Origin of the sequence: Corynebacterium oculi (assembly GCF_001412105.1) — a bacterium.
Classification (GTDB): Bacteria; Actinomycetota; Actinomycetes; order Mycobacteriales; family Mycobacteriaceae; genus Corynebacterium; species Corynebacterium oculi.
Genome location: NZ_LKST01000001.1, coordinates 743,451 through 799,140, shown reverse-complemented (window position 1 = coordinate 799,140; position 55,690 = coordinate 743,451). Strand labels below are relative to the sequence as shown.

At 65.6% G+C, this 55,690-nt stretch carries 55 protein-coding genes, 3 pseudogenes and 1 riboswitch (2 of these 59 only partly in view); of the genes and pseudogenes, 13 read left to right on the top strand and 45 right to left on the bottom strand.

All coding sequences use genetic code 11. The annotated features are described in order from the left end of the window. On the top strand, positions 1-235 hold the 3' end of the coding sequence (locus Cocul_RS03810; RefSeq protein ID WP_245622089.1) for a MerR family transcriptional regulator. Its footprint begins 311 nt before the window's first position; 235 of the gene's 546 nt are visible here — the last part of the coding sequence; the start codon falls outside the window, past its left edge; it ends in the stop codon at positions 233-235. Here Cocul_RS03810 and Cocul_RS03805 read toward each other — a convergent pair. The 6 genes from Cocul_RS03805 to gndA are packed head-to-tail and all read right to left on the bottom strand — an operon-like array spanning position 232 to position 7,377. Further along, on the bottom strand, positions 232-1,398 hold the full coding sequence (locus Cocul_RS03805; RefSeq protein WP_055121947.1) for a VWA domain-containing protein: 1,167 nt from the start codon (positions 1,396-1,398) through the stop codon (positions 232-234). The genes Cocul_RS03810 and Cocul_RS03805 overlap by 4 nt on opposite strands. 57 nt (positions 1,399-1,455) lie before the next feature. Beyond that, complete coding sequence (locus Cocul_RS03800) at positions 1,456-2,328, bottom strand: hypothetical protein (RefSeq protein ID WP_055121946.1); 873 nt, start codon at positions 2,326-2,328, stop codon at positions 1,456-1,458. Beyond that, complete coding sequence (locus Cocul_RS03795) at positions 2,328-3,377, bottom strand: hemolysin family protein (protein ID WP_055121945.1); 1,050 nt, start codon at positions 3,375-3,377, stop codon at positions 2,328-2,330. Before Cocul_RS03795 ends, Cocul_RS03800 begins: the two co-directional genes overlap by 1 nt. After that, a complete protein-coding gene (locus Cocul_RS03790; RefSeq protein WP_055121944.1) occupies positions 3,374-4,717 on the bottom strand; it encodes a hemolysin family protein in 1,344 nt (447 codons plus the stop codon). Before Cocul_RS03790 ends, Cocul_RS03795 begins: the two co-directional genes overlap by 4 nt. Before the next feature lie 23 nt (positions 4,718-4,740). Then, positions 4,741-5,916, bottom strand: a complete 1,176-nt coding sequence (locus tag Cocul_RS03785) for a DEAD/DEAH box helicase (RefSeq protein WP_055121943.1) — start codon at positions 5,914-5,916, stop codon at positions 4,741-4,743. 12 nt (positions 5,917-5,928) lie between these two features. Continuing rightward, on the bottom strand, positions 5,929-7,377 hold the full coding sequence (gene gndA, locus Cocul_RS03780; RefSeq protein WP_055121942.1) for an NADP-dependent phosphogluconate dehydrogenase: 1,449 nt from the start codon (positions 7,375-7,377) through the stop codon (positions 5,929-5,931). Between the two features lie 47 nt (positions 7,378-7,424). On the opposite strand from gndA, the gene Cocul_RS03775 reads away from it, so the two are divergent. Beyond that, positions 7,425-7,862, top strand: a complete 438-nt coding sequence (locus tag Cocul_RS03775) for a PaaI family thioesterase (RefSeq protein WP_055121941.1) — start codon at positions 7,425-7,427, stop codon at positions 7,860-7,862. On the opposite strand, the gene Cocul_RS03770 is transcribed toward Cocul_RS03775, so the two are convergent. Then, positions 7,859-8,599 (bottom strand): magnesium and cobalt transport protein CorA, encoded by a 741-nt coding sequence (locus Cocul_RS03770; protein ID WP_281176046.1) that lies wholly within the window; start codon positions 8,597-8,599, stop codon positions 7,859-7,861. The two genes, Cocul_RS03775 and Cocul_RS03770, sit on opposite strands and share 4 nt — an antisense overlap. 4 nt (positions 8,600-8,603) lie before the next feature. Next, positions 8,604-8,687: pseudogene (locus tag Cocul_RS13120) on the bottom strand (magnesium transporter CorA); the annotation flags it as partial. 123 nt (positions 8,688-8,810) lie between these two features. Here Cocul_RS13120 and Cocul_RS03760 point away from each other — a divergent pair. Then, on the top strand, positions 8,811-9,398 hold the full coding sequence (locus tag Cocul_RS03760; RefSeq protein ID WP_055121938.1) for a class I SAM-dependent methyltransferase: 588 nt from the start codon (positions 8,811-8,813) through the stop codon (positions 9,396-9,398). On the opposite strand, the gene Cocul_RS03755 is transcribed toward Cocul_RS03760, so the two are convergent. The 3 genes from Cocul_RS03755 to Cocul_RS03745 form a co-directional block, all read right to left on the bottom strand. After that, positions 9,382-10,623: an amino acid permease gene (locus tag Cocul_RS03755; protein WP_055121937.1), complete on the bottom strand. Its 1,242-nt coding sequence runs from the start codon at positions 10,621-10,623 to the stop codon at positions 9,382-9,384. The genes Cocul_RS03760 and Cocul_RS03755 overlap by 17 nt on opposite strands. A 69-nt stretch (positions 10,624-10,692) precedes the next feature. Beyond that, positions 10,693-12,195 carry a bifunctional hydroxymethylpyrimidine kinase/phosphomethylpyrimidine kinase gene (locus tag Cocul_RS03750; protein ID WP_055121936.1) on the bottom strand — a complete coding sequence of 501 codons (1,503 nt, stop codon included), beginning with the start codon at positions 12,193-12,195 and terminating at the stop codon, positions 10,693-10,695. Then, positions 12,189-12,281, bottom strand: a riboswitch (TPP riboswitch). (Overlaps the previous gene by 7 nt.) 25 nt (positions 12,282-12,306) lie before the next feature. Next, positions 12,307-13,713 (bottom strand): NAD(P)/FAD-dependent oxidoreductase, encoded by a 1,407-nt coding sequence (locus tag Cocul_RS03745; RefSeq protein WP_055121935.1) that lies wholly within the window; start codon positions 13,711-13,713, stop codon positions 12,307-12,309. Between the two features lie 250 nt (positions 13,714-13,963). Between Cocul_RS03745 and Cocul_RS03740 the strand changes: the two genes are divergently transcribed. Then, on the top strand, positions 13,964-15,244 hold the full coding sequence (locus tag Cocul_RS03740; protein WP_055121934.1) for an SAM-dependent methyltransferase: 1,281 nt from the start codon (positions 13,964-13,966) through the stop codon (positions 15,242-15,244). Positions 15,245-15,459: 215 nt separating this feature from the next. Continuing rightward, positions 15,460-15,900: an SRPBCC family protein gene (locus tag Cocul_RS03735; RefSeq protein WP_055121933.1), complete on the top strand. Its 441-nt coding sequence runs from the start codon at positions 15,460-15,462 to the stop codon at positions 15,898-15,900. Between the two features lie 63 nt (positions 15,901-15,963). Here Cocul_RS03735 and Cocul_RS03730 read toward each other — a convergent pair whose 3' ends face one another. Continuing rightward, positions 15,964-17,286, bottom strand: a complete 1,323-nt coding sequence (locus Cocul_RS03730) for an MFS transporter (RefSeq protein ID WP_055121932.1) — start codon at positions 17,284-17,286, stop codon at positions 15,964-15,966. A 133-nt stretch (positions 17,287-17,419) separates the two neighbouring features. Between Cocul_RS03730 and Cocul_RS03725 the strand changes: the two genes are divergently transcribed. Genes Cocul_RS03725 through Cocul_RS11500 form a run of 3 tightly spaced genes read left to right on the top strand, consistent with a single transcriptional unit; the run spans position 17,420 to position 19,459 of the window. Beyond that, entirely contained in the window at positions 17,420-18,337 is a 918-nt protein-coding gene (locus Cocul_RS03725; protein ID WP_055121931.1) for an SLAC1 family transporter, read from the top strand. Further along, positions 18,334-18,822, top strand: a complete 489-nt coding sequence (locus Cocul_RS12590; protein ID WP_211257087.1) for an alpha/beta fold hydrolase — start codon at positions 18,334-18,336, stop codon at positions 18,820-18,822. Before Cocul_RS03725 ends, Cocul_RS12590 begins: the two co-directional genes overlap by 4 nt. Next, positions 18,716-19,459 (top strand): OsmC family protein, encoded by a 744-nt coding sequence (locus Cocul_RS11500; protein ID WP_211257086.1) that lies wholly within the window; start codon positions 18,716-18,718, stop codon positions 19,457-19,459. Before Cocul_RS12590 ends, Cocul_RS11500 begins: the two co-directional genes overlap by 107 nt. Here Cocul_RS11500 and Cocul_RS03710 read toward each other — a convergent pair. The 3 genes from Cocul_RS03710 to Cocul_RS03700 all read right to left on the bottom strand — a co-directional run bounded on the left by Cocul_RS03710 (position 19,437) and on the right by Cocul_RS03700 (position 22,170). Then, positions 19,437-20,225, bottom strand: coding sequence for an arsenic resistance protein (locus Cocul_RS03710; RefSeq protein ID WP_425388763.1), 789 nt, complete (start codon positions 20,223-20,225; stop codon positions 19,437-19,439). The two genes, Cocul_RS11500 and Cocul_RS03710, sit on opposite strands and share 23 nt — an antisense overlap. 122 nt (positions 20,226-20,347) lie before the next feature. Further along, complete coding sequence (locus tag Cocul_RS03705) at positions 20,348-21,172, bottom strand: PhzF family phenazine biosynthesis protein (RefSeq protein WP_150114333.1); 825 nt, start codon at positions 21,170-21,172, stop codon at positions 20,348-20,350. Between the two features lie 5 nt (positions 21,173-21,177). Next, complete coding sequence (locus tag Cocul_RS03700) at positions 21,178-22,170, bottom strand: AAA family ATPase (protein WP_160318485.1); 993 nt, start codon at positions 22,168-22,170, stop codon at positions 21,178-21,180. A gap of 301 nt (positions 22,171-22,471) precedes the next feature. Here Cocul_RS03700 and Cocul_RS03695 point away from each other — a divergent pair, with 301 nt between their 5' ends. The 3 genes from Cocul_RS03695 (at position 22,472) to Cocul_RS12455 (ending at position 24,502) form a co-directional block, all read left to right on the top strand. Beyond that, the gene (locus Cocul_RS03695) at positions 22,472-23,638 is read left to right on the top strand and encodes an ATP-binding protein (protein WP_069723553.1); all 1,167 of its coding nucleotides are present in this window, start codon (positions 22,472-22,474) and stop codon (positions 23,636-23,638) included. Positions 23,639-23,661: 23 nt separating this feature from the next. After that, positions 23,662-24,036, top strand: coding sequence for an MmcQ/YjbR family DNA-binding protein (locus Cocul_RS03690; RefSeq protein ID WP_055121924.1), 375 nt, complete (start codon positions 23,662-23,664; stop codon positions 24,034-24,036). A 91-nt stretch (positions 24,037-24,127) separates the two neighbouring features. Further along, positions 24,128-24,502, top strand: a complete 375-nt coding sequence (locus Cocul_RS12455; protein WP_055121923.1) for a hypothetical protein — start codon at positions 24,128-24,130, stop codon at positions 24,500-24,502. A gap of 46 nt (positions 24,503-24,548) precedes the next feature. On the opposite strand, the gene Cocul_RS12450 is transcribed toward Cocul_RS12455, so the two are convergent. From Cocul_RS12450 to Cocul_RS03675, 3 genes are read right to left on the bottom strand one after another with little or no spacing between them, the layout of a single operon-like run. Beyond that, entirely contained in the window at positions 24,549-24,716 is a 168-nt protein-coding gene (locus Cocul_RS12450; protein ID WP_160318484.1) for a hypothetical protein, read from the bottom strand. Continuing rightward, positions 24,713-25,408 carry a YceI family protein gene (locus Cocul_RS03680; protein ID WP_055121922.1) on the bottom strand — a complete coding sequence of 232 codons (696 nt, stop codon included), beginning with the start codon at positions 25,406-25,408 and terminating at the stop codon, positions 24,713-24,715. The genes Cocul_RS12450 and Cocul_RS03680 overlap by 4 nt, the downstream gene beginning before the upstream one ends. Before the next feature lie 3 nt (positions 25,409-25,411). Continuing rightward, on the bottom strand, positions 25,412-25,747 hold the full coding sequence (locus Cocul_RS03675; protein WP_055121921.1) for a hypothetical protein: 336 nt from the start codon (positions 25,745-25,747) through the stop codon (positions 25,412-25,414). Between the two features lie 98 nt (positions 25,748-25,845). Here Cocul_RS03675 and Cocul_RS03670 point away from each other — a divergent pair, with 98 nt between their 5' ends. Then, a complete protein-coding gene (locus tag Cocul_RS03670; RefSeq protein WP_055121920.1) occupies positions 25,846-26,235 on the top strand; it encodes an RNA polymerase-binding protein RbpA in 390 nt (129 codons plus the stop codon). Positions 26,236-26,243: 8 nt separating this feature from the next. On the opposite strand, the gene Cocul_RS12780 is transcribed toward Cocul_RS03670, so the two are convergent. The 22 genes and pseudogenes from Cocul_RS12780 to Cocul_RS03565 form a co-directional block, all read right to left on the bottom strand. Next, the gene (locus Cocul_RS12780) at positions 26,244-26,651 is read right to left on the bottom strand and encodes a periplasmic substrate-binding domain-containing protein (protein WP_245622088.1); all 408 of its coding nucleotides are present in this window, start codon (positions 26,649-26,651) and stop codon (positions 26,244-26,246) included. 54 nt (positions 26,652-26,705) lie between these two features. Beyond that, positions 26,706-27,896, bottom strand: a complete 1,191-nt coding sequence (locus Cocul_RS03665) for an ABC transporter family substrate-binding protein (protein WP_245622087.1) — start codon at positions 27,894-27,896, stop codon at positions 26,706-26,708. Positions 27,897-27,900: 4 nt separating this feature from the next. After that, positions 27,901-29,759 (bottom strand): annotated as a pseudogene (locus Cocul_RS03660) (dipeptide ABC transporter ATP-binding protein). After that, positions 29,756-30,607 carry an ABC transporter permease gene (locus tag Cocul_RS03655; protein ID WP_055121919.1) on the bottom strand — a complete coding sequence of 284 codons (852 nt, stop codon included), beginning with the start codon at positions 30,605-30,607 and terminating at the stop codon, positions 29,756-29,758. The pseudogene Cocul_RS03660 and the gene Cocul_RS03655 overlap by 4 nt, the downstream one beginning before the upstream one ends. Next, complete coding sequence (locus tag Cocul_RS03650; RefSeq protein WP_055121918.1) at positions 30,608-31,591, bottom strand: ABC transporter permease; 984 nt, start codon at positions 31,589-31,591, stop codon at positions 30,608-30,610. A 93-nt stretch (positions 31,592-31,684) separates the two neighbouring features. Further along, the gene (locus Cocul_RS03645; protein WP_055121917.1) at positions 31,685-32,488 is read right to left on the bottom strand and encodes a polyprenol monophosphomannose synthase; all 804 of its coding nucleotides are present in this window, start codon (positions 32,486-32,488) and stop codon (positions 31,685-31,687) included. A gap of 10 nt (positions 32,489-32,498) precedes the next feature. After that, the gene (lnt, locus tag Cocul_RS03640; RefSeq protein ID WP_055121916.1) at positions 32,499-33,950 is read right to left on the bottom strand and encodes an apolipoprotein N-acyltransferase; all 1,452 of its coding nucleotides are present in this window, start codon (positions 33,948-33,950) and stop codon (positions 32,499-32,501) included. Continuing rightward, complete coding sequence (locus Cocul_RS03635) at positions 33,951-34,436, bottom strand: FxsA family protein (protein WP_055121915.1); 486 nt, start codon at positions 34,434-34,436, stop codon at positions 33,951-33,953. Between the two features lie 13 nt (positions 34,437-34,449). Beyond that, entirely contained in the window at positions 34,450-35,112 is a 663-nt protein-coding gene (locus tag Cocul_RS03630; protein WP_055121914.1) for a precorrin-6A/cobalt-precorrin-6A reductase, read from the bottom strand. Positions 35,113-35,130: 18 nt separating this feature from the next. Next, positions 35,131-35,853 (bottom strand): SDR family NAD(P)-dependent oxidoreductase, encoded by a 723-nt coding sequence (locus Cocul_RS03625; protein ID WP_055121913.1) that lies wholly within the window; start codon positions 35,851-35,853, stop codon positions 35,131-35,133. After that, the gene (locus Cocul_RS03620) at positions 35,850-36,959 is read right to left on the bottom strand and encodes a M24 family metallopeptidase (protein WP_055122033.1); all 1,110 of its coding nucleotides are present in this window, start codon (positions 36,957-36,959) and stop codon (positions 35,850-35,852) included. Before Cocul_RS03620 ends, Cocul_RS03625 begins: the two co-directional genes overlap by 4 nt. An 18-nt stretch (positions 36,960-36,977) precedes the next feature. Further along, positions 36,978-39,608: a DEAD/DEAH box helicase gene (locus tag Cocul_RS03615; RefSeq protein ID WP_055121912.1), complete on the bottom strand. Its 2,631-nt coding sequence runs from the start codon at positions 39,606-39,608 to the stop codon at positions 36,978-36,980. Next, complete coding sequence (gene tatC / locus Cocul_RS03610; RefSeq protein ID WP_069723552.1) at positions 39,609-40,487, bottom strand: twin-arginine translocase subunit TatC; 879 nt, start codon at positions 40,485-40,487, stop codon at positions 39,609-39,611. A gap of 30 nt (positions 40,488-40,517) precedes the next feature. Continuing rightward, entirely contained in the window at positions 40,518-40,763 is a 246-nt protein-coding gene (gene tatA, locus Cocul_RS03605) for a Sec-independent protein translocase subunit TatA (RefSeq protein WP_055121910.1), read from the bottom strand. A gap of 11 nt (positions 40,764-40,774) precedes the next feature. Then, entirely contained in the window at positions 40,775-41,707 is a 933-nt protein-coding gene (locus tag Cocul_RS03600) for a helix-turn-helix transcriptional regulator (protein ID WP_055121909.1), read from the bottom strand. Further along, positions 41,704-42,651 (bottom strand): helix-turn-helix transcriptional regulator, encoded by a 948-nt coding sequence (locus Cocul_RS03595; RefSeq protein WP_055121908.1) that lies wholly within the window; start codon positions 42,649-42,651, stop codon positions 41,704-41,706. Before Cocul_RS03595 ends, Cocul_RS03600 begins: the two co-directional genes overlap by 4 nt. Then, the gene (gene pafA / locus Cocul_RS03590) at positions 42,641-43,972 is read right to left on the bottom strand and encodes a Pup--protein ligase (RefSeq protein ID WP_055121907.1); all 1,332 of its coding nucleotides are present in this window, start codon (positions 43,970-43,972) and stop codon (positions 42,641-42,643) included. Before pafA ends, Cocul_RS03595 begins: the two co-directional genes overlap by 11 nt. A 5-nt stretch (positions 43,973-43,977) precedes the next feature. Continuing rightward, positions 43,978-44,154, bottom strand: coding sequence for a ubiquitin-like protein Pup (locus Cocul_RS03585; RefSeq protein WP_069723564.1), 177 nt, complete (start codon positions 44,152-44,154; stop codon positions 43,978-43,980). 25 nt (positions 44,155-44,179) lie between these two features. Next, positions 44,180-45,691: a depupylase/deamidase Dop gene (dop, locus tag Cocul_RS03580; protein ID WP_055121905.1), complete on the bottom strand. Its 1,512-nt coding sequence runs from the start codon at positions 45,689-45,691 to the stop codon at positions 44,180-44,182. Then, positions 45,669-47,231: a proteasome ATPase gene (arc, locus tag Cocul_RS03575; RefSeq protein WP_055121904.1), complete on the bottom strand. Its 1,563-nt coding sequence runs from the start codon at positions 47,229-47,231 to the stop codon at positions 45,669-45,671. The genes dop and arc overlap by 23 nt, the downstream gene beginning before the upstream one ends. A 29-nt stretch (positions 47,232-47,260) precedes the next feature. After that, positions 47,261-48,097, bottom strand: a complete 837-nt coding sequence (locus Cocul_RS03570) for a tRNA (adenine-N1)-methyltransferase (RefSeq protein WP_055121903.1) — start codon at positions 48,095-48,097, stop codon at positions 47,261-47,263. 33 nt (positions 48,098-48,130) lie between these two features. Then, a pseudogene (locus Cocul_RS03565) lies at positions 48,131-49,353 on the bottom strand (M18 family aminopeptidase). A 34-nt stretch (positions 49,354-49,387) separates the two neighbouring features. Here Cocul_RS03565 and Cocul_RS03560 point away from each other — a divergent pair. Continuing rightward, a complete protein-coding gene (locus tag Cocul_RS03560; RefSeq protein WP_055121902.1) occupies positions 49,388-50,182 on the top strand; it encodes a RecB family exonuclease in 795 nt (264 codons plus the stop codon). On the opposite strand, the gene Cocul_RS03555 is transcribed toward Cocul_RS03560, so the two are convergent. The 5 genes from Cocul_RS03555 to Cocul_RS03535 form a co-directional block, all read right to left on the bottom strand. Then, positions 50,179-51,825 carry a formate--tetrahydrofolate ligase gene (locus Cocul_RS03555; RefSeq protein WP_055121901.1) on the bottom strand — a complete coding sequence of 549 codons (1,647 nt, stop codon included), beginning with the start codon at positions 51,823-51,825 and terminating at the stop codon, positions 50,179-50,181. The genes Cocul_RS03560 and Cocul_RS03555 overlap by 4 nt on opposite strands. 54 nt (positions 51,826-51,879) lie before the next feature. Beyond that, positions 51,880-53,187, bottom strand: coding sequence for an anaerobic C4-dicarboxylate transporter (locus Cocul_RS03550; protein WP_055121900.1), 1,308 nt, complete (start codon positions 53,185-53,187; stop codon positions 51,880-51,882). Positions 53,188-53,282: 95 nt separating this feature from the next. Then, a complete protein-coding gene (gene aspA / locus Cocul_RS03545; protein ID WP_055121899.1) occupies positions 53,283-54,761 on the bottom strand; it encodes an aspartate ammonia-lyase in 1,479 nt (492 codons plus the stop codon). 67 nt (positions 54,762-54,828) lie between these two features. After that, positions 54,829-55,671, bottom strand: coding sequence for an ATP phosphoribosyltransferase (hisG, locus tag Cocul_RS03540; protein WP_055121898.1), 843 nt, complete (start codon positions 55,669-55,671; stop codon positions 54,829-54,831). Between the two features lie 11 nt (positions 55,672-55,682). Beyond that, a protein-coding gene (locus tag Cocul_RS03535) for a phosphoribosyl-ATP diphosphatase (protein ID WP_055121897.1) crosses the window boundary here: on the bottom strand, positions 55,683-55,690 show its 3' portion. 256 nt of this gene lie beyond the right edge of the window; 8 of the gene's 264 nt are visible here — the last part of the coding sequence; its start codon lies off the right edge, out of view; it ends in the stop codon at positions 55,683-55,685.

Sequence of the window (55,690 nt, the reverse complement as noted above, 5' to 3'; positions counted from 1 at the left end):
CGCGGAGATCACCCTGGTCTCTGACGGCACCACCGTGTACGAGTGTCACTCGGCCGACGAGGTCATCGACCTTCTGGGCGGGGGGCAGGGAGTATTCGGTATCGCGGTGCCGGGGATCGTGAAGGAACTCTCCGGGACCATCGCGGCCTTCCCCTCCGAGCGGATCGCGGAGGTGGGGAACGTGATCGCCGTCGATGAGCTTGCCGCCCGCCGACGGGCGCGCAAAACCTCCTAGAGATTCCGGGTGGAATCCGCCTGATCGTTCAGGATCTGATCCACCTGATCGTCCACTTGCACAACCTCCAGGGACACCTGGGGGTTTTCTAATGCGCTGGTCAGCTGGCGGCTAAACGCGGCATCATCGAGATCTTCCGGGGCGGTGCCGGAGGTAAAGAGAACCACGCGAGTGGGCTGTCCGGTGGACTGCGCCTGCTCGGCGGCGGTACGCAGGGCAGCGAGGACGGACGTGCGGGTCAGCGGGATGCCGCCGGTGCCGAAGCCCTGAAGAACCGGCTCGATGTCCTGGGCGGGGCCGAAGGGAACGTTATCGCGCCAGGGGCGGGTGACGCCGGGGTTCAGCGGGGAGGAATAGTTCCACAGCGCCACCGGCTGGCCGTTGGCCTGCGCCTCGGCGGTCAGGGCGGCGCGCGCGGCATCCAGCTGCGGGGCCATGCCCTCGGAGGTATCCAGGAGGAAGAGGGTCTGGGGGGCGGCCTGCTGCACTTCTTGTTCCGGCTGAGCCTGGGGGGAGGCGGCGGCCACGGCGGCGTCGATGGCCTCCTGAGAGATTCCTTCCTGGGGGTTCAGCGCGAGGGCGACAAAGGTGAGCTCGGCCTCGGGAAGGGGGGTAAAGGCGCGGCCCTCCGGGTTGGTGGTGGCGGTCACCGCCAGCGGCACCGTCGGGTCCTCGGGGGCTGGGGCCTGGACGTCGCGCTCGGCGAGGGCCTGCGCGGCATCGGCATCGTGGGTGAGGGCCAGGGCCGCGGCCTGCGCCACGGCGGCGTCGGGGCCGTAGAACACGGTCTGCGGATCGACCTCGGCGGTGCTCGGCTGCGGCGTGCTCAGGCCCACGGGGGTGGAGCCTACCGGCTGCGCCTCGCCGGGAACGCGGCTGCGGCCCTGCTCCGCCAGGAGGGCGTCGGTGGCGGGGGAGTCCACACCCACGTAGAGGGCGGCCTGCGCGGGGGAGTCCACGAGTTCCGGGTTGACGCATTCGGCGGAGAAGTCGCGCAGGAACATATCCGCGGCGCCGGGGTACTGTTCCGCGACGGGAAGGACCACCGTGTGCTCGCAGGTGCCCTCGGCCTGGGGGTTATCGGCGGAATCGTCCTTGTGATAGAACAACCACCACACGATGGCGGCGATCACGAGGATGATGACGATGACCGTGGTGATCACCGCGCCATGGCTCTTGGTTTCTGATCTATGTTGGCCCGGCACCCGGAAGCCCTCCCTTTAGGTAGTCTCACTTTTAGCTAGAAGTTTAGCCTCTTTGACTCTATCAATAATCTCCACCAGGGCCTCCCGGATCGGCTGGGCGCTGCGGGCAAGTTCGCGCTGACGGCGCACGTATTCGGCCTTGCCCTCCGTGGTCTCGATGGGCACCACCCCAAACCCCAGGCCGCGCACGTCGTAGGGCGAGGCCTCCATGTCTAACACGCGGGCGCTGCGGGCGAGCACGAAGGCGTCGAGAAGCACCCGTCCGGGCACGAGGGGGCCGAGCTTATGCGCCCACTTGTAAAGATCCATCGTGGCGTGCACGCACCCGCATTGATCGTGCTCGACCTGCTTCTTCCGGCTGAGCACCGTGAGATTCAGGGGACGCGCGGGCGGGGTGAAAAAGCGGAAGGCATCGTAATGCGTGCACCGCAGCTGGTGGCTTTCCACCACCTCGTTGGTGCCGGTGGCGCCCAGGCGCAGGGGAAGATCGTGGCGCGGGGTGCCGTGGTACACCATCGCCCACTCGTGCAGACCAAAGCAATCAAAGTGCGCCGGGCGTCGGGCGGAGCGGGTGAGCAGTTCCCCGATCTTGGCTACCCCCTCCCCGCGGCGGCGCATGAAGGCCTGCGTATCGACGCCCACCGCGTCCGTGCCGCAGTAATCCTTCCACTGGGCATGGGGTGCGGGGCCGCGCAACGCCGTGCCGAGGCCGGGGTGCCAGCGGCGCAGCTGGCCGGGGCGCACCTGATAGTAATCGAAGAGAAAATCAAAAACCGGGTGCTTTTCTTGGCGGCGTCGGCGCGCGCGGTGCTCCCGGGTGAGGGCGTCGGCGCGCTGCTCGTGGGCGGACATGGCCGCCCGCCACTGCTCGGGCGCGAGATAGAGCATTATTCCTCGTGCGTCCAGTCCGTGACCGTGCCCACGTATTCCTCGATGAGATCCTCCAGGGCCACGATCCCGATGAGTTCCCCGCGATCGCGCACCTGGGCCATGTGCGCGGAGCGCACGTGCAGGGTGTGCAGGGCCTCGTCGAGGGGTTCCTGGCCATCCACGAAGATCAGGGGGCGCAACTCCGTGCGCGGGATCACCGTCTGCGGGGACGAGGCAGACATCCACCCCAGCACGTCCTTGACGTGAATGTATCCGAGGTAGGAGCCATCGCGTCCGGTGACGGGGAAGCGCGAAAAGCCGGTCTCGCGCACAAGATCCTCCAGATCCCCGATGGTGGGGCCGGTGCGGCCATAATCCAGGCTGCGCACCTCCTCCAGGGGGATCATCACCTCCTTGAGGCTGCGGTTCTCCGAGCGCAGCGCCTTGCTCAGGCGGGCGTGTTCCTCCGCGTCAAGGTACCCCTCGGCCCGCGATTCCGCGATCATGGAGGCCAATTGGTTTTGATCCACGGTGGAATCCAGCTCATCCTTTTGCTCGACGCCAAAAAGGCGCAGGGTGATGCGCGCCACCCAGTTCAAAAACGCGATGATGGGCTTGGTCAGGCGCACCCAGCCGATGATGCCGGGGGCCAGCCACAGGGCCAGGGTCTCCGGGCCCGCGATGGCGATGTTCTTGGGCACCATCTCACCGAAGAGAATGTGCAGGAACGTGATGATCGCCAGGGCGATGACAAACGAGAGGGGGTGAATGAGATCGGCCGGCACCCCCAGCGCGCTGAAGGGCTCCTCCACGAAGTGTGCCACCGCAGGCTCGGCCACCTTGCCCAGGACGAGGGAGCACAGGGTGATGCCAAACTGCGCCCCGGCGAGCATGAGGGAAAGGTGCTCGGTGGCATAGAGCACCCGCTGCGCTCCGGGGCGGCCCTGGGCGATGAGCGACTCGATCCGATCCTTGCGCGAGGAGATGAGGGCAAACTCGCTGGCCACAAAGAATGCGTTGGCCAGCAGCAGGGCCACGATCAGGGAAATGGTGGTCAGAATACTCATTGCTGGTACTCCTTTGCCTCCTCCTCCGTGACCGGGGTGAGAATCACCCGGTCAATGCGGCGATCGTCCATGCCGGAGACCCGAGCGATCCAGCGACCCTCCCCCGGCAGCAACACCACGTCACCCACCGTGGGAATCCGGCCCATCTGGGCCATAATCAGCCCGCCCAGGGTCTCGTAGGGCCCCTCGGGGGCCTGGTACCCGATCTCCTCGGATAGCTCGGCGGTGCGCACCAACCCGGAAACCTCCCAGTTGGTGCCAAAGCGCTGAAAGTCCCGCTCGGCCACCTGGTCATCGTGCTCGTCATACACGTCACCCAGGATCTCCTCCACCACGTCCTCGATGGTGATGATCCCGGCGGTGCCGCCGTATTCGTCGGCCACCAGCACCATCTGCGAGCCCGCCGAGCGCACGGCCTTGAGCACGGCGTCTCCCCCCAGGGACTCCGGGATGGCGGGGATCTTGCGGGCCAAGGAGCCCACGGTCACCTCGGTGCGCCGATCGCCGGGCACGGAGAAGGCGTCCTTGACATGAACCACGCCGAGCGTATCGTCCAGATCGCCATTGACCACCGGGAACCGGGAGTGGCCGGTGTCGAGGCTCAGCGCGATGAGGTGCTGAACGGTTTCCTCCGCCTGAAGGAGGTCCACGGTGGATCGAGGGGTCATCAACTCCTCGGCCGTGGTCTCTCCGAACTTCAACGAGGCCTCCAAGACCTCGGCCGTGGCGGCGTCGATGCCGCCCACGCCCACGGAGTTGCGCACCAGGGAACCCAGCTCCTGGGGGGAACGCGCGGAGGCAAGCTCGTCGGCCGGTTCGATGCCCATCTTGCGCACCGTCCAGTTGGCCGCGACGTTGAGGAAGTTGATGAACCACTTGAAGGCCGTGTTAAAGACGTGCACCGGGTGCACCACAAAGCGCGCCACCGGAAGCGGCATGGTGATGGCGATGTTCTTGGGCACCAGTTCCCCAAAGACCATCGAGAGCACCGTGGCCACGATCATGGCCAGCACCAGGGCCACCGTGGAGGAGGACCCCTCCGGTAGCCCCAGCCACTCCAAGAGGGGGGTGAAGTACTGCGCCAAGATGGGCTCCGCCAAGAACCCCGTGGCCAGGGTGGTCACGGTGATGCCCAGCTGAGCCCCCGAGAGCACGAAGGAAAGGTTGCGGAAATCCCGCTGCACGGCGCGAGCGGAGGCGTCACCGCGCTCCTTGACGTGATTGTCCACGGTGGAGCGTTCCACCCCGGTGAGCGCGAACTCAATGGCCACAAACAAACCCGTGCTAGCCGTGAGAACCACGAAGCCGAGGAGAGAGAGGATACTAATAAATATGTCCATGGTGGTAGACCCGACAGGGCCTCTTAGGCACCAGCCTTCTTTGTGGGGATACGTGCACCCGTGATCTTAGCCAAAGAGGGGGAATCGGGGGAGACCCTTTCCTCCCGGGCCTCCACACCGGCCTTGCGCAACAGGCGGGACACCTCGTCCTCCTGGTTCTCCATCACGAGGGTCACCACGGTACCACTATGCCCGGCGCGCGCGGTGCGCCCGGCGCGGTGCAGATAGGCCTTGTGCTCGGCGGGCGGATCCACGTGCACCACCAGGGAAACCTCCCCGATGTCGATGCCGCGCGCGGCGATGTCCGTGGCCACGAGCACGGGAACGGAGCCATCGGAGAACCCGGCCAGGGCCCTGGTGCGGGTGGACTGGCCCTTATCCCCGTGCAGCCCGGCGGCCTGGATCCCGGCGCGCTGGAGCTTTTTCACCTGCCGATCCACCCCGTGCTTGGTGCGCATGAACATGATGGTGCGGCCCTTGCGCGCGCCGATGCGCAGCACAACCTCGTTGCGGGCCTCGCGGGTGCCCACCAGGAACTTGTGGTGGGTCATGGTGTCCGCCGCCGCTTGGGCAGGGGCGGTGGAGTGCTCCGCGGGGTTGGTGAGGTAGCGCTTGACCAGGGTATTGACCTGCCCGTCCAGGGTGGCGGAAAAGAGCAGGCGCTGGCCCGAGGGGGTGAGATCGAGCAGTCGGCGTACCTGGGGCAAAAAGCCCATGTCCGCCATCTGATCCGCCTCGTCCAAGGCGGTGATCTGCACGGAGTCGAAGAAGAGCGCGCGTTGATTGATGAGGTCCTGGGCGCGCCCGGGGGTGGCCACCAGCAGATCCACGGGGGAGGCCAGGGCCGTCTTGTGGCGCTTGATGTTCACCCCGCCCACCACGTCGAGCACTCGCAGGCCCAGGGCGGCGGCGGGATCGGCCAGGCGTTCCTTGATCTGGGCCGCAAGTTCCCTGGTGGGAACCAGCACCAGGCCGCGGGGGTGGCCGGGCCGGGAGGGGGACCCGGCGAGCCTGGCGAGCATGGGCAGACCAAAGGCAAACGTTTTGCCCGAGCCCGTGGGGCCCCGGCCCAAAAGATCACGCCCGGCGAGGATGTCCGGGATCGTGGCCGCCTGGATGGGGAAAGCGGTGGTGATCCCCTGGGCGCGCAGGGCGCGGGTGAGAGGATCGGGGAGGCCGAGGTCTGCGAAAGAAGTCACCCTGCGATTCTACTAGGACTCCACCTCGGAGCGATCCTCCGACCACAGGGTGTGGAAGTGGCCGGGGCGATCGGTGCGCTCGTAGCTGTGGGCGCCGAAGAAATCGCGCTGCCCCTGGATCAGGGCGGCGGGCAGGCGCTCGGAGCGCAGGCTGTCGTAGTAGGACAAAGAGGAGGCAAAGACCGGGATGGGCAGGCCCAGCTGGGTGGCGGTGACCACCACGCGGCGCCAGGAATCCAGGGAACGGGAGACTTCCTCGGTGAAGTAGGGCGCCAGCAGGAGGGATTCCACCTGGGGATTATCGTTATAGGCGTCCACGATCCGGTTGAGGAACTTGGCGCGAATGATGCAGCCACCGCGCCAGATGGTGGCGAGGTCGCGGGGATCCACGCCCCAGCCGTGCTCTGCCGAGCCCGCCTGAATCTCGTCGAAGCCCTGGGCGTAGGCCACCATCTTGGAGGCGTACAGCGCGCGCCGCACGTCCTCGATGAAGTCCTGGGTATTGATGCCGAGGTCCGCCAGGGTGGTGAGCTCGCCGGAGGGAAGGTCGCGGGCGGCGGCGCGCTGGGTGCGCGCGCCGGACAGGGCGCGGGCAAAAACCGCCTCCCCGATGCCGGTGACGGGTATCCCCAGGTCTAGGGCCGCCTTGACCGTCCATCGGCCGGTGCCCTTTTGCCCTGCGGAGTCCACGATGACGTCGATAAGCGGGGCGCCGGTGGCGGCATCGACCTGGGCGAGCACCTCGGCGGTGATCTCGATGAGGTAAGAGTTGAGGTCCCCCTTGGTCCACTCGGTGAAGATCTCCGCGATCTGCGCGGGCTCCAGGCCTGCGGCGTAGCGCAGCAGGTGGTAGGCCTCGCCGATCACCTGCATATCGGCGTACTCGATGCCGTTGTGCACCATCTTGACAAAGTGCCCCGCCCCGTCCGGGCCGATGTGAGTGCAGCAGGGGGCGCCGTCCACCTTGGCGGAAATATCCTCCAGCAGGGGGCCGAGGGAGGCATAGGACTCCGCCGTGCCGCCGGGCATGATCGAGGGGCCGTTGAGCGCGCCCTCCTCGCCGCCGGAGATGCCGGTGCCCACGAAGTGCAGGCCGCGCGCGGAAATCTCCTTTTCCCGGCGCACCGTGTCGGTGTAGAGGGCGTTGCCACCATCGACGATGATGTCCCCCTCCTCCATGGCGTCCGCGAGCTGGTTAATCACGGCATCGGTGGCGGCACCGGCCTGCACCATGATGATGGCGCGGCGCGGGCGCTCCAGCGAGGCCACGAATTCCTCGATGCTCTCGGCGGGCAGGAAGGTGCCCTCCGAGGCGTACATGCCCATGAAGTCCTGGGTCTTGGCGGCGGTGCGGTTATACACGGCCACCGTGTGCCCGTGATGAGCAAAGTTCCGGGCGAGGTTGGAGCCCATCACCGCGAGCCCGATGACGCCGATCTGTGCCTGCGAAGTATCAGTCATGCCCAAAACACTACCCCGAGCCCGAAGAAAAGTGCTTGGATAGGGAGATGGACTTCACCGAGATGATGCAATGGGCTTCGAGCAAGTCCCTCCCGCAGGAGGCGCTGGACGCCATCAACTCCGCCGAGCAGGGCGCGGAGGCGGCCCTGGGGATTCGGTTTACCGCCGTGGGCCCGGACGGGGTGCGCGCAGAGATGGACGTGGACGGCCGCCACAAGCAGCCGATGGGGCTGGTACACGGGGGGATCTACTGCGTACTCACCGAGGGCGTGGCCTCGCTCGCGGCCCTGGCGGCCACGGGCGGCAAGCCCATCGTGGGCGTGAACAACACCACGGATTTCCTGCGGCCCGTGTCCTCCGGGACGGTGACCGCCCAGGCCACCGCCATTCAGCTGGGCCGACGCACCCAGCTATGGGAGGTGCGCATGGAACATGAGGGCAAGCTGGTGGCGCTGGGAAGGCTGCGCACCATGCTGGCCAGCTAAACCCAACCGCGCCTGCGGCACACCCACCACACCAAGATCATGGACAAAGCCATGAGCCCCAGGGCAAAGGGGTATCCCAGCGCCCAGTGCAGTTCCGGCATGTCCTCAAAGTTCATGCCGTAGATGCCCGCGATGAGGGTGGGCAGCACCACCATGCCCGCCAGCACAGAGAGCCTGCGCATGTCCTGGTTTTGGCGCAGGGAAATCTTGGCGGCCCCGGCGTCGATGAGGGCGCTGAGCCGCTCATCCAGGCTGATCACCCGATCGCGCGCGATGGTGGCATTGTCCGCCACATCGCGGAAATAAGAACGAACCTCCTTGCCCAGCAGGCCGCCGTGCCGGGTGAGGAGGGCAGACAGCGCGGCGGGGAGGGCGTCGATGCTGTGGCGCATCTCCAGCACCTCGCGCTTGAGCTGATAAATCTCGTCGATGTGAAAATCCGCGCTGGGATCGAATACCTTTTCCTCCAGCTCGTTGAGATCCTGCTCCAACTCATCGGAGATGCGCAGGTATTCCTCCACGATGACGTCCGAAACCGCCCAGGCCAGGGAGAAGGGGCCGTGATCGGCCAGCTCCAGCGGCCTGTCTAGACGGTTGAGCATCCCCGGAACCTGCGCCCCGTGGCGCACGCTCAGCAGGAAATCCGGGCCGACGATGAGGTGAACCTCGCCGGTGCGGATCGCTGGGCTCCTCGGTATAGGCCACCGTGCGCATGACCAGAAGCACGCGGGAATCATACCCCTCCGCCTTGGGGCGTTGCCGAGCGGCCACCGCGTCCTCCACGATGAGTTCGTCGAGATCGTACCGGCGGGCCACCTCCTCCATCCGGGTGCTATCGGGGGCCTGGAGGTCCAACCAGGTGAAGTCCCCGTCATCGGAGCAGGGGCCGGGGATACCATTGCGGAAAGAACGGCATACATCCATGACTGAGCAGATTACACTGGCCCCATGCACACCTGGACGGAAATCCTCGCCCGCAACCCCCAGCACTCCCAGCAATACGCCGAGCGCTGGCGCCGCATAGCCGCCAGCGGCAAGGACATCTTTGGCGAGGCCCGGCTTATCGACGCCCTGGTGCCCCGCCAGGCCCGCATCCTCGACGCCGGCTGCGGTACCGGGCGCATCGGCGGCTGGCTCGCCCGGCGCGGACACCGGGTGCACGGGGTGGACCTGGACCCCGTGCTCATCGACTACGCGCGCCAGGACTACCCCGAGGCCACCTGGGAAGTGGGAGACATAGGGGTAGACCCGCTGCCGCGGGAGGAATACGACGTGGTGGTGTGCGCCGGTAACGTCATGGGGTTTATCGCGCCCAAGCAGCGCGAGGCGGCGGTGAGAAACATCGCCCAGGCGTTGGCGCCCGGTGGGCGCGCCGCCGTGGGCTTCGGGGCCGGGCGCGGTTGGGAATTTCCGGATTTCCTCGACACCTGCCGAGGCGCCGGCCTCGCGGTGGAGCAGCGCTACTCCACCTGGGACCTGCGCCCCTTTACCGAGGACTCGGAGTTCCTGGTGGCGCTGCTCACGCCACGATCTTAAACACGATGGCGCTGATAGCCACCAGGCCGGACACCACGATGAACACGTTGGAGGCCTGCCTGCGATACGGCGCCAGCGCGGGCACCTTGGCGATGGCATACATGGGCATGAGGTACAACAAGGCGGCGATCACCGGGCCGGAGAGCGTCTCGATGAGATCCAGGACGCTGGGATTAATGATGGCCGCCAACCACGTGGTGAGGAAGATAAACCCATATACGCCCAGCTCCAGGGGACGCTGCGCCAGATCCCGCTTGGCCAACCCGCGCACGATGCTCTGCGCGCCCTCCGCCGCGCCGAGGACGTGGCCGAAATAGGAAGAAACAATTGCCGCGATGGCGATGATCGGCGCGAGGTACGAGAGCACCGGATTATTAAACACATTGGCCATATACGACAACACCGGAAGATTAGCCTCGCGGGCGGCGCTCAGACCCTCCGTCCCCAGGGCCAGGGAACACGACCACACGAAGAACATGGTGAACACCGTGAGTAAGACGGCCGTATAAGCCAGTACCACGGAGGCGCGCCGGGTGGCATTCTCCCCGTGGTTGCGCTGCATGGCCAGGGAGAACTGAGAGATTGCCGGGGAATGATTAAAGGCAAAAACCAACACCGGGATCACCAACCACACCACCGCCACGGTGGCCCATACCCCCTTGCCGGGCGCGCCGAAGAATCCCTGAAAATCCCAGGACGGAATCAGATACAGGGAAATGGCCCCCAGCAGGAAAATGAGGGGATAGACCAACACCTGGGTGACCGCGAGCATGATCTTCTGGCCAAAGACCAAAATCAGCGTCATGCCGCCCACCAGCAGCCCGGAGAGCAGAGCGCGGGGAATCTGCGGGCCGTGCAATTGATTGACGATCAAACTATCGACGGTATTGGTGATACTCACGCCGTAGATCAACACGATGGGATAGATCGCGGCAAAATACAGCAGGGTAATCACCCAGCTGATCTTCTCTCCAAAGTAATCCCTGGCCACCACGGTGATGTCCTCACCCTTGCGGGGCGATACGCACACCATGCGGGCCAGGGCGCGGTGTGAAAAATACGTCATGGGGCCGATCAGCAGCGTGGCGATCAGCAGCGGCCACACGCCGGAACTCCCGGCGTTGATGGGTAAGAAAAGGATACCGGCACCCACAGCGGTACCAAACAAAGAGATGGTCCAGCTGGCATCGATGCCGCGCGGCGGGCGCTGTGTGGTAGTAGCCATAGGAAGCGTCCTTGCTATTGAGGGGTAATTCCTATGACACTGTAGAGCCTTGGGTGAGGGCACGCACAATCAGCGCCGCGAGGCCTGCGCGAAGAAATCTCGCTCAAAGTAACAGGCCGCCACGAAGGCCCGCGCCGCGCGCAGCCGCTCGGCAGGGGAGGCCTGCTCCAGGGCGTGTTCCACCCTGGCGATGGCCTGCCGCGTGCCCGCGAGGAAATCCGCGTCCCCGTAGGTGCTCAGCCACGGAGCGTAGGGGTGATCCGGGGTGACCTCGTCTGTGAGATAGAGGCCGATGTGGGCGTAGAGCCAGTAGCAGGGCAAGACCGCGGCCGCGGCCTCCGCGTAACTCCCGGAGTCCGCGGTGGCGGCGAGGAAGGCGGTATAGGACAGCGTGATGGGGGAGACCTCCCCGGTGAGGGCACCCAGTTCCGAGCGATGCAGCTGGGCCTCCTCTTCGAGGCAGGCGGCGGCATCGTGCGCCCACTGCGTGGCGTGCTCCGGGAGATCGCAGCGTGAGGCCACCCGCGCCAGGCAGCGGGAATACGCCAGCAGGTAGTGGGAGTCCTGGGCGAGGTAAAAGAGGAAGTCCCCTCGATCCAGGCTGCCCTGGCCTAGCTGCTGAATGAAGTCCAGCGCGTAGGTTTCCCCCAGAGGCGTTTGTGCGAGTTCCCAGAGCGCGCGCGTCCAGGGTCCTGCGGCCCAGGAATCATCGGGGTTGGGCTGCGGCGCAAACTCAGTGGGCAGCGGCCACGGCGCGGTGGAGGCCTGGGCGCTGAGGCGGCGGCTGCGGTGAGAATGATCCACCGGCCCGTTTCCGCCGCCCACGTGGAGATCGCCGCCGTGCCGAATGGCCTCGGCCAGCCAGCGGGTGGACCAGGCCAGGGCCTCGGCGGGGGAGGCGTCGAGCACCAGGCGGGTGGCCAGGCTGGAAGAAAGCGAACAGCCGGTGCCGTGGGTATGCGGGGTGTCGATCCGGGGGCAGGGCACGCGGTGGACGGCGCCTTCGGGGGAGACCAGGGCGTTATCCGCGCTGCCGCTGAGGTGTCCTCCCTTGACCACCACGCCGGTGCCCCAGCGCCGGGCGAGTGGGAGGGCCTGGTCGATGGCTTCCTCCAGGGTGCGCGCAGGAGAGGCCTGCGCGAGAACCGCCAACTCGCTTAGGTTGGGGGTGATGATGTCCGCCTGCGCGCATAGTTCGCTCAGGGCGGCCTCCGCCTCACGGTCCAGGAGGAGATCCCCGCTGGTGGCCACCATGACCGGGTCGAGCACGACGGGGGCTACTGGGTGATCGCGCAGGTACTCGGCCACGGTGGTGATCGTCTGCGCCCCGCCCAGCATCCCGATCTTGAGGGCATCCACCTGGACGTCCTCGAACACGGCGTCTAGTTGGGCGAGCAGAAAATCCTGCGGCGGGGTGTGAATGGAGCGCACCCCGTGGGTGTTTTGGGCCACCAGGGAGGTGACCACGGAGAGTGGGAAACCTCCGGCCTCAGAGATGGCCTTGATGTCCGCCTGGATACCGGCGCCCCCGGTGGGGTCGGTTCCGGCGATGGTTAATACGCGAGGTATCACGATAGGACAAATCCCTTCGCTAGTCCGAACTAGAGCAGGTTCCACGGGTATGATCTCAGCGCTATCGCGCACCCCGTTGCCTGCCGCCAGACTAGCAGAAGGGATGGTGCCTTACTTCTCCCCGAAGCGGCGGGTGTCCTTCACCTCGATGGGGAAGTCCGCGTCCGAGCCCACCAGGCCGTTGAGCTTGTTCAGGCCGTTGCGGCCGTGGAGCTGCTGGCGCGTGGTGGCCAGGTTCCAGCGCTTACGGGAGAGGGCGTTGAGACCCCAGGCGAAGGCCGCCACCAGGCGATTGCGGAAGCCCACCAGGTACATCACGTGGACGGCCAGCCACAGCACCCAGCCGATGAATCCGGTGACCTCCACCTTGCCCATCTTCACCACGGCGGAGAAGCGGGAGATGGTGGCCATCGAGCCTTTGTCAAAGTACTCAAACGGCGCGCGATCCTCCGGCTTTTGCTCGCCCTCGGTCTCCGCGGCGATCTGCTCCGCCACGTACTGGCCGGTCTGGATGGCGGTCTGCGCCACGCCCGGCAGGCGGTTCAGCCCCATCATGTCACCGATGACAAAGACCTCCTTGTGCTCGCCCACGGTGAGATCGGGGTTGACCTGCACGCGCCCGGCGCGATCCACCTCCACGCCCGCCTGGTCCGCCACGAGCTTGCCCAGCGGGGAGGCCGCCACGCCGGCCGACCAGATCTTGGTGTAGCTCTCGATGGTGTGTTCTTCCTCCCCGGCCTTGTAGGTCACGGAGGTCTCGTCCACGTTGGTGACCATCGCGCCGAGCTTGACCTCCACGCCGAGCTTTTCCAGCTGACGCTGCGCCTTGCGGCCCAGGCGCTTGCCGAAGGGAGGGAGAACCTGGGGCGCGCCGTCGAGAAGCAAAATCTTGGCGGAAACGGTGGAGAAGTTGCGGTACTCCCCGGAGAGGGTGCGGTGCGCCATCTCCGCGAGCTGGCCGGCCAACTCCACGCCGGTGGGGCCGGCGCCGACGATCACGAAGGTCAGCAGGCGCTCGCGCTCGGCGGGATCGGTGGTCAACTCGGCGCGCTCGAAGGCGCCGATGATCCGGGCGCGGATCTCCAGGGCGTCATCAAGCGTCTTCATGCCGGGGGCGTACTGGGCAAAGTGATCGTTGCCAAAGTAAGACTGCCCGGCACCGGCGGCGATGATGAGGGAATCATACTCGTAGCTGCGCTCGTAATTGCCCAGGTGGGTGGTCACGGTCTTGGTCTCAATATCAATGTCGGTGACCTCGCCCTTGACCACGGAGGCGTTTTCCTGCCCGGCCAGGATCTGGCGGGTGGAGGGGGCGATCTCCCCGGAAGAAAGGATGCCCGTGGCCACCTGGTAGAGCAGCGGCTGGAAGAGGTGGTGATTGCCGCGGTCGATGAGGGTGACGTCAACGTCGGCGTCCTTGAGATCCTTGGTGGCAAAGAGGCCACCAAAGCCAGAGCCGATGACCACGACGTGATGGCGGCCACCGGCGGGACGATAGGCTTTCTTGGGGGATGACATGGGCTTTGTGCTCCTATAACTCTACGTTGTCCGCGCAGTGCAGGCTCGGTGTTGATTCGGTGCTGATGATGATAGTCGCCTGGCTCACCTTTGGCAGGGCAGGGGCCACAGGAATCCACCCATTCGGGCTAAAACACAGAACCCCGCGCGCGGCGATGTCTGTTTTAGTGCGCGGTGGTGTGGTCGGTGTGATGTCTAGGTATCGTTGAGCCTCGGTAGTGATGGCGGCACCGAGGGGCATGGAGGCACAATGACAGACCAGCAGCGTACCGCCATCGACGTCCACGCCTGGCCCGGGCTGCGCGCCGTGCCCCGGGACTGGCGGCTGCGCAGGCGCGCCCGCCGCGCCGAGGCGGAGTTCGCACGCGCCTGCGCCGAGGCGGAGCTGGATTTGGACTCCGAGCGCCCCGACCTGGTGGTGGAGCGCGATGAACTTTTCTACCGTATCGCCGCCTCCGGCTGGCTGGGGCTGGCGGAATCCTACATGGCCGGGGAATGGCACGCCCCCGATCTGCACGAGGTGCTCACCGCGCTGCTGCGCGTGGGCTACAAACCCCCTCGCGGCGAGGTTTCCCCCCGCACCTACGACGGCGGGGCCCTGCCCGCAGACCTCGTGGAGTTCTCCTCGGCCGACGGCATGAGCCTCATGGGAGGACTCTTTGAATCCGGCGTGCCCACCACCGTGCGCGAGTCCGTGCCCAGCCTCGTCCCCGGGGCCGGGCACGGCACCGAGCCAGCCACGCACTTTGTGGACATCACTCGCGTGGCTCCGCCCGTGGCCGTGGAGCGCGCCGACCTGGGCACCGCGCAGGCCGGGGTGATCCGGGCGCTTCTCGACGCCGCCGAGGTTCGGCGCGGCACCGATCTGCTGGAATACCCCGCCACGGGGGGAGCCATCGCCCTGGCCGCCGAGGAGCGGGGCGCACGCCCCAGCGCGGTGACCGCCGACGGCGCGCACGCCGGGATCATGGAGGAACGACTCACCCTGGCGGGGGTCACCACGGCGCGCACGGTGACGATGCCCCAACCCATCGCGCAAGGGGGCGTGCGGCCCGCCGCCGAGGCGGTGGTGAGCGTGGAATACCTGGAACTTTTGGAGCCAGGCCAGCGCACGGAATTCATGGCCAGCCTGGATCGCTCGCTGCGCCCGGGGGGATACTGCGCGATGCAGACCCTGGTGGCCACCCCTGACTTTTCGGCCGCTGCTCAGCGCAGCCTCGATGCCCTGCGCGCCTATATCTGGCCGGGGCTGGAGTACCCCACGGTGGAAGAGGTACACCGGCTCAGCGACCAGGCCACCGGGCTGCGGGTGGTGGGGCAGCGGCACTTTGCCGAGCACTACGGCCTGGCGCTGAAAATGCAATCGGAGTGCTTCGAGGGGCACTCCCGCGAGGCGGCGGCCGCGGGATTTGACCCGGTGTTTCGCCGGTTGTGGCGGTACCAGTTTGCGCTGCGGCGGGCCCTACTTGACCTTGGCATGATAGAGGCCGTGCAGTTCACCCTGACGCACAGAAGAAGAAAAGGACGATGATGAAGGTCTTGATGGTGGTGCTGGGGAAGAGTATTTCCTGACGCCGCGGCACATCTTTGCAGGAGCGGGGTGGGAGGTGCATGAGGCGGCGCCGGGCGGCGAAGCTCGTGGTATGCCGGTGGGAGCGAATCGGTGGAGGAACTAAAAGCTTCCGGGGCTGGGAGAAGCGCTCAAGCGCTTGGGAGCGGATTATGTTTCCTCCCGCGTGATGGTGGATGGGCACCTTTATATGGGGGAAGAACCCCACCTCGGCCAAGGCCTTGGCCCAGCGGATCGTGGTCGGGTGGAGCGAACCTGCCCTGGAGATAGAGGTGAGCCGGGTGATTGCGGCCCCACGCCAGGATCTCTATGAATACATAAAAAATATGGAAAACATGGGTGAGATCAGCCCGGAGAATAAAAAGACCACCTGGATTACACCGGGGAAGAGGAAACCGGATTGGTGCATGGTATCGCTGGGCATGACTGGCGTGGTGGAAGAGGACGTGCCGGGTGAGAGCTTTGGCTTCCTCACCGATTCCCCCTCGGAAACCCATTGGCGATACACCTTTTCCGACGCGCCCGGGGGTACCCGCGTGGTGGAATCCATGCGGAAGGCCCGGCCGCAGCTGAGTTTGATCGTGACGGCGCAAGAACTACTCCGGTGCGCGGAATAGGCGGGCGCATCTGCGGCAGGGCATGGAGAATACCCTGGAGAACCTCGCCAGGCGCTTTGAGGGCTAGATGGCCGTCATGTCCTCCTCGCGGGTCTCGCGCATCAGCAGGATCGCCGCCAGCGAGATCGCGGAGACCACGCCGAGGTACAGGCCCACGTAGGCCACGCCGTGATTGGCCGCCAGGGCGGTGGCGATGAACGGGGCGATCGCCGCGCCCAGGATGGAGGCCACGTTATAGGAGATGCCGGAGCCGGTATAGCGAACATTGGTGGGGAAGAGCTCCGGCAACACCGCAGACATGGGGCCAAAGATGAGCCCCATGAGGAACATGCCGAGGGTGAGGAAGGCCAGGACGCTGCCGGTGGTGGCGGACTGCTGGTTGAGGAAGAACCAGAAGGTGCCGCTGAACACGATCATGGCCACCGTGACCCACAGCAGGGTGGGCTTGCGCCCCACCTTATCCGCCAGCCAACCGGACAGCGGCACCCCGGCGATGAACGCGAAGATGGAGACGAGCTGGAGCTTGAGGAAGTCCGTGTAGGCGAAGTTCAGGCCTTCTTTGCCGATGCCATAGGAAAGAATCCACGTGGTGACCAGGTAAAAGAGGGTGTAGCAGCCCACCATCACGAAGGTGCCGATGAGCAGCGGCCCCGTGGCGGTGCGGAACACCTCCTTGAGGGGCGAGGCCACGCGCTTGTTCTGCTCGATGGCCTTCTGGAACACCGGGGTTTCCTCCAGCCGCAGGCGCACGTAGAGCCCCACTGCCACCATGATCGCGGAGGCGAGGAAGGGAACGCGCCACCCCCACACCATGAAGGCGTTATCCATGTCCCCGTTGGTGTAATCGAAGGCCGTGACCAGGATCAGGAAGAGGCCATTGGCCAGCAGAAAACCAAAGGGCGCGCCCAGTTGTGGCCACATGGCGGCCCAGGCGCGCTTGCCTTCCTCGGCGGTCTCCGTGGCAAGCAGGGCCGCGCCGGACCACTCGCCGCCTAAGCCGAGGCCCTGGCAAAAGCGCATGAGGGCCAGCAGCGCGGGGGCGGCGATGCCGATTTGCTGGTAGGTGGGCAGCAGGCCGATGAGGAAGGTGGCGATGCCCATGGTGAGCAACGCAAAGACGAGCGTGGCCTTGCGGCCGAGGACGTCCCCGAAGTGCCCGAAAACGATGGAACCCAGCGGGCGGGCGAAGAAGGCCAGGCCGAAGGTGGCGAAGGAGGCGAGAAGTCCCATCGTGGGATCGTCCGACTGGGGGAAGAAGAGATGAGGAAACACCGCCACGGCGGCGGTGGCATAGATATAGAAATCGTAGAACTCAATGGTGGTGCCCACCGTGGACGCGGTGATGATGCGGGCCCGGTCGCGGCGGGTGAGCGTGGGAGTGGTCATGGGCGGCCCTCTTATCTATCGGCTGAGTGGTGAGATATAAGATACTGTCCCATATATTGAGAGCTCAAATCCTGCATTATGAGATTGAAAATAATTGCGCACCCCCGCCGGGCATCGCGTTGGATGGGTGCCTATGACAAAAGGAACGCTTCCCCCTTGGGGGCCGGCCTGGTCCGGCGCCGCGCTCGGCACCGGGGGGCTGGCCACCCTCAGCCATCTCCACGGCTGGGGCGTGGTCTCCGCCCTCGCGTTGATCCTGGCCGCCGTGTTGATCCTCAGCATTCTCGCGGGGTGGGCGCGTCACCGCGTTCCTCCGCTGCGCCGCGTGGCCATGCCGGCGTGGGCGCTCCTGGGCATGTCCATTACCACCCTGGGCAGCGCCCAGACCCCGTTGACCCACCAGTGGTGGCTCCACGCGGCCCTGGTTCTCATCGGCGCGGTGATCTGCGTGAGCGCCAATATCGCGTATTGGCCGGTGCTGCGCTCGGAACCAAACTTCCTTTCGCTGTTTCCGGTGATGTCTCCGGTGGTGCCCGCCGTGGGGCTGGCGCAGTGGGCGGCCTCGGAGACGCTGCCGGACGTGGGGGCGTCGATAGTCAAGGCCGTGGGGTGGGCGCTTTGCGTTCTCGCCGTCGCCGGGGCGGTTCCCGCCTTTATCCTGGTGTATCGCCACATGCTGCCGCTGGGGCCACCCGCTCCCTTGGCGGCGACCTGCTGGATACCCCTGGGCATCGTGGGGCAATCCGTGGTGGCCGTGCTCACCCTGGGCGGGCCGCGCGCCTATGGCTGGGTGGTGCTGAGCCTGGGTGTGCCCCTGGCCTGCTGGGCGGCGTGGCGGCACTGGAGCAGCATTCCCGCCTGGGCTCCCTACAATCCCACGTGGTGGGCCTCTACCTTTCCGGTGGCCACCTGTGGTGCCGGAACCTACGCGCTCAGTGGGGGAACGGGTGGGCTTTACGCAGTGAGCCTGGCGCTGCTGTTCCTCCTCGTGGCGCACTGGCTGCTGGCCGTCACCCGCGCCGCCAGCCATCTGCTACAAAGAAGAGCGTGATGAGCATTGATACCGCCCACGCCGTGATCGACCGCCCCGAGGGCGCGGTGCGCGGCTACGCTCTGTTCGCCCACTGCTTTGCCTGCTCCGCGTCATCCCCCGCGGCCGTGCGCATCTCCCGCCGCCTCACCGAGGTGGGATACACGGTGCTGCGCCTGGACTTCTCCGAGGTGGACTTCACCTCCAACGTCCACGACCTGCGCCAGGCCGCAGAGTGGATGCGCGACAACGTGGGCGGCCCCGACCTGCTTATTGGACATTCCCTCGGGGGCGCCGCGGCGCTGGCGGCCGCCACCGACATCGAGGGCCTGAGCGCCGTGGTCAGCATCGCCGCCCCCCTTCGACCCGGGCCACGCGGCCGACCTCTTCGCCGCCGACGTGGAGACGATCAGGGAACAAGGCCACGCCACGGTAAACATCGGCGGCAAGACCTTAGAGCTGGGCCGCACCTTCATCGAGGACATCTGCGGGCAGCGGCAGCGTGACCGCCTCCGCGATCTGCGCGTTCCCCTGCTCGTCATGCACTCCCCGGAGGACGAGGTAGTTAACATCGGCAACGCCCAATCCATCTACCGCGCCGCCCACCAGCCCAAGAGCTTCATCAGCCTCGACGGGGCAGATCACCTCCTCGTGGGTGCCGGACAGGCCGCCTACGCCGCCGACGTCATCGCCGCCTGGGCCGGGCGCTACATCACCGATCATCCCGCCACGGCCGCCGTGGCCGCACCCGCGCCGGGATCGGACTTCACCACGGAGATCCGCGCCGGACGCCACACCATCTTCGCCGACGAGCCCACCACCGTGGCCGGGGCGGCGGACCTCGGCCCCAACCCCTTTGACCTGCTCAAGGCCTCCCTGGTGGCGTGTACCTCCATGACCATGGGCATGTACGCCCGGCGCAAGGGATTCGATCAAGGCACCACCCGCGTGGAGGTAGAACTGGAGCAACGGCGTTGGGAGGAAGGGCTTTTTACCACCCTGCACCGGGTGATTCACTTCGACCCCGCGCTGAGCGAGGAGCAGCGTGCCGGTCTGCTGCGCATCGCGGATAAATGCCCGGTGCACCGCCTGCTGGAGGGCACCGTGAGCATCGAGACCACTACCGCAGCCACTGGGGAATGAGGCGGACGTAGGCCACCATACCCACCAGCTCCACGAGGGTTTGGGCGACCACGATCGCCCCCGCACCCGGCACGGTGAGGGCCAGGGGGAGAACCACCAGGGAGTTCCGGGTGGCCCCGGAAAATACCAGCGCGCGGGTGGCGGGGACATCTTGGCGAAATGCCTTCCCCACGAGGGCACCGAGCGGGGCCATGATGAGCAGGAACGCGGCGTACAGGGGAATCACCCGCAGCGGGAAATCATGGCGAACCTCGGGGATCTGGGTGGCCACCACCACGGCGAGGGTGAGCACCATCAGGGGCACCATGCCGGCCTCCGCGAGGCGGCGTGCCGGGGCGGCGAGGGATAGGCGCTGGGTGAGAGCGGCCGCCAGCAGCGGAACCACGATGAGGAAGAGGAACGCCTGGGCGAAGGGGCCGGGGTGAACAACCTCCTGGGCCTGCGGGGCGAAAAGCCGCAGGTACACCGGGAGAAGCAGCATTTGCAGGACCATGAGGAGGGGAGTGGACGCGAGGAGCTTTTCCTTAGCGGCCCCGGCCAGCCCGGAAAACACGATGACATAATCTACGCAGGGGGCCAGCAACACTAGCAACACACCCACCAGCGTGGACTGATCCTGCGCGATGGGACGGGTGAGGGCGTACACCACGGCGGGCACCAGCACGAAATTAAGCACCACGAGCGCGGCAAGAAAGCGAGTATCCCGCCAGGTACGGCCAAGCCGGGTGAGAGGAAGCCCCAGGAACGTGGCGTAAATCAGCGCCATGAGCAGGGGATTGAGGGCGGCCTCCGGGATCGGAAAAGCGAGGCCGAGGCCCGCGCCGAGGAGCAGCCCCAGAAGATACAGGGGAATCTGGTGGCGATCCTACCAGGAGACCAGGCCGGGCACTAGATGTGCGCCGTGCCTTCAAACCCGAGGGAGGTGGCCCCGCCCACCCATACCTGCGTGCCCTCCCGGCGGATATGAATCTCTCCGCGTCGGTGTACCCGAGCCCCCTGGGAGACGGTATAGCGCTGCGGGGCGAGGCCCTCACGCAGCAACCACTGCGCGGTGGAGGCATTGAGGCTCCCACACACCGGGTCCTCCGGCACGCCCACGCCGGGGGCGAAGGCGCGAATCTCAAAGGCGTGCTCATAGCCAGCGGGGTAGGGGCCGATGGCACCCACCTTGGCCTGCGGAATGAGGGAGAAATCCGGTTCCAGATCGAGCACCGCCCGGGCGTTTCTCAGGCGCACCACGGCCCACCCGGGGCCGTTATCCACCCACTGATGATCCACGATCTCCGCGGGCTCGATATGGAAGGCCCGCGCGATGCGCTCCGTATACTCCGCGTCCAGGGGGCCGGAGCGCAGCGTGGGCGGAGCCGCGAAGGAAAAGACATCGCCCTCCCGGCGCACGGCGATCAGCCCACCGGAACATTCCTGCATCAGCTCGGGCTTATCGACGTCGTGAAGCTCTACCCAGGCCCGCGCCGAACCCAGGGTGGGGTGACCGGCGAAGGGAAGCTCCCGCGTGGGGGTAAAGATGCGCAGCCGATAATCGGCCTCTGGCGTGGTGGGCGGAAGAACAAACGTGGTCTCCGAGAGATTCGTCCACCGGGCAATGGCGCGCATCTGATCCTCGCTTAGCCCCTGAGCATCGAGGATGACGGCCACGGGGTTGCCGCTATACGGGTGGCGAGAAAAGACATCGACCTGGGCGAAAGGACGCATGGCGATCATGCTACCTCCAGCGGGCCGCCCGGCCCAAGCAAAAATTCGCGGAAATAGGGGAGGCGAAACCGCACCGTTCCCCAGGCCGGGGAATATAGCAGGTCTGCGTCGATAAGCGCCCGACGCGCCGTGGACAGGGAGGTCACGGAGGTAGACATGGTGGTGGCGATCTCGCCGATGCGAGCCAAGCCCTCCTCATCCGCCATCTGTGCCATCGCGCGGAGGAAATCCACCTGGCGATGAGACAGGGCCGCCACCTCCGGGAGATGAACCTGGTTGCCCAAGATGGGAACGGCCTGGCCGGTGGCCTCCTCAACGTCCGGTGCGGTAATGGCAGGGCCGGAGAGATCCCAGGCGATCGCGCCGATGAGTTGAATGAGATAGGGGTAGCGGTGCGCCCGCGAGGCGAGAGTCTCCGCCGCCTGCGTGGAGATGGTCTTGCCCGAAGACTCTACAGTTTGATTTGTCAAACGAATGGAATCGGCATGGGTGAGGGGAGCGAGCTGATAGCGCAGGCTGCGCCGCAGAAAGGTGGTTCCTGGGTGATCCAGGAGGGCCGATACTCCGGCCGTAAGCCCGGCCCCAGCAAAAGCCACGGGGAGATCGTCACGGATGGCGTCCTGCATGGAGGCGGCGAGGCGCTGAAGATCGCGGGGAGCGGCCGCTTGAATCTCATCAACGGTGATGAGTACACCCGTCACTGTGGCGGCTACGCGGCGCAGCAAGGAGGTAAGGGGTTGCGTGGTGACCGAGCCGATGGCGGAGAGGGAGATGCCGGTGATCTGTCGGCCGGGCTGGGGCTCGTGCTCGGCTAATACGGAGGGCAAGGAGTGATCGACCAGTTCGGAGATCATGGCGGAATGACTGGGAGCGCGAAGGACGATCCAGCCGCGTGTGGCGGCGACATCCTCTAGCTTGTTGAGCAGCGCCGTTTTTCCTATGCCGCGCGATCCATTGATTGATGAGCACGGTGCGGCCGGTGGAGCCGGGAGTCTCAATGGCGTGGGCGAAGTTGTCCAGGATGGGTGTGCGCCCGACCCACACGGTGGGTGATTCTCCGAAGCCGGGCCGGAAGGGATTGCTCATGAGGGATAGTCTAGAGCCGATGGGGCGGTGTGGATAAAGTGGATAAATTTTGGCGTCTGGATAAGTTGGATAAATGGCGGAGCGACTGCCGCCTTGAAATGACATAATGTACATTATCGGACAAGAGTAGTTATGTGGGTGGAACCCGTTTCTGCGGGTTATGCGCCTTGATCTCGCTTATGCGGATTATGCGGGATCGCTATACTGAGCCGCATGGACGAGTACGTGGCGCGCAATCCCTTTCACCCGACCTTCGGGCGATCCCCGGCCGTGGTCATGGGACGCGAATCCGAGGTCGCGCAGTTTGAACTCGCGCTCGCGGAGGGCGCGGGAAACCCGTGGCGCACGGCGTTGATCTCCGGGAGCCGTGGGATCGGCAAAACCGTGCTGCTCAATGAGCTGGAGACGGCGGCCAAGGCCCAGGGCTGGGTGGTCTTGCGCGCGCATGTGGGAGAAAACATGCTGAGGGATCTCGTAGAGGTCACCATTCCTCGGGCCTATGGCTCCCTCGACGCCGCCCCGCCGCAGCGTCGGACGCGGGTCACCGGGGCGTCGATAGGCAAAGTGGGTTCCCTGTCCCTGGAAACGGAAAGGACGCGCCCGGAGCCCCGGCGTAATCTGCTGAGCGAGTTGCAGGACCTCGCGGGCGTGACCATGCCGCGCGGCGCGGGCATGGTGCTCACCGTGGACGAGGTGCAAAGCGCGCTGCCGGAACACCTGCACGAATTGGCGGTGGCCATTCAGGATCTCAACCGCGATGACGTGGATATTGCCTTCCTGGCGGCGGGCCTGCCCAGCGGCGTGGAGGATTTATTGCAGCTAGAGGGCACCACCTTTTTGCGTCGCGCCGAGCGTATTCTATTAGATCGCCTTGACGGGCAGACCACCTCTACCCTGCTGCGCGAGACGGCGGAATTGGGTGGGCGGCCCATGAATGGGGAGGCAATTGACCTGGCTGCAAGGGTAAGTCAGGGATATCCTTATCTTATTCAGGTGGTGGGCTCAATATCCTGGGCCAGGGCCAAACTCGATGATTCAGAGTGCATACGCGCGAAGCATGTGGAGGCTTCCATTGATGACGTGGTGGCGCGCATAGGAACGCAGGTTCATGCCCCGGCGCTGCGTCCCGTTCCGCCCCGCCAACGGGACTTTCTGCACGCGATGGCGCGTTTAGAGAAAGAGGCAGTGAAAGACGCGGAGCAGGGCGCCCAAGGAATTGCGGTGTCCGATATCGCCGAGGCCCTGGGCTCGACGACCACGGGGGTCTCGCGGTTGCGGCACGAGCTGATTTATCGGGAGTTGATCGAGGCGCACTCGCAGGGAAAGGTTAAGTTTAGCTTGCCGTATATGGCGGAATACCTAAACGGGCTGATCCGCTAAGCGGACGGAGAAAGGCGGACGTGATGGAACGCGCAGAACTCATACGGCACATGGAACAACGCTACGGGGTGGCCCCGGAGTATCTGTGGCCCGAGGCGTATCCGAGTGGCGCGGTGTTTCGGTGTCCCGGCAACGGCAAGTGGTGTGGGCTGCTGATGAGGGTTCGCGGCGAGAAAATTGGTCTTGGTGGGCCAAAGGGGGTGCTCCACTTTGACCTCCTGGTGGTGAAAAATGATCCTGACGTGATCGGTTTGCTGCTGTCTAAAGACGGCTTTTATCCTGCGTATCACATGAATAAGCGGCATTGGATTTCCGTGCATCTTGACGGGCCGGTTTCGGCGCGAGAAGTGCGCGATCTTGTGGCCGATAGTTTCCTTTTGGTCTGCGATAAAAAATAGTCACTCGTGACATTTACTTTGTTCATAGATCGAGAAGATCATGTACGGTGGGTTCTGCTGGTTTTCCACCCACTGAAAGGATCGAAGAATTATGAACAAGAAACTGCGTCTGCTTCCCCTCCTGGCTGTGGCTCCCCTGGCGCTGGCTGCCTGCTCCTCCGATGATGACGGGGATAGCACGGAGTCCACCACCGAGGCCGTGGTGACCACCGCTCCGGCCACCACCGCCGCCCCGGCCGAGTCCGTGGCCTCCGAGGTCTCTGACGCCTCCGAGCAGGCCTCGGAGAACGCCAGCGATGCCGTGGACAGCCTTAACGAGAAGAAGGATGAGGCTGTTGACGGCCTCTCCGACGCCAAGGACGACGCCGCCGAGACGCTGGGCGACGCGAAGGATGACGCCGCCAACGAGCTTTCCGACGCCGCCGATAGCGTCTCGGACAAGCTGGACGAGCAGGCCAACGGCTAATAAAAGCGGTATGCGGCGGTGCCTTTCCAGGGGCACCGCCCTTTTTCTATTCCCGGTGGCGGTACGCGGCCACGAGCTGAACGACGGTGATGCCGCCCAGGGCCACGGCGACCGCGCCAACCACCCACATGTGCTGGAAGAATACCCACAGGGCAAAGGCGATGATGACGATGAGGCGCAGCCACAGCGCCGGAATCATGCGGCCCGGGCTCATGAGGTCTTTTCCAGGGCCAGGCGAATGTTGATCTCGCCCTCCTCGTCGATGGAGGCGGCCACGAAGTCCGGCGTTTCCACCTCATAGTCGGCGCGGTTGAGGGGAATATCCGTGGAGACCACCACGGAGTCCCCGCTGCGCAGGACCCGCATCGTGGGGCTGATGTCCTTGGTGTGTCCGTGGAGGGTGAGCTTGCCGGGAACGGTGACCTCCCCCACGGTGCCGTCCTCGGGAACCCCGGAGAGATCCACGGGCGCGGTGACCTCAAAATCGGCCGTGGGGTACGTGTCAGTCTCCAGCATCTTGGTGCGCACGTTGATGTCACGGCGCTCGTTATCCGAGGCCACCGCCGTCATGTCCACGGTGATGAACCCGCCGGTGAGCGTGTCCTGATCCACGTTGAGGGAGCCCTCTACCTTGGTGGTGGAGCCGGAGGTCACGCGCTTATCGCCGGGCAGGATCTCGTGGAACGTGTAGCCGGCGGAGGTGGTGTTCTCCCCCGCCCGCCCGGTGACCTTCCAGTGGCCGTTCATGCTTGTCGACGCCGCCTTGGCTCCCTGCGCGTTGAGTCCTTCCGTTTTGACGCCGGGGCCGTTCATTGCGCTGAGCACCGTGGGCAAGATGGAGAGCACGGCGATGAGTGCGATGGCGATGACGAAGATGGTGATGATGATCTTGCGGTTACGCGGCATGACCTACCTCAACTTTTCTATGGACCGCGCCAGGTCTACGAGTTCGGAGCAGAGCTCTTGCAGTTCCTCTCCCCCGGCTCCCTCGCGGGCGGCGGTGGCGATGTCCTCCGCCGAGCAGCGCAGCTCGAAGAGGGAGTCTTGTAGCCGCTCCGCGCGCTCGGCCGTCATAATCACGGCGTTTTCCGGGATACGGGTGCCGGTGATGTTATGGCGCTGCTCGTAGGCGCGCTGCTTGCAGGAGGGGCTGCAATACTTCTTGGGGCGCCCCCGAGTGGAGGGCGCCATTTCCTTGCCGCACCAGGCGCATCGTTGTTGCTTCTTATGCGTCACGTGACTCATCCTAGACCATCGCGGCCGGGTGGGAACAAACCGCACGGGGAATTCGTTATACTCGCGTAGTTGGTACTAATCGCGGGATGTAAAGGATTGATGCTGCAATGGCAGATCGGGTGCTTCGAGGCAGCCGCATGGGTGCGGTCAGCTACGAAACGGATCGGGATCACGACCTGGCCCCCCGCCAGATGGTGAAGTACCGCACGGAATCCGGGGAAATCTACGAGGTTCCCTTTGCGGATGACGCCGAAATCCCCGGCGAGTGGATGTGCAAGAACGGCCAGCTGGGAATCCTCATCGAGGGCGAGGGCGTGGACGCCAAGCCGGTGAAGCCGCCGCGCACCCACTGGGATATGCTCCGGGAGCGGCGCAGCATCGAGGAACTTGATGAACTGCTTGAGGAGCGCATCGAGGCCCTGCGCAAGCGACGCCGCAACGCCGCCAAGCTCCTCAAGCAGCAGAAGGAAGAGGAAGCGGCCAAGGCCGAGAAGTAGAGTCGCCCCTACTTCACCCACCCAATATCCTCCTTGGGCACGGAACCAAAGATCATGGCACCTACGTTGGCCAGCCCCGGCTTCACGGCCACGGTCTTAGGGCCATTGGCATAGGGCATGACGCCGAAGCGGGAGAGGGCCACCCGTTCCACCTCCACTGCCCTAGCGTTTTGCTCCTCCGCCGTGGGGAGCTTTTCTAATTCATCGATCATCGCGTCTATCTCCGGGGTGCCGGTGTGGGAGAGATTAAGCGTGGAATCGGAGTAGTACTGCTGGCGGAAATAGGTGGTTCTGTTGGGATCGTTGGGCACGATGGAGGAGTTCATAAGGTCAAAGTCCTTCTCTTCTAAAACCCGGGCAAAGTCCGAGGTAGGGTGCGCCGCTATCTTTAGCTCCACGCCAATATCCCGAAGCATCTTTTGAATACTGGTGGAGGTCGCCTTCCCCGTGGAGCCATCGCCAAACAGCGGTTACCGCAGGGTGAGCCGTGCGCCGTCCTTCACCCGAATACCATCCTCCGATTCTACCCAGCCCGCCTGGTCGAGGAGATCGCGTGCGCGTTGGGGATTGAAGGAAACCAGATCCCCAAAAACATCCACGTAGGTGTCCTGATTTTGCAGGAAAATGAGGGAGCCGGGGAGATCCTCGGTATAACCGCGACCGTTAAAGATGATGGCGGCGAGAAGGGAGCGATCAATCCCGGACATCACGGCCTCGCGCACGGTAATGTCCGCCAAGACCGGGGATTCGGCGTTGAGGCTCAGCATGAGGATGGCGGTGTCCAAGGAGGTATGAAGCTCGGCCTGCTTGCCCATGCCCAGGGCGGCGGCGAGGTAGTTCTTGTTGGAGATGGACACGGAATCAATCTCCCCGGCGCGGAAGGCGTTCATGGCGGCCTGAGCCTCCATGAGCCGGAACACCACCTTGTCCAACTTAGGGGCGCGGCCCCACCACTTCTCGTTGGGCACAAAGGTGACGGTCCCGCCGTGATAATCCACCGTGTCCACCTTGTAGGGGCCCGCGCCCCACTCATTAGGCAGGCGCCGGAGGAATCCCTCGTTGAAGTCCTGGGGCGTGGCAATGCCGGGGTGCATCAGCGCCCCGAAGAGGCCGTTCCACCACGGATAGATGTGGCGGTAGGTGACCACCACCTGCTTATCGTTCTCGCCGGGGAGCACGGATTCGATCTGGTTATAGCCGTCCGAGGAGGAAATCTGGTAGGAGTCATCATCACCCCGGTTAATGCGCCACGTGTTTTCGTAGGTGCGCCAGTCTATCGGCGTGCCATCGTTAAAGGTGGCACGGGGGTTGAGGGTATAAGTCACCACGGTTTTCCCCGCCACCGTCTCCTCGTGAACATCGAGCAGGTAATCAGGATTGGGGGTGATATTTCCCGCGCTATCGCTAAAGGAAAGTTGCGGCATGTACCAGGCCCACAGCGTGTTCACGGAGACCGTGGTATTGGCATGCAGGGAGTTTTGCTGTTCCGGTATTTCCGCTATGGGCAGGGTGAGGGTACCGCCTTGGCGCAGTTCCTCCGGGGCCTTTTTGTTATAGGAACCGGAGGGAGAAACCTCGAGGTGTATCTCCTGGGTGGATGCACACGCGGAAAGGGAAAAGACGGCGGCGATGAGCATGAGCGCGAGCGATGTTTTCTTCATGAGCTTATTCCTCCTTGCGGGTCTGCTGCGCGCCGGGATCGGGAATAGGAATGGCCGAAAGGAGGGCGCGGGTGTACGGGTGGCGGGCCGTGGTAAAAATCTCATCGGTCTCCCCCACCTCCACGAACTCCCCGGCGCGCATGACGGCCACGCGATCGGAGATATGCCGCACCACGGATAGGTCGTGGGAGACGAAGATATAGGAAAGGCCGAGTTTGCGGCGGAGATTATCCAACAGGTTGATGATTCCGGCCTGGACGGATACGTCCAGTGCCGAGACGGGCTCGTCAAGCACGATGAGCGAGGGATTGGTGGCCAGGGCGCGGGCCAACCCGATGCGCTGGCGCTGCCCTCCGGAGAAATGGCTGGGGAATCTGTCCTGCTGATGCTCCCCCAGCTGCACGAGCCCCATCAGCTCGCGCACCCGCTCGGGAATGTTTCCGGAGTACCCCAGCGCGGAAAGGGGTTCCGCGATGATCTCCCGCACCGTCATGCGTGGGTTGAGGGAACTCAGTGGATCCTGGAAAACGATCTGAATATCGCGCCGAGCGGCCTTGCGCTCCTGCGGGCTCAACGCGGAAACATCCCTGCCGTGGAGCTTGATGGTCGATTCCGGCGCGGGCATGAGGTTCATGATCTCCGTGAGCGTGGTGGTTTTACCCGAGCCGGATTCCCCCACGATGGCAAAGCATTCTCCCTGCTTAACCTCAAAGGAGAGATTCTTGATGGCCTGCTTGGTGCCCACCTGCGTTTGAGCACCGCCCCCTTGATGATGGGATAACTCTTGGTGAGGTTGTTTACCTCCAGGACCGTTTCGCGCCGATCCCGGGGAATATCGCGCAAAATGTCCTCTTCCTGCGCCGGGGTGGGGTACATGGGCTTCCCTCCGATGGTTCCTCCCCGGATCTCCGCCGAGCGGATGCACGCCGCGCGGTGGTGATCCGCCACCGGGAGCAGCGGTGGCTCGGCGCGGGTGCACTCCGGTAGCGCCACGGGGCAGCGCGGCGCAAACTGGCATTGCGAGGAAAGGTCGATCAGCGTGGGCGGGGAACCCTGGATGGGGGTGAGCGGCTCGTGGCTAGCGACGTCGATACGCGGGGTGGAACCAAGCAGCCCCACCGTATAGGGCATGCGGGGCCGGCGGAAAATGCTTTCGACGCTTCCGTGCTCGACGGGGGCGCCCGCGTACATCACCAGTACCTCGTCCGCCACCACGCCCATGTCATGGGTAATCATGATGGTGGCGGCCCCGGTTTCCCGCTGGGCCACCTTGAGGACGTCGAGGATCTGCGCCTGGATGGTGACGTCGAGCGCGGTGGTGGGCTCATCCGCGATGAGCACCGTGGGATTATTGGCGATGGCCATGGCGATCACCACGCGCTGACGCATACCCCCGGAGAACTGGTGCGGAAAGAACTTGATGTGCTTGTGCGGCTCGGGGATCCCCACCAGGTCGAGGAGTTCTATGGCCTGGGTACGCGCCTGCTTGACGCTGACCCGCTGGTGAATCCTGATGGCCTCCACCAGCTGTGCCCCCACATCGAACACCGGGGTGAGCGCGGAGAGAGGATACTGGAACACCATGCCGATCCCTTGGCCGCGGATCGTGGACATCTCCTTATCCGTCTTGCCCAGGAGTTCCTCACCCTGGAAAAGCACGGAACCCGTGACGCTGGCGTAGTCCGGCAATAGCCCCATGATGGACATGGAGGTCACGGACTTGCCGGAACCGGACTCCCCCACGATCCCCAGCGTGCGCCCGGCAGCGAGATCGAAGGAAACGCCGCGCACCGCCTGGACGAGCCCGGATTCGGAGGGAAAGGTAACGCGAAGATCCGACACGGAAAGAACGGGGTGATTCATGCTCGGCCTCCAGACTGAGAATGAGGATCGAGGGCATCGCGCAGGCCGTCGGCGATGAAGGCCATGGACACGGTGAGCAGGGTGAGGGTGAGCGCCGGAATATAGAACTGCCAGGGCGCGGACTCGATGCCGGCGGCCCCCACCGAGAGCAGGGTGCCCAAGGAAACATCGGGCGGCTGCACGCCCAGCCCGAGGAAGGACAGCGCCGTCTCAGAGCCGATGGTGACTACGATCCCCAGGGTGAACTGAATGATGATGAGCGATCCGATATTGGGAATGATGTGCCGCACCACGGTGCGGGCGCGGGAGACCCCCATGTACCTGGCCGCCCGCACATAATCGTTCTCCTTAATGCTCAACGCCAGCGACCAGATCACCCGGGCCGGATACATCCAACCGAAGGCGATGAGCACCACGATGAGGACCTTCCAATCACCACCGGAATCAGAAACAAGCAAAGAGATGAGCAAGAACGTGGGAATGGCCAGCAGGAAGTGAATCAGGATCAAGATGACCCGCTCGGCCATGCCGCCGTAGAGGGCGGCACCCACCCCAATGAGCGCGGACAACACGGAGGTGGCGGTGGAGACGCTCACCGCGATAATCAGGGAACGGCCAAGGCCATGCACCGTTTGGGCAAAGAGATCATGGCCCGCATCATCGGTGCCAAACCAATGCAGGGAACCAGGTGGGGTGGAAAGATGGCGGAAATCGGGGTCATCGTACGCCCACTGCGCCGCGAAGGGACCGAACGCGGCCAAAGCGACGAGCGCGAGGAAGATGAACAAACCCAACACCGCCATGCGGTTGCGGAAGTAACGGCGAGTATATAAACGCAGCTTATCCATTTAACTCACCCGCACCCGAGGATCGAGAATCACCACAAAGAAATCCGAAAGCACGGCGGAGATGCCCACCATGAGCGCGCTAAAGGCGGCCACTGCCGTGGCCCCGTGGACATCATTGCGGCTAATGGTCTGAATAAAGTACTGGCCCATGCCATTCCAGGCAAAGATCTGCTCCGTCATCACCGCGCCCGTGAAGATACCGGGAATGGAAAACGCCACCGAGGTGGCCACGGGAATGATGGAGGTACGCAGCGCGTGCCTGCGCACCGCCTGATTCCGCGTGAGCCCCTTGGCGCGAGCCGTGCGCACATAATCAGCGGAGATGTTATCCAGCAACAGGCTGCGCTGCATCATGTGGTACCCGGCATAGGAGATGGCCACCAGGGCGATGGTGGGCAGCAGCAGGTGCTGCCCCGCGTTGAGCAGCCGGGGAAAGAACCCCACCACATCCGGCGAGGACGCCCCCGTGACATAGAAGATGCGCAGGCCGGTGACCTTGTTGACCCACAGGCCGGCGCTGACCACCACCAGGGAGGCCACCACCACGTGCGTGTTCATCAAGATGATGGACGTCCCCTGCCACAGGCGATCGCCGCGCTGATACTGGCGCGAGGCGGTGTACACCCCCACTGCCACGCCCATCACCACGGACAAAAGCGTGGCCAGCAACAGGAGTTGCGCGGAGACCAACATGCGGGGGCCGATCTGATCGTTCACGGCGTCCCCCACCGGGGAGGCTCCCCAGTCCCAGCGCAGGAAAATACCCTTGATCCAGATCCACCAGCGATGCGCGAGCGAGGCATCGGGATTGAGATTGAGCGGGGTGAGAATGTCCGCGATCTGCTCGGAGGAAAGCGGAGGCCGCCTGCCCACGTAGTTAGAACGAGGATCGAGGAACGTGGCCGCCAGGAGATACGCCAGGTTCGTGGCGAGAAAAATCACGACCAGCCAGCTGATCGTTTTACGGACGAGATACTTAGCCATAGCCCTCCACCTATCTAGAAGGTCTACCCCACAGGTTGTGGGATAGACCTGATAATAGTGTGAGCCAAGTACCTCGCGGGCCGTTTTGAGGGACTAAATCCGGTGCTTGCGGCGGAAGCGCGCTACCTCGTGGCCGATGATCTTGCTGGTTTCCGCGTACAGGTTGCGCACCTGCTCGCCGCGGTGAGCCAGGCCCCACTTGGTGACCTGCACCAGGCTGTCTTTGACAAAACTGCCGTCCAGCTTGGACTCCCCGATCTCGCGCTCGGTGAAGGTGATGGGCACCTCGCGCACGTCATGCCCCTCCTCCACGGCCCGCCACGCCAGATCCACCTGGAAGATGTAGCCCGCCTGAGCCAGCTCCTCAAGGTTCATCGCCTCGATCACCTCGCGGCGGTAGGCCCGGTACCCGGCGGTCATGTCGGAGAGGCCAGCGCCCAGGGCCACGGAGATGTACATGTTGCCAGCCTTGGAGAGCAGCCAGCGCTTCATCGGCCAGTTCACCACGCGGCCGCCGGTGATGTACCGGGAGCCGATCACCAGATCGGCCCCGGCGTCGATCTCCTGCAAGAGCAGGCGCAGCTGCTCCGGGGCGTGGGAACCGTCCGCGTCCATCTCGCACAGCACGGTATAGCCTCGCTCTAGGCCCCACTGAAAGCCCGCCACATAGGCCCCGCACAGGCCGCCCTTCCCGGCGCGGTGAAGCACATGCACCTGGGGATCCTCGGCGGAAAGCGCGTCGGCCTTCTCCCCTGTGCCGTCGGGGCTGTGATCGTCCACGATGAGCACGTCGACCTCGGGGGCTGCGGCGCGAACCCGTCCGACGATGAGCGGAAGGTTCTCCAGCTCGTTATAGGTAGGAATGATGACGAGCGTTGCATCGCTGGGACGAGCCACGGGTTACTCCTTATGAACGGGGTGAGGATGAGCGTCGGCGCCACAAGGCAACGAGCATACTGAGCGTGCCTAGTGTTCCCATGATAGCGATGCCGGCTTGGACCCAGAAACCGAATCGCACGGCGGGAGTCACGGAATCGCGCAGGGGCAGGGTATCGACGAGCGTGGCGGCCTCGAAGATACCCGTCCGGGAGCGCACCTCCCCATCCGGGGCCACGATGGCCGATACCCCGGAGGTGGCCGCCACCACCACTGCACGATCGGTCTCGATGGCGCGCAGGCGACTCATGGCTAGTTGCTGGTAGGACATGTCCGTGAACCCAAAGGTGGCGTTGTTGGTGGGCGTGGTTAAAAGCTGCGCGCCGTGGGCCACAGCGGAGCGATACGCCTCATCAAAGATCACCTCATAGCAGGTGGCCACCCCCAGGGCGACCCCACCGGCGTGTACCACCCCGGTGCCGATGCCCGGCTGAAAATCCCCGGCGCGATCCACATAGGGGGACACGTGCCGCAGCAGGGAGCGCAGCGGCATGGTCTCCCCGAAGGGCTGGAGGAACTTCTTGTGGTGGTATTCCCCCGGCCCGGTTGCGGGATCGAACACCATCATGGTGTTGTGCGGGCCCGCCTCGTCGGCGGTGAGGGTGCCCACCAGCACGGGAGCCTGGGCGGCGGCCACCGCCCGATCCACGAGTTCGCGGGCGCGGGCGTCGGTGAGTGGGTTGACGTCGGCGGCGTTTTCCGGCCAGATCACCAGGTCTACGGGTTCGGCCAATTTCTCGGTCTCCCGCACGTGATTGGCCAACACGGCGCGGCGCTGGGCATTAAAGTCAAGACCCATGCGGGGCACGTTGCCCTGGATCGCCGCCACGCGCACCTCGCCGGTATCCACCGGCCGGGGCCATTGGGCGACCCCGACGCCCACCCCCAGCGGGACGAGGAGACACAGGGCCGCCAGGCGGGGCTGCGCCCGCAGTCGATACAGCGCGCACCCCGTCAACGCCGCGCCGAAGGTCACCAGCGCCGGCCCGCCGAGAAAAGCCAGGTGCGCCAGCGGCCCATCGACCTGCCCCCAGGCCAGACGCACCCAGGCGAAACCACCGAAGGGCCAGGAGGAGCGTGCGTACTCCACCGCCACCCACCAGGCGGGAAAAAGCAGCAGGCTCCCGCGCCGCAACGCCACGCCGCCCAGGCCGGTGAGGATGCCAAAGAGCGCCAGCACCACGCTCAGCGCGATATAGGGCGGTGCGCCCACGAACTCCCCGATCCACGGGAGCAGCAGCAGGAAAAGGCACAGCGCCTGCACGAAGCCCAAGATCGCCCCCTCGCGCAGGCTCCGAGCGTGCTGGAGGGCGTAATACAAAAGCCCCAGGCCGATGACCCCCGCGGGCCACCACCCCAGCGGCTCATAGGAGGCAAAGACCAGCAGGCCCGAGGCCGCCGCGGCCGCCAGCCGCCACCACATCTAGCGGAAGTCCTCCGGCTTGACGTCGCGGCTCCCCCGCTGGACTTCCTCCTCATCGATGACCTCTCCCCCGGCGAAAGAACCATAGCTGGTGCGCTGGCGGTAGGCATTGACGCGCTCGAAGCTGCGCATTCCGGCCTCCTCGATCCGGGCACGCAGCTTCTTGGCCAGGCTGCGCCTTATCAGGGAACGCGTGGGCGGAAGGATCAGCAGCAGGCCCAGAAGCGCCGTGGCAAAGCCGGGCAGCGCTACCAGCACGGCACCCGTGGCGATCAGGCCATAGTTTCCTATCGCCTCCCCCGGGCGCAGCCGCCCGCTCGCGGCGGAAACGGCGATGGAACGCATCTGATAGGTGGCCAGGAAAAGCCCCCCGAAGAACACCAGGATCAGGGCCAACAAAGCCCAGCCCACGCCGATGAGGTGGGCCACGGCCCAAAAGGTCAGGGCCTCGGTGAGGATATAAGGTACAGCAAGAAAAAGTGGCACCCCACCAATCTACCTATATCGCCGTGACCACGCCCTGCGGAGTATCCGCCACCACCGCCGCGCCCAGGGCGGGGCGGGTAATCAGCGCCACCGGGATTCCCAGGGCCGCCGCGGCCGCCACCGTGGCGGCGAGGTCGGGGCGGCCGGTATCGCTGAGAATGATCCCATCAATCTGGTGATCCCGCATGAGCTTTTTCTCCTGCGCCAGATCGCCGACGCGGGGCGGCAGCACCCGGTGCCGCGCTGGGGCCTCGCCGCGCCGAGGACGCTGCTCCTGGCGTAGCACGTAGAGGTTATCGGAATCCGCCTTCAGCGCGGGGGCGGCATCCACCCCCTCCGTGTCCACCAGAATGTGATGCCAGTGCAGGCGCGCCCAGGCGGCGGCCTCGGCGGCGGAGGAAGCCTCCACCACCGGGGTAATCTCCCAGCGCCGGGGGGAATACACCACCAGGGCCACGCCGGTGGCGTGGGCGGCCTCGGCAATATCGGCGTGCGCCGGATCAAAGGGATGCGTGGCGTCCACCACGGCCTCAATCCGCTTGCGCACCACCAGGGCGGCCAATTCCGCAGGGCTGGCGGGAAGCGCCGTGGTGACCTCCCAGCCCGCCGCATTGAGGGCCTGCACCACGCCGGAAAAGCCCGCGGCGCCGCTAATGACCAGCACACGCATACGCATATCTTCCACAACCTCCTTTTACCGGGGCATTCTACGCCACAAGGGGTGGGGCACCAGCCGCATGAGGTAGGCCAGGAAGCGCAGCCGCCCGGGGATCCACAGGGTGCGGCTACCGCCTCCCCGGGCTATCTCCGCCGCCACCGCCTCGGCCACCTGGTGCGGATACACGGACATCGGCGCCGGACGCATTCCCTCGGTCATGCGGCCGATCACAAATCCCGGCCGGGCGGTGACCAGCCGCAGCGGGCCGCCGTGGAGACGATCGCTAAGCCCCTGGCAAAAGGCGTCCAACCCGGCCTTGGTGGAGCCGTAGACGTAATTGGCGCGCCGGGCCCGCCAACCCGCGATGGAGGAAAAGGCCACTAGGGTGCCGCGCTCCATCACCTCGGTGAGAACGGTGAGCGCCACCACCTGAGCGGTGTAATCTACTGTGGCGATCCGCGCCGCGTGCCGCTCGTCTTTTTCCGCCAGGTCTTGTTCGCCCAGGATCCCAAAGCACACCAGGGCGATCTCGGGCGGACCGGCCAGGCGGGCGGCCTCCTCGATCACGGAACGCTGGGCGGCGAGGTCGGCGGCGTCGAAAAAGAGCGTGTCCACGCCGCGCGCCCCGGCGTCTAGCAGCTGCTGGGCCGCCACCGGGCGGTGGGCGGCGAGAACCACGCGACGGCCCGCGCACAACCGCGCAGCCAGTTCACCGCCGATCTCGCTGGTGGCGCCCAAAACCAAGAGCGCACCGCTCATCGCAGCTCCCTCGGCTGGGTATTGAGCCGCTCGCAGCCCTGGGCGGTGACCACCACGATGTCCTCGATCCGCGCCCCGCAATCGCACTCAAGGTAGATCCCCGGCTCCACGGAAAAGGCCATGCCCTCCTCAATGACCAGGTCATTGCCCGCCATGATGAAGGGCTCCTCGTGGGTGGATAGTCCGATGCCGTGGCCGGTGCGGTGGAAGAACTCCGCGCCGTAGCCCGCCGCCTCGATGATCGCGCGGGCGGCCTCGTCCACCTGCGCGGCTGTTACTCCGGGGCGCACGGCCCGGCAGGCGGCCTCCTGGGCCTCGCGCAGCACCCGGTACATCTCCGGCTCCTCCCCTGGGCCGTCCACGATGTAGGTGCGGGTGCAATCGGAGTGGTACCCCACCCCATAGGTGCCTCCGATGTCCACCACCACCATCTCCCCGGCGCGCAGCACCCGGTCGGAGAAGGAATGATGCGGGTTTGCGCCGTGGGGCCCGGAGCCCACGATGATGAAGTCCACGGAGTCATGCTCCCGGAGGATCAACTCGCGCAGGTCGGCGGCCACCTCTGCCTCGGTGCGGCCCGCCCGGAGCAGGCCGGGGACGCGGGCATGGACGGCGTCGATAGCCTGGGCGGCGTCGCGCAGTTGCGCGATCTCTGCGGCATCCTTGCTCATGACGAGGCTGCGCAGCGCCGTGGCGGCCAGAACCATGGGCGAACCGGGAAAACGCGCTTGCAGGGCAAGTATGTGGGCGGAGGTGAGCGATTCGCCCAGCCCGATGGTTCCCCCTCCGGGGAGGGAAACCAGGGCGTAGGGATCTTCGCCGTCGGCCCAGCCTCGCGCGGTAACACCCAGTTCCGTCAGCGCCTCGGGGTGAAAGTCCGCGATGTCCGCCTTGGGGGCGATGAGCGCGGGCGCACCCTGGGCGGGGATCACCAGTGCGCTGAACCGCTCGTGGGTGCTGGCCCAGGCCCCCACGAAGTAAGCCATTTCCGCGCCGGTGCCGATGACGGCCCCGGCGAGGTTCTGCTCCCGGCAGATCTCGGCGGCGCGGCGCAGCCGGGCGGCGTACACGGAGGAATCAAAGCGCTGAATCGTGGTAGTTTCCATGACGATCATGGTAGTGCGTCACATGCCCACCGCCACCACGCCGCGTCGGATGGCCTGGGCGGCCCGGCGCGCCTGCGCCCTGGTGAGATCGCTGTAGGCGGTCAGCGACACCTGTTCGAGGAGATCGACCACCTGGCGGCACCAGCGCACGAAGTCCCCGGCGGTGAGTTCCGCCCCGCACTGGGCCGCGGCGGCCAGGCAGTACCCCAGCGGGGCCCCGGCCGTCCATTGATGCATGGCCAGGGCGAAGGCCCCCTCGGGGGCGGGGGTGAGCGGCAGGCGGTGGCGCTGCTCGTCATGGACGAGTTCCGCCCACACCCGCTCCGTGGCGCTCATCGCGGCGGCCATCGGCTCGGTGGCCGCCGCCACCTCGCCTTGGGTGCTTTTACGGTTTTCAAAGACGCACAGGGAGGCCACCCCGGCGAGTTCGGCCGGATCCAGATCGTCCCAGATGCCCCGGCGCAGGCACTGGGCGATGAGAAGATCGGCGGAGGAATGAATGCGCGCCAGGCGCTCCCCCTCCTCGGTGAGCGCGTAGCCGGGGGCCACATAATCCATCTCCGTGAGCAGATCCAGGATGCGGCGGAACGTGTGAGCCAGGGTATCGCTGCTGGTGGCGGCGGCCTCCTGGCGGCGCTCCTGCTCCCGGTGGCGCAGGATCTTCTCGGCGTGGCGGGCCAGATGCTCCCGGTCACCCGGGGGCCATTGGTGAACGGGGTGGGCGCGCACCTCATCGCGCAGGCGGGCGACCTCCTTGGAGGGCCGCAGCCGCGCCTTGGTTTTGAGCCTGGCGGGCCCGGTGAAGCGGTGCAGGTTGCGCACGATGGCCCGGGTGTTCTTGCGGTGGTGGCCGGGAATGCGCATGTGCCCCAGCCGCACGGGGGCGTTGCCCAGGGTGCGGGCCTCCACCCGACCCGTCCACCCGTTCTGGGAAACCACGAGGGGGCGGGGGTCGCGCGCGCTGCGGGCGGGCTCGACCACCACGGCGATGAGGGGGCGTTTTTTCCCGGGAAGCGCCAGCACCTCGCCCCTATTCACGGTGGCGAGCAGCCGGGTGATTTCCCTATCCCGTTGCTGCATGGCCTGGGCGCGGTGGCGCTTTTCCTCGGCGGAGAGGCGTTGACGCAGGGATACGTAGTCGATCAGATCCTCGGGGGTGCCCGGCGGGGCCAGTGCACCCCATGCCTGGGCGAGTTCCTCCTCCTCGGCGCGCAGCCGGGAGCGGGTGCGCTCTAAGGTGCGGGCCTCGTCCACCACGGAGGCGTCCGCCTGGAACTGGGCAAAGGACATCTCCAACAGCTCGATGGCATGCTCGTAGCCATCGCGGCCCAGGAGGTTCACGGACATGTTGTAGCCCGGCTGGAAGGTGGATACCAGGGGGTAGGTGCGCGTGGCCGCGAGGCCGGCGACGGCGCGGGGGTCGAGATCGGGGCTCCACTGGACGACGGCATGGCCCACGATGTCAATGCCGCGCCGCCCGGCGCGACCGGTGAGCTGGGTGTATTGGGCCGGGGTGAGGTCCACGTGCGCCTCCCCGTTGAACTTGACCAGGCGCTCTAACACCACCGTGCGGGCGGGCATATTGATGCCCAGGGCGAGGGTCTCGGTGGCAAAGACGGCGCGGACGAGCCCCCGGGTAAATAGATCCTCCACTATGTGCCGAAACGCCGGGAGCATACCCGCATGGTGGGCGGCAAAGCCCCGTTTAAGGGCGGCGCGCCACTGCCGAAACCGCAATACCTCCAGATCCTCGGGGGGAATGTCGGCCACGGCGGTGTCGATAGTTTCCTGTATGCGCCGCGCCTCCTCCTCGGTGGTGAGGGTGAGTTTGGAGCGCAGGCATTGAAACAGGGCGGCATCGCAGCCGGCGCGGGAGAAGATGAAGGTGATGGCGGGGAGCATGTCCCGGTGGCGCAGCGCCGCGATGACCTCGGGGCGCGGGGGCGGGCGGTATCGAGAATCCTGGAAGCGTTCGATGTGACTCAGCAGGGCGGGCGAGACGCGCGGGGAATCCGGGGTGTCTTGTGCGTCGAAGAGGGAATGAGCCTTGGTGCCCACCATCATCCACTGGTGCAGCGGCACGGGGCGATGCTCGGAGACGATCACGCGGGTATCGCCGCGCACGGTGGCCAGCCAGTGGCCGAACTCCTCCGCGTTGGAGACGGTAGCCGAGAGCCCGATGATGCGCACGGACTCGTCCAGGCCGAGGATCACCTCCTCCCACACCGCGCCCCGGGAGGCATCGGCAAGGAAATGAATCTCGTCCATCACCACGTGGCTGAGCAGGCGCAGGGCGGAGGAATCCGCGTAGATCATGTTGCGCAGCACCTCGGTGGTCATCACCACGATGGGGGCGTCGCGGTTAATGCTCTGATCCCCGGTGAGCAAGCCCACGCGCTCGGCGCCGTAGCGCCGGACGAGGTCGTGATACTTCTGGTTGCTCAGCGCCTTGATGGGGGTGGTGTAGAAGCAGGTGGTGTGCTGGGAGAGCGCCAGGGACACCGCGAACTCCCCCACGACGGTCTTGCCCGATCCCGTGGGGGCGCACACCAGCACGCCCTGGCCGGATTCCACCGCCGCGCAGGCCTTGCGCTGAAAATCGTCGAGGGGGAAATCGAGGCGAGCGGCGAAGTCTGCGAGGTGAGTCATTTAGAGAATGTCGTCGTAGTCTGCGTAGTCTGTGGTGCGGATGGAGGAGGCGGTGGAGATCGGGGCGGGGGCGGCGATCGCGGTGGAGTCCTCGTCGCCAGCGTCGAGCCAGTCCGGGCGCTCCTGCTTGCGGCGCTTATCGTGCCAGCGGCAAAATTGCAGCGACATCTCCACCAGCGCGGTCAGGGCGGCGGTGAGGATCACCATGGAGATGGGATCCTGGCCGGGGGTCATAAAGGCCGCGAAGATGGCCAGGCCCACGATGATGTAGCGGCGCTTATCCTTGACCTGATCGTAGGCGAGCACGCCCGCGATGTTGAGCACGGCGATAATCAGCGGCACCTCAAAGCTCACCCCGAAGATCAGCAGGAGGTTGAGCATGAAATTGAAGTACAACTGGCCGGTCAGCGCCACTTCCTGAGCCTCATCGCCGATGGTGAGCAGGAACTCCAGGCCATAATCCAGCACGAAGTACGCCAGCACCGCGCCGGAGACAAAGAGAATCACCGCGATGGAGACGAAGGAGGCGGTCCAGCGCCGCTCGTTCTTTAGCAGGCCGGGGGTGATAAACCCCCAGATCTGGGCCAGCCACACCGGGGAGGCCAAAACCGAACCCACCAGGGCGCCCACCTTGAGGCGCAGCATGAACATCTCGAAGGGGGCGGTGGCGAGCAGGCGGCACTCCCCCGAGGAACCGAGATCCACGCGCTTGCTGGGATCCACCGAGCAGTAGGGGCCGAGCAGGATCTGCCCCAAGGAGGGCACCCCGAGGAAGGAATGCTGATACCAGATAAAACCCGCGATGGTACCCACGCCCAAGGCTAACAGCGAGACGATGAGGCGACGCCGCAGTTCCTGAATGTGCTCGACGATGGACATGGTGCCATCGGGGTTCTTCTTACTCACGGTCTAGAGGGTATCGCGGTAATCAGAGGTGTTCTGGGTCAGGTTGGGCTGAGCCTGGGCGGTCTGGGAATTGTTTTGCGTGATGGCCTGGGGGGTCTCATCGTCCTTGTGCATCTCCTTGACCTCGGACTTGAAGATGCGCATGGAGCGGCCCAGGGAGCGGGCGGCATCGGGAAGCCGACGCGCGCCGAAGAGCAGCACGAGAAGAACCGCGATGATGAGAAGTTCGGGGACACCTAGATTAGGCATGAGGGGCCTTTCTAATCGAACGTGGTGGTCTGCGAGCCATCATAGGCGGCCAACGCCTGCGATGCCCGGAGAGACACCTGTGAACTTACCTGGGGTGGGCTGAGAACTTTCACCTTATCCGCATTGCTGAGCGCAAAGCGGACCAACCACTCCTGCGTACCATAGGGCATGGTAGCCGCAACCCACTCCCCCTCGGGATCCTCTGCCAAGGTCATGGGGTAATACTCGGCCAACCACGCGGCCTCGCGGCGCACCTTTAGGTGTGCCTGGTGCTCCAGGGCAAAGGAAAAATCCACCCCGGACGGGGCCTCGGCGGGCTTATCGACGACCTCCGGGGCTGCCATGCGATCCAGGCGGAAGGTACGATGCCCCTCCTCCCAGGCGCTGAGGTACTGGTGGCCGGAATCCATTACCACCCGCAGCGGAGTGACCTCGCGTTCCCGCTCGGTATCGCTGCTGGCGGAGGAATACCGAAAACGCAGTTGCTTCTTCTCCGCGATGGCCTGGCTAATGCGCTTCCCCACCGTGGAATCCTCCTGCTGGGGAGTGGAATCGAAGATGGCGCTGGCCCCCGTGATCGTCCTCAACTTGGATGCGGCCGAGCGCACCGAGGGGGCGTGAACCAAGCCAGGCTGATTCTCCAGGGACTCCAGCATCATCAGCAGCACGGAAGCCTCGGCGGCGCTGAGCCGCAGCGCACGATCCAGACCCTGATTATTGGTGATGCGCACGGAGGTATAACTGTGCACCATATCCACCAGGTTGTCCGGCATTAGCCCCGGCAGCCCGCAGCAGAACAGGCGATTGAGATCCGCCATGATCTCCTGGGGCGTGCGCCCCAGATCGCGCGCCGCCTCGAACACGGAGCGGCCAGGGTGGGCCTCAAAGTACGGAATGAGGTTCAGCACGCGGGCCAGTTCCTCCACCCGGTTGAGATTATTCATGCCGCCTCCCCCAACAGGGCGAGGATCTCCCTGCGCAGTTCCCCATCGTCCAAGAGGATCGCATCCGGGCCATAGGCGGCCACGGTGCGCACCAGCCAATCCCGATCCACCCCGGACAGCGTCACGATCTCCCCGTTCACGGTCCCCGCCTCGCGCAGGGCCAGCCCGCGCCCCGGGCGCAGGCGCACCCGCGCGTCTACCCGCTGCCCCCGGTTTTCTAAGGCCTCGATCACGATGTCCTGAAGATTATGATCGCCCGGCCCGTGCTCGCGGGAACCTACCTCGTGAAAATCGGTGGTGCGCAGGAGGCGGAAGGAGCGCGGCTGAGCGCGCTCCACGTCAAAGCCCACCAGGTAGAGGCGATCGCGATGATTGACAATCCCCCAGGGATCCATCACCCGCGTGGCGGCACCCCGATACCGAAACTCCAGGCGGCGCCCCCGAGTAATCGCGGCCACGATGGTGGTCAAGGCGCGGGCGGAGAGTTTATCCCAATCCCCGCCCCCGGCGATCCCCGGGGCCTGCGCACCCAGGTCGCGCTGGGCGCCGCTGGCAGCGATCTTCGTCCACCCGGAGCGGGCAAAGGCCCCCAACTGTCCCCCGCGCCCCATCTGCCCGGCCAGGCCCAAAACGGCGGCCTCGCGCGGGGTGAACTCCACCGACTCTAGCTCGTAGTCCTCCTCGCGCAGACGATAGCCGGGAACCCCCTCGTGCGTCCCGCGCTCTAAGGGAACCCCCGCCTGGGCCAGAGTGCGCAGGTCACGCTGAAGGCGCTTGCGTGCGGTATCCTCGCCAACCCCGCCGTATCCGGCCACATGCTGGCGCAGCCAGGCGCTCGTGAGGTAGGGCCTCCCGCTGCGGGAGGCATCCAGCAAGGCAAAGGTGAGGTTCACCAGGCGTTCCACCTCGGTGCTTCCAGCGCCTTCAGCGCTTTTAGCGCCCATGATGTTCCTCCATATAAGCGATGAGATCATCCATCCGGGGATCGATGGCGGCAAAGGGATCACCGAGCTCGATGAACTGCGGCTCGGGCCGGTTGACCTTCAGCCGCAGCCAGTCCGCCGTCACCGGGGCACCAAGCTCCCGGGCCCGGGACAAGAACTCCCCGCGCAGCCGGGCCCGGGTGGTCTGCGGCGGGGTGTTGGCCGCCTGAAGCACGTCCTCCTCGGTGCTCCACCGCCGGATCAGCCCCTTGGCCTCTAGCACGCGGGCCAGGCCCCGGCCGGGACGAATATCGTGATAGGCCAGGTTGATCTGGGCCAGGCGCGGGTGATCCCAGCCGCAATCCAGGCGCTGGCGGTAGCGCTCCAAGAGGGAATGCTTAATGGCCCAGTCGATCTCCCGCTCGATCCCGGAGTAATCCCGCGTTTCTAGGGCCGTGATCGTGCGCCGCCACAGATCCACCACCGCGCTCAGGTTTTTATCCTCGGGGCGTTGGCCCAGCCATTCCTCGGCGGCCTCGCACAGCGCCGATTGCAGTTCCAGGGCGGTGAGCGTGGAGCCGTCGGTGAGGGAAAGCGGCGCGTGTGAATCCTTATTCACGGCGCGAATGGCGGCGATAGGATCGGCCAGTTCCCACCCGGGCAGCGGGTACCCCTCCTCCAGCATCTCTAAGACCAGGAGGGTGGAACCCACCTTGAGGGCCAGGGTGGGCTCTGCCATCGAGGAATCACCCACGATCACGTGCAGGCGGCGATACCGCGTGGAATCCGCGTGGGGTTCATCGCGGGTGTTGATGATGGGGCGCGAGCGCGTGGTGGCCGAGGACACCCCCTCCCACACCTGCTCGGCACGCTGAGAAAAGCGAAAGCCACCGTCGATATTCCCCGCTCCGCAGATGATCTGGCGGGTGACCATGAAGGCGAGCAATTGGCGACCCAGGGTCTTGAGCACGGTGCCCCGGCTAATGAGGTAATTCTCGTGGCAGCCATAGGAGTTGCCCACGGAATCCAGATTGTTCTTAAAGAGGTAGATCGGGGTGTCCAGGGTTTTTTCCACGCGGCGGGCGAGGCCATCGACCACCGCGTCCCCGGCGCGCTCCTGGGCGATGAGCTGCGGGAGGCTATCGCATTCCGCCGTGGCGATCTCCGGGTGTGCGCCCACGTCGAGGTAGAGGCGTGAGGCGTTGCGCAGGAACACGTTGGAACTGGAATACTCCTCCACCACGGGGCGGAAAAGCTCGCGGGCCACATCCTCGGGGCTCAGCCCCCGGTGGCCGGTGCTGAGGCCGTACTCCGTTTCGATGCCAAAGATCCTGCGGAACATGGGGGTTATTGCCCGCCCTTCTGCACATAGGAGTTGACGAACTCCTCGGCGTTATCCTCCAGGAGATCATCAATCTCGTCGAGGAGATCGTCGGTGCCCTGGGTATTGATCTGAACCTGGGCGGCGTCCAGGGGGGCGTCGCTGGGCTCGCCCTGGTCGCCGGTGTGGCGCTGACGATGAATGTGCTCGGACACGAAAAACTCTCCTTTACTGGGGGTAATGGTAGATGGGATAGCCGCGCTGTTCTAGGGCGGAAAAGACCTCGGTGGCGCTGGTGGCCTCGGCAAGGAGATCGCCCACCTCCGCCTCGGTGAGGGCATGGACTTCCGGCATGGAAAGGCGCATCGAGGCAAGGGCCAGGGACTGCCAGCTGGCGGCGGCGATCTCCTCCGGGAACCTGGCCAGCATGTGGCCGCGCAGCCAGGCCCGGGATTCCGCCGGCGGGGTGGCGGCGGCGCGCCCGATCTCCTCCGGGGTGAGCAGGGTGCGCATACGCCCTTTGCGAACCAGGGCGCTATACAGGCTGCGTCGGGGATCGACGTCGCTGTATTGCAGGTCGATCAGGCGCAGCCGGTGATCGTCGTCCGCCGCCCCGCGATGCTGGTAGGAGCGGATCAGCGCGTACTTGGCCACCCAATCCAGCAGGTGCGCGGCGCTCAGCGGATCGTGAGACACCAGGGCGGCGGCCTCGTCCCAGGCCGCCACCACGCGCGCGTCCGTCGGGGTGTCGGGCCGCACGCGCGCCCGATACTCCCCCAGGATCTCTAGGGCGGTGAGTTCCCGGCCGTCCCGGAGCGCCAGGCGGGTGCTGAGGGTGAGATCCCGGGAGACGCGGCTAAGGTCCCCCACCGGATCGCACAGGCGCAGATCGCTAAAGTCCACTCCCGCCTCGATGGCGTCCATCACCAGGGAGGTCATGCCCAGCTTGAGCAGGGTGGAGGTGTGCGAGCGGTTCGCGTCGCCCACGATCACGTGCAGGCGGCCGTAGCGCTCGGCATCGGCGTGGGGTTCGTCGCGGGTGTTGATGATTCCGCGGTTGAGCGTGGTCTCCAGGGATACCTCCTGGCGGAAGTAATCGGCGCGCTGGGAGATCTGAAAACGATGCTCCTGGCCCTCCTCGCCCACCCCCATGCGGCCCGCCCCCACGAGCACCTGGCGGGTGACAAAGAAGGGAATGAGCGCCTGGCTGAGATCCTCAAAGTCCGTGGCGCGGGAGTAGTGATAGTTCTCGTGCGCGCCGTAGGAGGCCCCCTTGCCGTCCACGTTGTTCTTGTAGATCTTCAGCGGTGGGCACGGATCGTGCCCCTGAAGCACTGAGGTGCCTTGATCGCTGAGGCGCTGCACGTCGAGCGCCGCCTGGTGCACGATGGTGTCCCCGGCGGCATCGTAAAGCATCGCCTGCCAGGCATCGACGCACTCCGGGGAGGAGTATTCCGGGTGGGCGTGATCGACGTAGAGCCGTGCGCCGTTGTGCAGCATGACGTTGGCCACGCCCACCGCGTCCGGATCCACCACGGGAACCGTGTGGTAGCGGCGCAGGTCAAAGCCCCGGGTATCGCGCAGCGGGGATTCATCGTGATAATCCCACCGCGAGCGGGCCCCGGTGTGCACCGCCGCGTAGGCCACCACCGCGTGCGTGGAGGTGATGATGGGGCTCAGGCCGGGCTCGCTGGGCGTGGCGATCCCGTACTCCGTTTCAGTTCCCAGGAATCGTGCCATGGCTCTCACCATATCGGAGCGCGCGGGCCTCGATGACGCGCGCGTCCTTGCGCCCGACGATGCGCGACCACTCCTCCGGGTTGGAGGTATTGGGCAGATCCTCGCTCTCGCGTTGCTCCGCGGCCACCGCCGCGCGCATGTGCTCGGCGGTGATCCCCGCCTGGGAGGCCCCGGCCAGGTGCTCCTTGATGGCGATCTTCTTGGCGCGATCAACCACGTTGGAGATCATCGCCCCGGAGGCAAAATCCCCGTAGTGCAGCACCGCCGTGGAACCGTCGCTCAGGGTCAGCTCCACGTAGGGGCGCGGGGCAAATATCTCCGCCACGGCGGCCTCGATGAGTTCCTCCGGGGGCTGGGCCACGGGAATATCCCCGCCCACGTAGCGGCGGAAAATATCGCGGGCGGCGGCCGGGCCGGGGCGCTCGATGCGGATCTTCACATCCAGGCGGCCGGGGCGGAGAATCGCCGGATCGATCAACTCCTCCCGGTTGGTAGCGCCGATGACGATCACGTTGTGCAGGCTCTCCACCCCGTCTAACTCCGTGAGCAGCTGGGGGACGATGGTGGTCTCCACGTCCGAGCTCCGCCCGGAACCCCGGGTGCGGAAGAGCGATTCCATCTCGTCGAAGAAGATGATGACCGGCCGGCCCCCGGAGGCTAACTCCCGGGCGCGCTCGAAGATCGTGCGGATCTGGCGCTCCGTCTCGCCCACGTACTTGTTGAGCAACTCCGGGCCCTTGACGTTGAAAAAGTACGCGGAGGAACCACCGCGCCGGGACAGGGAATGGGCCACCGCCTTGGCGATGAGCGTTTTACCGCAGCCGGGCGGCCCGTAGAGCAACACGCCCTTGGGCGGGCGCAGGTCATAGGCGGCGTAGAGCTCCGGATGGCTAAAGGGCAGCTCCACGGCGTCGTGAATCTGCTCGATCTGGGCATCGAGCCCCCCGATGTCCTCGTAGGTGACGTTGGGCACCTCCTCTAGGGAGAGCTGGGCCACCTCGGAGCGGGGCACCACCTCGAAGCCATAGGCGGACTTGGGATCGTAGATCAGCGTATCGCCCACCTTAGGCGGGTGCTCCAGCAGCGGCCCCGCCAGGCGGATCACCTGCTGATCCCCCGTGGAGTCCTCCACCACCGCCCGGTGGCGGCCCAGCAGCTGCGTGATGGTGGCCAGCTCCCCGGTGCTGCGAAAGCCTGTGCCCTCTAGCAGCTGGTGGCCCTGCCCCAGGCGCACCTCCACCCCCGGGATGAGATCGGCCAGGCACACCATCGGGGACATGGGCACGCGCAGCCGCCGCCCCTGGCTCATGATCTCGGCCGAGGAGCCGTCGTCGGAGCGCTCCAGGAACGTCCCGTACGTGGACGGCGGGGCCGCCATGTCCTCGATCTGCTGGTAGAGATTGGACAGTTTATCCCGGGAGGACTTCAGCATCTCCGCCAGCTTGGCGTTGCGCTCCCCCAGGTACCTGTTGTTGCGTTTGAGCTCCTTGACCTCGTCGGCAAAATCAATCATCCGGGCGTCGGGGCGTGGGCTGCTCATGTGTCTAGCCTAGCCTAAGCAAAAACCGCCTATCGACGCGCCTTGCGTTGCGGCCGCGGGGGCGTCACCCCGTCCGCTAAACGACGCGCGCTCACCAGGAACGCCGTGTGCGCGTTCATGCGGTGCTCGGGGCGGGTGGCCAGGCCCTCCACCCGCCAGTCGCGCACCAGGGACTCCCAGGCGCGCGGCTCGGCAAAGCACTTGAGCCCCCGGATCGTTTCCATCGTGTTCATCAGCTGCGGCACGGTGGCCACGTACGTCATCAGCACGCCGCCGGGAATGAGAAGATCGCGGGCGGTATCCAGGAAGTGCCACGGCTCCACCATGTCCAGGATGATCCGATCCACCGGCCCGCCAAGATCCGCCGCGCGCACCTGCCCAAAGTCCCCCAGGCGCGGGTGCCAGTTGGCCGGGCGCTGGCCAAAATACTCGTCCACATTATTCTCGGCGTATTCCAGGTGATCCTTGCGGATCTCGTAGGAAAATACCTCCCCTTTCTCCCCCACGGCCCGCAGCAGCGCCATGGATAACGCCCCGGAACCCGCCCCGGCCTCCAACACCCGTGCCCCGGGAAAAATATCGCCCTCCACCAGGATCTGGGCGGCATCCTTGGGATAGATCACCGCCGCGCCGCGCGGCATGGATAGCACGTGATCCACCAGGAGGTGCCGGAAGAGCAGGAACTCGCTGCCCTGCACCGAGCGCACCACGCTGCCCTCGTCCAGGCCGATGATGTCATCGTGGAAGATCTGCCCCTTGTGCGTGTGAAACACCCCGCCCTCGGTGAGCACGATGGTAAAGTGCCGCCGCTTGGCGTCGGTAAGTTGAACGCGATCGCCGGGCTGAAAGGGGCCGGAATAGGCCATGAGGGGTGCTCCTCCTATGGGGCTCGGGGGTACTTAACTGTTGATCAAGTATGCCTCAAGGGCCTCCCGGAACCACACCATGTCCTGCGCCGCACAGACCTCGCGGGCTGAATGCATGGACAGCAGCGGCACGCCCACGTCCACGGTGTCAATGCCCAGGCGCGTGGCGGAGATGGGGCCGATGGTGGAACCACAGGGCACCGCATTATTGCCCGCGAACACCTGGGAGGGCACGCCCGCGGCCTCGCAGCACCGCCGCCACATCGCCGTGGTGGCGGCGGTAGAGGCATAGCGCTGATTGGCGTTGATCTTGGTCACCGGGCCGCGCCCGAGTAGCGGGCGGTGCTCGGAATCGTGCTTCTCCGGGTAATTGGGGTGCACCGCGTGCGCGGCATCGGCCGAGACCATCGTGGAGCGCGCGTACAGGGGATACGGATCGAGCCCGCAGGCCGCCGCGATGCGATCCAGTACCTCCCCCAGCATCGGCCCAGCCGCCCCGCGCGTGCTGGCGCTGCCCACCTCCTCGTGGTCAAAGGCCGCCAACACCCAGATGTCCGTGCCCTCCTCCCCCGAGGCCACCGCGCCCTCCAGCGCGCGCATACCCGCATACACCGAGGTCAGATTGTCCAGCCTGCCCGAGGCCAGCAGATCGCCGCTGAGGCGGGGCGGCTGGGCGTCGGCAAGCATAAGCCAGTGCCCAAAAATGTCATGGGGCTCCACGCCCGCGGCCTGGGCGATCACCTCACTCACGGTGGACTCGGCCGCCGTAAGAATGGGCTGCACGTGCGTTTGACGGTTGATCTCCGCATCCCGATCCAGGTGAATGGCCAGGCGCGGGATCCGCAGCACCGGCTCCGTGTGGATCAGGGTGCGGGAGCCATCGGCCAGCACCACCTCCCCAGCCAGGGACAACTCCCGGTCGAACCACGAGGACAGCAGCGGCCCACCGTAGACCTCCACCCCGGCCTGCGGCCACCCCGCAGAGAAGCGTTCCGGCTGCGGCTTCAGCACAAAACCGGGCGAATCCGTGTGGGCCCCGATGATCCGCACCCCGGAATCCGGGCCCACCTCCTCGGGCACCCACCACGCCACGACGGCCCCGCCCCGGCGCAGGGAGAGTATCCCCCGGTGGGCAGGGCCCAGGTGCGGGCCGGGTCGAGGGCAGAAAACCCCAGGCGGCGCTCCACCTCTCGGGCAGCGTGCGCCGCGCTGGGGGAGGCGGCAAGGAAATCGAGGAAATCGGTGGTCTCATTCATACCCACCAGTCAATCATGGTTAGGCTGGGAAGCCATGAGTTCTCCGGCCCTCTCCCCCTCGCGCGCCAACGATTATCAGCAATGCCCCCTGCTTTATCGCTTCCGGGCGATTGATAAACTCCCCGAGCCCTCCACCGTGGCGCAGGTCAAGGGAACCCTGGTGCACGCCGTTTTAGAGGACATGCACGCCTGGCCCCGCGAGCAGCGCTCCTACCCTGCGGCCGTCAAGCGCCTTAAGCCGCACTGGGAGCGCATGTGCGCGGAGGACCCAGACCTCGTGGAACTCGTGCCCGAGGAATACCCCTTCCTGGTGGAGTGCCGCACCCTGCTCAAGGGGTACTTTATGATGGAAAACCCCCAGGGCTTTGACGCCCACTCCTGCGAGCAATACGTGGGCACCACCCTGCCCAACGGGGTGCCCGTGCGCGGCTTCATCGACCGCATCGACATCGCCCCCACCGGTCAGGTGCGCGTGGTGGACTATAAGACCGGCAAGAAACCGCCGCCGCGCTACGCCCAGAGCGCCCAGTTCCAGATGCGCTTCTACGCCCTGGTGTATTGGCGGCTGCACGGAAAGATCCCCGATCAACTCCGCCTTATGTACCTCAAGGTGCATGACGACATGCTGCTCTCCCCCTCCAAGGAGGAACTGGAGTACTTTGAGCGCGACCTCGCCCGCCTATGGGAGGCCATCGTCCGCGACGGGCAGGACGGCACCTTTGCGCCCAAGACCTCCAAACTCTGCGGCTGGTGCTCCTTCCAGGAATACTGCCCCGCCTTCGGGGGCACCCCGCCGCAGTACCCCGGCTGGCCGGGGGAAGCGCCCTAGAACAATCCGCTGATGGTGCCGTCGGCGGACATGTCGATGCCGTTGGCCGCCGGACGCTTAGGCAGCCCCGGCATGGTCATCACGTCCCCGGTGAGCACCACCACAAAACCCGCCCCCGTGCGCGGCAGCAGCTCGCGCACGTGCAGAGTGTGCCCCTCCGGCGCACCCAGCGCCGAGGGATCGTCGCTGAAAGAATACTGCGTCTTAGAAATGCACACCGGCAGCCGATCCCAACCGTGGCGACGCAGGCGCGCCAAGTCCTTCTTCGCGCGCGGTGAAAACTCCACGGCGGCGGCCCCGTAGATTTCCCGGGCGATGGTAGCAATGGATTCCTTTATCCCCTCGCTCGGATCGTACAGCGGGTGGGAGCCCTCCCCGAGGTGATCCATGACGGCCCGGGCCAGATCGGCGGCCCCCGCGCCGCCCTTGGCCCACACCTCCACCTCGCACAGCCGCACGCCCTGATCCGCGGCCCAGCCGGCCACCACCTCGCGCTCCGCCGAGGTATCGGCGCTAAACAGGTTCAGCGCCACCACCGGCTCCACGCCGAACCTGCGCACGTTGCGCACGTGGCGATCCAGGTTCACCAAACCCCGGCGCAGCGCCTCGGTATCCTCCACGGAGTAATCCTGGGCCTCGCCGTTAAACTTCAGGGAGCGAATGGTGGCTACGATCACCGTGCCCGCCACGTCCAGGCCGTAGCGAGCCTTGATGTCAAAGAACTTCTCCGCCCCCAGATCGGAACCAAAGCCGGCCTCCGTGACCACCACCTCCCCGCACCGAAGCGCCGTGCGGGTGGCCAGCAGTGTATTGCATCCGTGGGCGATATTGGCAAAAGGACCGCCGTGCACAAAGGCCGGAGTGCCGCCCAGCGTTTGCACCAGGTTGGGGTGCAGGGCGTCCTTGAGCAACGCCGCGAGCGCCCCCTGGGCCTGCACATCCGAGGCCGTCACCGGCTCCCCGGCGTAGGTATATCCGATGGTGATGCGCCCCAGGCGTTCCTTGAGATCCTCCGCGTCCGTGGCCAGGCCGAGCACCGCCATGATCTCGCTCGCGGCGGTGATGGTAAAGCCCGTCTCCGTGGGCACCCCGTGGGCCCTCCCGCCCAGGCCCGTGATGACCCCGCGCAGGGAACGATCGTTGACGTCCAGGCAGCGCTGCCAGGTCACCTGGCGCGGATCAATGCCCAGGGTATTGCCCTGGTGAATGTGATTATCAATCAGCGCGGCCAGGGTATTGGTGGCCGCCGCGATGGCGTGGAAATCGCCCGTAAAGTGCAGGTTAATATCCTCCATGGGCACCACCTGCGAGTATCCCCCACCCGCGGCGCCGCCCTTGATCCCCATGACCGGCCCCTGCGAGGGCTCCCGCAGCGCGGCGACGGCGCGATGCCCGGCCTCCCGGAGGGCATCGGCCAGGCCGATCAACACGGTGGACTTGCCCTCCCCCGCGGGCGTGGGCGACATCCCGGTAACCAGGACGAGCTTGCCGGGTTCTTGCTGAGGCAAGGCGCTGACGTCCACCTTCGCCTTGGTGGTGCCGTAGGGAATCAGCGCGGCCTCGGGAAGACCCGCGCGCCGGGCGATCTCGGTGATCGGTTCCAGGCGGTGTGCCTGGGCAATATCAACATCGGTGAGGGTCATGATGTTTAGCCTAGCCGCGCGGGGTGCGGCGTGGGGGGCGATGCGGGATCAAGGCTAGAGCAGAACCGAGCCGAAGAGATACCCCAGCGCCACCGCAATCACCGTGTACACCACACCCGGAATGAGGAAGGGGTGATTAAACACGGCCCGGCCGATGCGGGTGGAGCCGGTATCGTCCATCTCCACCGCCGCGAGCAGCGTGGGATACGTGGGCAGCACAAAGAGAGCCGACACCGCCGGGAAGGCCGCCACGGCGGTCAGCGGGCTCACCCCCATGGCCAGCGCGGCGGGCATGAGCGCCTGGGTGGTGGCGGCCTGCGAGTACAGCAGCGCGGCGGCAAAGAAGAGCACCACGGCCAGCAGCCAGGGGCTGGACTGAAGCACGGAACCGGCGAGGGACTCGATGCCCTCCATGTTGTTCTTGATGATGGTGGTACCCAGCCAGGCCACGCCCAGGACGCAAATGCAGGCGGACATGCCGGAGCGAAACACCTGGGTGTTGAGGATGTCCCCGGCCGGAATCCTGGTGACCACCACGATGACGGTGGCGGCGCTGAGCATCAGCGCCATGATCGCCTCATTGCGCGGCAGCGTGGGATCCGCGATCAACCCCACCTGGGAGGAGGTGAGCGTGGCGTACAGCACCACCAGCACGATGGCGGCCAGGAAGATCCCCACGGAGGCCTTAGCCGCGCGGGTAGGGCTATAGGCGGAGCTTATCGACGGCTCCTTGACCAGGCCCTGCTCCATGCGCTCGCGGTAGATCGGATCATCCTCCAACTCCTTGCCCAGGCGATTGCTCAACCAGGCCGTGGGGAAGATAGCGAGGAACGTGGCGGGAATGACCACCGCAAGCAGTGAGAGATAGGACACCCCCAGGGGCTCAAGGATGGAGGCCAAAAAGACCACGGCGGCGGAGATGGGCGAGGCCACGATGCCCATCTGCGCGGCCACCACCGCCACCGAGAGCGGGCGTGAAGGGCGCACCTTGCCCTCCTTGGCCACCTCCACGATCACCGGCAGCGTGGAAAAGGAGGTGTGCCCGGTGCCGGCAAAGACCGTCATGAGATAGGTGACCACCGGGGCCCAGAACGTAATCTGGCGGGGATTGCGCCGCAAGAAACGCTCCGCCCAGTACACCAGGAGATCCATCCCCCCGGCGCGCTGCATGGCGGCGATGGCGGCGATCACCGCCATGATGATGCCAATGACGTCGAAGGGAATGTCTTCCCGGCTCACCGGAACGCCGGTGAGGCCCAGGAGCAAGACGCCGAGGCCACCGGCAAAGCCGATGGCGATGGAGCCAAGCCGGGCGCCCAGCACGATCGCCGCGAGGACGATCGCAATATGCAGGATCAGCATCGGAGAAAGCCCTTTCCGATATGCGGTTATGTAGCACCGCTAATTATCCTGCGTGGGCCCCTGGCCAGGCAACTTATGTGAGATTGCTTAACCGATTAATCGTCCAGATAAATGGTGCCGCGGAACTCCGGGTGCATGAGGTTCTCCTTGGACAACACCCGATCCAGGGTCTCCTTATCCATCAGACCCTTGTCCAGCACCAGGTCGCGCACCTTGGCCCCGGTGGCGGCGGCCTCCTTGGCAATGAGATCGCCGTTGTGGTGGCCGATGAAGGGGTTGAGGTAGGTGACGATGCCGATGGAGTTTTCCACGTAGGCGCGGCACACCTCCGCGTTGGCGGTGATGCCCGTGACGCACTTGGTGCGCAGCGTATCCGCAGCGTTGCGCAGGATACGCAGGGACTCGAACAGGGCCTCCCCGATCACTGGCTCCATCACGTTGAGCTGCAACTGGCCGGCCTCGGCGGCCATCGCCACGGTGAGATCATTGCCAAAGACCTTGAAGCACACCTGGTTGACCACCTCCGGGATCACCGGATTGACCTTGCCCGGCATGATGGAGGAGCCCGCCTGGCGTGGGGGCAGGTTGATCTCGTGGAGGCCCGCCGTGGGGCCGGAGGAGAGCAGGCGCAGATCGTTACAGATCTTGGAGAGCTTCATGGCCGCGCGCTTGATCGCGGAATGCGCCAGCACGTAGGCGCCGGTATCGGAGGTGGCCTCGATGAGATCCTTGGCGGACTTGATCTCCAGGCCGGTGGTCTCGCTGAGGGCGGCCACCACCTGATGCCGGTAGCCCGCAGGCGTGTTCACCCCGGTGCCAATGGCCGTGGCCCCGAGGTTGACCTCCAGGAGGCGATCGGCGGCCGCCCGCATGATGGCCTGCTCCTCGCTGAGATTGGAGGCGAAGGCGCGGAACTCGTCGCCCAGGGTCATGGGCACGGCGTCTTGGAGCTGCGTGCGGCCCATCTTGAGGATGTCCTCGAACTCCGCGCCCTTGGCCTGGAAGGCGGATTGGAGGGCGTCGTAAGCCTCGATGAGGCTCATCAACTCGTTGTACACGCCCAGGCGGAAGCCGGTGGGGTAGGCATCATTGGTGGACTGCGACATGTTCACGTCATCGTTGGGGTTGATGATGTTGTAGGAACCCTTGGGCTCGCCCAGGTGCTCCAGGGCGAGATTGGCGATCACCTCGTTGGTGTTCATGTTGAGGCTGGTTCCGGCCCCGCCCTGGAAGAGGTCGATGGGGAATTGATCCATGCACCGGCCCTTCTCCAGGATCTGATCGCAGGCCCAGATGATGGCCTCCGCTTTCTTCCGAGGCAGGGTGTGCAGGCGGCGGTTGGCCATGGCCGTGGCCTTTTTCACCTGAACCATTCCACGAATGAAGGCGGGCACCTGATTGATGGTGTTGCGGGAGATCTGGAAGTTCTCCACGGCGCGCAGGGTGTGAATGCCGTAGTACGCGGAGGCGGGAACCTCCATGGTTCCCAGCAGATCCTCCTCCGTCCGAGTACCCGGGGTGGGGGTGCTCGCTTCCTGAGTCTTAGCCTTGGCAGTCTTTTTCGACGTGGCCATGTGGAAACGGCGTCCTTTCTCGATGGGTGAATTGACGCCTCCATACTAGCGAGGATGTGGGTTTTGCCTAGATCCTCGCTATCCGCAGATCCGTGGCCAGGATCGCCTCCGCCCCCACCCCGGCGAGGGCGTCCATGACGTCGTTCGCCTCCGAGCGCGGGATCATGGCGCGCACCGCCACCCAATCGGGCCTGGTCAGGGGTGAAACCGTGGGGCCGGAGAGCCCCGGTGTGATGGAGGTGGCCTCCTCCAGGCGGGCGCGGGCGACGTTGTAATCGAGCATGACGTAGTGGTGCGCGTGCACGATTCCCTCAAACCTGCGTAACATCACACGCTGATCGGGGGTGATTTCGGGGGTACGGCTGACCACCACGGCCTCTGAGCGGCAGATCGCCTCTCCGAAGGGCTCCAGCCCCTGCTGGCGCAGCGTGGCCCCCGTGGAGACCACGTCCGCGATCACGTCCGCCACGCCGAGCTTGATGGAAATCTCCACCGCGCCGTCCAGGCGGATCACGGTGGCGTCAATCCCCCTCTGCTCCAGGTAGGTGCGCACCAGGTGCGGATAGGCGGTGGCCACCCGGCGTCCCGCGATGCCCTCCACCGTCCACTCCTGCCCGGCCGGGGCCGCGAAGCGGAAGGTGGAGGCCCCAAATCCCAGGGAGAGCACCTCCACCACCTCGGCCTGGGAATCCGCGGCGAGGTCGCGCCCGGTGATGCCCAGGTCCAACTCGCCCGAGGCCACGTAAATGGCGATGTCTTTGGGCCGCAGGAAAAAGAACTCCACGTTATTGGTGCGGTCGATCACGTTGAGGGCCTTGGAATCCCGCCGGGAGGCGTAGCCCGCCTCCTTGAGAATGGTGGCGGCGACGTCGGCCAGGGCGCCCTTATTGGGCACGGCAATGCGCATCATGGTGGTGCCTCCTAGAGGT

Excerpts from the sequence above, each read along its gene's own strand:
- Cocul_RS03620 (WP_055122033.1), bottom strand. The coding sequence starts at position 36,959 with ATGGAAACTACCACGATTCAGCGCTTTGATTCCTCCGTGTACGCCGCC.
- Cocul_RS12450 (WP_160318484.1), bottom strand. The coding sequence starts at position 24,716 with ATGAGCCCGGGCCGCATGATTCCGGCGCTGTGGCTGCGCCTCATCGTC.
- Cocul_RS03655 (WP_055121919.1), bottom strand. The coding sequence starts at position 30,607 with ATGGATAAGCTGCGTTTATATACTCGCCGTTACTTCCGCAACCGCATG.
- pafA (WP_055121907.1), bottom strand. The coding sequence starts at position 43,972 with ATGTTCCGCAGGATCTTTGGCATCGAAACGGAGTACGGCCTCAGCACC.
- lnt (WP_055121916.1), bottom strand. The coding sequence starts at position 33,950 with ATGTGGTGGCGGCTGGCGGCCGCGGCGGCCTCGGGCCTGCTGGTCTTT.
- dop (WP_055121905.1), bottom strand. The coding sequence starts at position 45,691 with ATGGCACGATTCCTGGGAACTGAAACGGAGTACGGGATCGCCACGCCC.
- Cocul_RS03705 (WP_150114333.1), bottom strand. The coding sequence starts at position 21,172 with ATGCGTCCTTTCGCCCAGGTCGATGTCTTTTCTCGCCACCCGTATAGC.
- gndA (WP_055121942.1), bottom strand. The coding sequence starts at position 7,377 with ATGACTGATACTTCGCAGGCACAGATCGGCGTCATCGGGCTCGCGGTG.
- Cocul_RS03670 (WP_055121920.1), top strand. The coding sequence starts at position 25,846 with ATGGCAGATCGGGTGCTTCGAGGCAGCCGCATGGGTGCGGTCAGCTAC.
- Cocul_RS03615 (WP_055121912.1), bottom strand. The coding sequence starts at position 39,608 with ATGACTCACCTCGCAGACTTCGCCGCTCGCCTCGATTTCCCCCTCGAC.
- Cocul_RS03595 (WP_055121908.1), bottom strand. The coding sequence starts at position 42,651 with ATGGGCGCTAAAAGCGCTGAAGGCGCTGGAAGCACCGAGGTGGAACGC.
- Cocul_RS03630 (WP_055121914.1), bottom strand. The coding sequence starts at position 35,112 with ATGCGTATGCGTGTGCTGGTCATTAGCGGCGCCGCGGGCTTTTCCGGC.
- aspA (WP_055121899.1), bottom strand. The coding sequence starts at position 54,761 with ATGGCCACGTCGAAAAAGACTGCCAAGGCTAAGACTCAGGAAGCGAGC.
- arc (WP_055121904.1), bottom strand. The coding sequence starts at position 47,231 with ATGAGCAGCCCACGCCCCGACGCCCGGATGATTGATTTTGCCGACGAG.
- Cocul_RS03790 (WP_055121944.1), bottom strand. The coding sequence starts at position 4,717 with ATGGACATATTTATTAGTATCCTCTCTCTCCTCGGCTTCGTGGTTCTC.
- Cocul_RS03710 (WP_425388763.1), bottom strand. The coding sequence starts at position 20,225 with ATGGCGCTGATTTACGCCACGTTCCTGGGGCTTCCTCTCACCCGGCTT.
- Cocul_RS03745 (WP_055121935.1), bottom strand. The coding sequence starts at position 13,713 with ATGTCATCCCCCAAGAAAGCCTATCGTCCCGCCGGTGGCCGCCATCAC.
- Cocul_RS03680 (WP_055121922.1), bottom strand. The coding sequence starts at position 25,408 with ATGCCGCGTAACCGCAAGATCATCATCACCATCTTCGTCATCGCCATC.
- Cocul_RS12455 (WP_055121923.1), top strand. The coding sequence starts at position 24,128 with ATGAACAAGAAACTGCGTCTGCTTCCCCTCCTGGCTGTGGCTCCCCTG.
- Cocul_RS03570 (WP_055121903.1), bottom strand. The coding sequence starts at position 48,097 with ATGGCCTATTCCGGCCCCTTTCAGCCCGGCGATCGCGTTCAACTTACC.
- Cocul_RS03695 (WP_069723553.1), top strand. The coding sequence starts at position 22,472 with ATGGACGAGTACGTGGCGCGCAATCCCTTTCACCCGACCTTCGGGCGA.
- tatC (WP_069723552.1), bottom strand. The coding sequence starts at position 40,487 with ATGTCCATCGTCGAGCACATTCAGGAACTGCGGCGTCGCCTCATCGTC.
- Cocul_RS03665 (WP_245622087.1), bottom strand. The coding sequence starts at position 27,896 with ATGAAGAAAACATCGCTCGCGCTCATGCTCATCGCCGCCGTCTTTTCC.
- Cocul_RS03725 (WP_055121931.1), top strand. The coding sequence starts at position 17,420 with ATGACAAAAGGAACGCTTCCCCCTTGGGGGCCGGCCTGGTCCGGCGCC.
- Cocul_RS03560 (WP_055121902.1), top strand. The coding sequence starts at position 49,388 with ATGAGTTCTCCGGCCCTCTCCCCCTCGCGCGCCAACGATTATCAGCAA.
- Cocul_RS03770 (WP_281176046.1), bottom strand. The coding sequence starts at position 8,599 with ATGATTCCCGCGTGCTTCTGGTCATGCGCACGGTGGCCTATACCGAGG.
- Cocul_RS03775 (WP_055121941.1), top strand. The coding sequence starts at position 7,425 with ATGGACTTCACCGAGATGATGCAATGGGCTTCGAGCAAGTCCCTCCCG.
- tatA (WP_055121910.1), bottom strand. The coding sequence starts at position 40,763 with ATGCCTAATCTAGGTGTCCCCGAACTTCTCATCATCGCGGTTCTTCTC.
- Cocul_RS03760 (WP_055121938.1), top strand. The coding sequence starts at position 8,811 with ATGCACACCTGGACGGAAATCCTCGCCCGCAACCCCCAGCACTCCCAG.
- Cocul_RS03800 (WP_055121946.1), bottom strand. The coding sequence starts at position 2,328 with ATGCTCTATCTCGCGCCCGAGCAGTGGCGGGCGGCCATGTCCGCCCAC.
- Cocul_RS03755 (WP_055121937.1), bottom strand. The coding sequence starts at position 10,623 with ATGGCTACTACCACACAGCGCCCGCCGCGCGGCATCGATGCCAGCTGG.
- Cocul_RS03555 (WP_055121901.1), bottom strand. The coding sequence starts at position 51,825 with ATGACCCTCACCGATGTTGATATTGCCCAGGCACACCGCCTGGAACCG.
- Cocul_RS03550 (WP_055121900.1), bottom strand. The coding sequence starts at position 53,187 with ATGCTGATCCTGCATATTGCGATCGTCCTCGCGGCGATCGTGCTGGGC.
- Cocul_RS03600 (WP_055121909.1), bottom strand. The coding sequence starts at position 41,707 with ATGAATAATCTCAACCGGGTGGAGGAACTGGCCCGCGTGCTGAACCTC.
- Cocul_RS03675 (WP_055121921.1), bottom strand. The coding sequence starts at position 25,747 with ATGAGTCACGTGACGCATAAGAAGCAACAACGATGCGCCTGGTGCGGC.
- Cocul_RS03690 (WP_055121924.1), top strand. The coding sequence starts at position 23,662 with ATGGAACGCGCAGAACTCATACGGCACATGGAACAACGCTACGGGGTG.
- Cocul_RS12780 (WP_245622088.1), bottom strand. The coding sequence starts at position 26,651 with ATGCTTCGGGATATTGGCGTGGAGCTAAAGATAGCGGCGCACCCTACC.
- Cocul_RS03735 (WP_055121933.1), top strand. The coding sequence starts at position 15,460 with ATGGGCACCTTTATATGGGGGAAGAACCCCACCTCGGCCAAGGCCTTG.
- hisG (WP_055121898.1), bottom strand. The coding sequence starts at position 55,671 with ATGATGCGCATTGCCGTGCCCAATAAGGGCGCCCTGGCCGACGTCGCC.
- Cocul_RS03730 (WP_055121932.1), bottom strand. The coding sequence starts at position 17,286 with ATGACCACTCCCACGCTCACCCGCCGCGACCGGGCCCGCATCATCACC.
- Cocul_RS03795 (WP_055121945.1), bottom strand. The coding sequence starts at position 3,377 with ATGAGTATTCTGACCACCATTTCCCTGATCGTGGCCCTGCTGCTGGCC.
- Cocul_RS03625 (WP_055121913.1), bottom strand. The coding sequence starts at position 35,853 with ATGAGCGGTGCGCTCTTGGTTTTGGGCGCCACCAGCGAGATCGGCGGT.
- Cocul_RS03650 (WP_055121918.1), bottom strand. The coding sequence starts at position 31,591 with ATGGCTAAGTATCTCGTCCGTAAAACGATCAGCTGGCTGGTCGTGATT.
- Cocul_RS03740 (WP_055121934.1), top strand. The coding sequence starts at position 13,964 with ATGACAGACCAGCAGCGTACCGCCATCGACGTCCACGCCTGGCCCGGG.